The 57,502-nt window shown below is 67.3% G+C and carries 48 protein-coding genes (2 of these 48 only partly in view); 33 read left to right on the top strand and 15 right to left on the bottom strand.

Going from position 1 to position 57,502, the window contains the following annotated elements:
* Both AAFU51_05155 and AAFU51_05150 read left to right on the top strand, forming a co-directional pair.
* Nucleotides 1-1,734, top strand: partial view of a T9SS type A sorting domain-containing protein gene (locus AAFU51_05155; protein MEO1570637.1) — the 3' portion only. The gene continues 696 nt to the left of window position 1, outside the view; the window shows 1,734 of its 2,430 coding nt (coding positions 697-2,430); its start codon lies off the left edge, out of view; it ends in the stop codon at nt 1,732-1,734.
* A 187-nt stretch (nt 1,735-1,921) separates the two neighbouring features.
* Complete coding sequence (locus AAFU51_05150; GenBank protein MEO1570636.1) at nt 1,922-3,271, top strand: T9SS type A sorting domain-containing protein; 1,350 nt, start codon at nt 1,922-1,924, stop codon at nt 3,269-3,271.
* Between the two features lie 31 nt (nt 3,272-3,302).
* Here AAFU51_05150 and AAFU51_05145 read toward each other — a convergent pair whose 3' ends face one another.
* Complete coding sequence (locus tag AAFU51_05145) at nt 3,303-4,241, bottom strand: DUF5996 family protein (protein MEO1570635.1); 939 nt, start codon at nt 4,239-4,241, stop codon at nt 3,303-3,305.
* 410 nt (nt 4,242-4,651) lie between these two features.
* On the opposite strand from AAFU51_05145, the gene AAFU51_05140 reads away from it, so the two are divergent.
* Nucleotides 4,652-5,602, top strand: coding sequence for a phenylalanine 4-monooxygenase (locus AAFU51_05140; protein MEO1570634.1), 951 nt, complete (start codon nt 4,652-4,654; stop codon nt 5,600-5,602).
* A gap of 81 nt (nt 5,603-5,683) precedes the next feature.
* On the opposite strand, the gene AAFU51_05135 is transcribed toward AAFU51_05140, so the two are convergent.
* Nucleotides 5,684-7,363, bottom strand: a complete 1,680-nt coding sequence (locus tag AAFU51_05135; protein MEO1570633.1) for a T9SS type A sorting domain-containing protein — start codon at nt 7,361-7,363, stop codon at nt 5,684-5,686.
* Nucleotides 7,364-7,563: 200 nt separating this feature from the next.
* Complete coding sequence (locus tag AAFU51_05130; protein MEO1570632.1) at nt 7,564-7,992, bottom strand: CoA-binding protein; 429 nt, start codon at nt 7,990-7,992, stop codon at nt 7,564-7,566.
* Nucleotides 7,993-8,074: 82 nt separating this feature from the next.
* Here AAFU51_05130 and AAFU51_05125 point away from each other — a divergent pair, with 82 nt between their 5' ends.
* The 3 genes from AAFU51_05125 to AAFU51_05115 all read left to right on the top strand — a co-directional run bounded on the left by AAFU51_05125 (nt 8,075) and on the right by AAFU51_05115 (nt 11,612).
* On the top strand, nt 8,075-8,644 hold the full coding sequence (locus AAFU51_05125; protein MEO1570631.1) for a hypothetical protein: 570 nt from the start codon (nt 8,075-8,077) through the stop codon (nt 8,642-8,644).
* A 119-nt stretch (nt 8,645-8,763) separates the two neighbouring features.
* Nucleotides 8,764-10,437 carry a hypothetical protein gene (locus AAFU51_05120; GenBank protein MEO1570630.1) on the top strand — a complete coding sequence of 558 codons (1,674 nt, stop codon included), beginning with the start codon at nt 8,764-8,766 and terminating at the stop codon, nt 10,435-10,437.
* A gap of 110 nt (nt 10,438-10,547) precedes the next feature.
* Entirely contained in the window at nt 10,548-11,612 is a 1,065-nt protein-coding gene (locus AAFU51_05115; GenBank protein MEO1570629.1) for an alpha/beta hydrolase, read from the top strand.
* A 95-nt stretch (nt 11,613-11,707) separates the two neighbouring features.
* Here AAFU51_05115 and AAFU51_05110 read toward each other — a convergent pair whose 3' ends face one another.
* Nucleotides 11,708-12,052 carry a hydroxylase gene (locus AAFU51_05110; protein MEO1570628.1) on the bottom strand — a complete coding sequence of 115 codons (345 nt, stop codon included), beginning with the start codon at nt 12,050-12,052 and terminating at the stop codon, nt 11,708-11,710.
* Between the two features lie 275 nt (nt 12,053-12,327).
* On the opposite strand from AAFU51_05110, the gene AAFU51_05105 reads away from it, so the two are divergent.
* The 12 genes from AAFU51_05105 to AAFU51_05050 all read left to right on the top strand — a co-directional run bounded on the left by AAFU51_05105 (nt 12,328) and on the right by AAFU51_05050 (nt 24,709).
* Nucleotides 12,328-14,601, top strand: a complete 2,274-nt coding sequence (locus AAFU51_05105) for a T9SS type A sorting domain-containing protein (GenBank protein MEO1570627.1) — start codon at nt 12,328-12,330, stop codon at nt 14,599-14,601.
* A 171-nt stretch (nt 14,602-14,772) separates the two neighbouring features.
* On the top strand, nt 14,773-16,068 hold the full coding sequence (locus tag AAFU51_05100; GenBank protein MEO1570626.1) for an alpha/beta hydrolase: 1,296 nt from the start codon (nt 14,773-14,775) through the stop codon (nt 16,066-16,068).
* Between the two features lie 44 nt (nt 16,069-16,112).
* Complete coding sequence (locus AAFU51_05095) at nt 16,113-17,123, top strand: aldo/keto reductase (GenBank protein ID MEO1570625.1); 1,011 nt, start codon at nt 16,113-16,115, stop codon at nt 17,121-17,123.
* A gap of 66 nt (nt 17,124-17,189) precedes the next feature.
* Nucleotides 17,190-18,137, top strand: a complete 948-nt coding sequence (locus AAFU51_05090) for an alpha/beta hydrolase (GenBank protein MEO1570624.1) — start codon at nt 17,190-17,192, stop codon at nt 18,135-18,137.
* Nucleotides 18,138-18,176: 39 nt separating this feature from the next.
* Nucleotides 18,177-18,893, top strand: coding sequence for a DJ-1/PfpI family protein (locus AAFU51_05085; protein MEO1570623.1), 717 nt, complete (start codon nt 18,177-18,179; stop codon nt 18,891-18,893).
* A 315-nt stretch (nt 18,894-19,208) separates the two neighbouring features.
* On the top strand, nt 19,209-19,451 hold the full coding sequence (locus AAFU51_05080; protein ID MEO1570622.1) for a hypothetical protein: 243 nt from the start codon (nt 19,209-19,211) through the stop codon (nt 19,449-19,451).
* Between the two features lie 14 nt (nt 19,452-19,465).
* Nucleotides 19,466-20,281 (top strand): PhzF family phenazine biosynthesis protein, encoded by an 816-nt coding sequence (locus AAFU51_05075; protein MEO1570621.1) that lies wholly within the window; start codon nt 19,466-19,468, stop codon nt 20,279-20,281.
* Nucleotides 20,282-20,595: 314 nt separating this feature from the next.
* Entirely contained in the window at nt 20,596-21,168 is a 573-nt protein-coding gene (locus AAFU51_05070; protein MEO1570620.1) for an HXXEE domain-containing protein, read from the top strand.
* A gap of 334 nt (nt 21,169-21,502) precedes the next feature.
* Complete coding sequence (locus tag AAFU51_05065) at nt 21,503-22,375, top strand: SDR family oxidoreductase (protein ID MEO1570619.1); 873 nt, start codon at nt 21,503-21,505, stop codon at nt 22,373-22,375.
* A 331-nt stretch (nt 22,376-22,706) separates the two neighbouring features.
* Nucleotides 22,707-23,684, top strand: a complete 978-nt coding sequence (locus AAFU51_05060) for an aldo/keto reductase (protein MEO1570618.1) — start codon at nt 22,707-22,709, stop codon at nt 23,682-23,684.
* 20 nt (nt 23,685-23,704) lie between these two features.
* Nucleotides 23,705-24,238: an N-acetyltransferase gene (locus AAFU51_05055; GenBank protein MEO1570617.1), complete on the top strand. Its 534-nt coding sequence runs from the start codon at nt 23,705-23,707 to the stop codon at nt 24,236-24,238.
* A gap of 57 nt (nt 24,239-24,295) precedes the next feature.
* Nucleotides 24,296-24,709: a DUF1330 domain-containing protein gene (locus tag AAFU51_05050; GenBank protein ID MEO1570616.1), complete on the top strand. Its 414-nt coding sequence runs from the start codon at nt 24,296-24,298 to the stop codon at nt 24,707-24,709.
* Between the two features lie 3 nt (nt 24,710-24,712).
* On the opposite strand, the gene AAFU51_05045 is transcribed toward AAFU51_05050, so the two are convergent.
* The 3 genes from AAFU51_05045 to AAFU51_05035 form a co-directional block, all read right to left on the bottom strand.
* Entirely contained in the window at nt 24,713-25,063 is a 351-nt protein-coding gene (locus AAFU51_05045; GenBank protein ID MEO1570615.1) for a n-acetylglutamate synthase, read from the bottom strand.
* A 37-nt stretch (nt 25,064-25,100) separates the two neighbouring features.
* Complete coding sequence (locus tag AAFU51_05040) at nt 25,101-25,580, bottom strand: VOC family protein (protein ID MEO1570614.1); 480 nt, start codon at nt 25,578-25,580, stop codon at nt 25,101-25,103.
* A gap of 157 nt (nt 25,581-25,737) precedes the next feature.
* Nucleotides 25,738-26,328 (bottom strand): Uma2 family endonuclease, encoded by a 591-nt coding sequence (locus tag AAFU51_05035; protein MEO1570613.1) that lies wholly within the window; start codon nt 26,326-26,328, stop codon nt 25,738-25,740.
* Nucleotides 26,329-26,441: 113 nt separating this feature from the next.
* Between AAFU51_05035 and AAFU51_05030 the strand changes: the two genes are divergently transcribed.
* Genes AAFU51_05030 through AAFU51_05015 form a run of 4 tightly spaced genes read left to right on the top strand, consistent with a single transcriptional unit; the run spans nt 26,442 to nt 27,961 of the window.
* Nucleotides 26,442-26,672, top strand: coding sequence for a DUF433 domain-containing protein (locus AAFU51_05030; GenBank protein MEO1570612.1), 231 nt, complete (start codon nt 26,442-26,444; stop codon nt 26,670-26,672).
* A complete protein-coding gene (locus tag AAFU51_05025; GenBank protein ID MEO1570611.1) occupies nt 26,672-27,244 on the top strand; it encodes an AAA family ATPase in 573 nt (190 codons plus the stop codon). The genes AAFU51_05030 and AAFU51_05025 overlap by 1 nt, the downstream gene beginning before the upstream one ends.
* Nucleotides 27,231-27,473 carry a hypothetical protein gene (locus AAFU51_05020; protein MEO1570610.1) on the top strand — a complete coding sequence of 81 codons (243 nt, stop codon included), beginning with the start codon at nt 27,231-27,233 and terminating at the stop codon, nt 27,471-27,473. Before AAFU51_05025 ends, AAFU51_05020 begins: the two co-directional genes overlap by 14 nt.
* Nucleotides 27,473-27,961 carry a hypothetical protein gene (locus AAFU51_05015; GenBank protein ID MEO1570609.1) on the top strand — a complete coding sequence of 163 codons (489 nt, stop codon included), beginning with the start codon at nt 27,473-27,475 and terminating at the stop codon, nt 27,959-27,961. Before AAFU51_05020 ends, AAFU51_05015 begins: the two co-directional genes overlap by 1 nt.
* 60 nt (nt 27,962-28,021) lie before the next feature.
* Here AAFU51_05015 and uvrA read toward each other — a convergent pair whose 3' ends face one another.
* Entirely contained in the window at nt 28,022-30,973 is a 2,952-nt protein-coding gene (gene uvrA / locus AAFU51_05010; protein MEO1570608.1) for an excinuclease ABC subunit UvrA, read from the bottom strand.
* Nucleotides 30,974-31,189: 216 nt separating this feature from the next.
* Between uvrA and AAFU51_05005 the strand changes: the two genes are divergently transcribed.
* The 3 genes from AAFU51_05005 (at nt 31,190) to arsM (ending at nt 33,412) form a co-directional block, all read left to right on the top strand.
* A complete protein-coding gene (locus AAFU51_05005) occupies nt 31,190-32,125 on the top strand; it encodes an SMP-30/gluconolactonase/LRE family protein (GenBank protein MEO1570607.1) in 936 nt (311 codons plus the stop codon).
* Between the two features lie 83 nt (nt 32,126-32,208).
* Nucleotides 32,209-32,511 (top strand): metalloregulator ArsR/SmtB family transcription factor, encoded by a 303-nt coding sequence (locus AAFU51_05000; GenBank protein ID MEO1570606.1) that lies wholly within the window; start codon nt 32,209-32,211, stop codon nt 32,509-32,511.
* Between the two features lie 4 nt (nt 32,512-32,515).
* Nucleotides 32,516-33,412 carry an arsenite methyltransferase gene (gene arsM / locus AAFU51_04995; protein MEO1570605.1) on the top strand — a complete coding sequence of 299 codons (897 nt, stop codon included), beginning with the start codon at nt 32,516-32,518 and terminating at the stop codon, nt 33,410-33,412.
* A 346-nt stretch (nt 33,413-33,758) separates the two neighbouring features.
* Here arsM and aceA read toward each other — a convergent pair whose 3' ends face one another.
* Entirely contained in the window at nt 33,759-35,063 is a 1,305-nt protein-coding gene (aceA, locus tag AAFU51_04990) for an isocitrate lyase (protein ID MEO1570604.1), read from the bottom strand.
* 186 nt (nt 35,064-35,249) lie between these two features.
* Nucleotides 35,250-36,950 (bottom strand): malate synthase A, encoded by a 1,701-nt coding sequence (locus tag AAFU51_04985; protein MEO1570603.1) that lies wholly within the window; start codon nt 36,948-36,950, stop codon nt 35,250-35,252.
* 248 nt (nt 36,951-37,198) lie between these two features.
* On the opposite strand from AAFU51_04985, the gene AAFU51_04980 reads away from it, so the two are divergent.
* The 3 genes from AAFU51_04980 (at nt 37,199) to AAFU51_04970 (ending at nt 47,818) form a co-directional block, all read left to right on the top strand.
* Nucleotides 37,199-38,734: an XRE family transcriptional regulator gene (locus AAFU51_04980; GenBank protein MEO1570602.1), complete on the top strand. Its 1,536-nt coding sequence runs from the start codon at nt 37,199-37,201 to the stop codon at nt 38,732-38,734.
* Between the two features lie 536 nt (nt 38,735-39,270).
* The gene (sprA, locus tag AAFU51_04975; protein MEO1570601.1) at nt 39,271-47,040 is read left to right on the top strand and encodes a cell surface protein SprA; all 7,770 of its coding nucleotides are present in this window, start codon (nt 39,271-39,273) and stop codon (nt 47,038-47,040) included.
* Between the two features lie 154 nt (nt 47,041-47,194).
* The gene (locus AAFU51_04970; GenBank protein MEO1570600.1) at nt 47,195-47,818 is read left to right on the top strand and encodes a flavin reductase; all 624 of its coding nucleotides are present in this window, start codon (nt 47,195-47,197) and stop codon (nt 47,816-47,818) included.
* Nucleotides 47,819-47,841: 23 nt separating this feature from the next.
* On the opposite strand, the gene queG is transcribed toward AAFU51_04970, so the two are convergent.
* The 5 genes from queG to rpsT all read right to left on the bottom strand — a co-directional run bounded on the left by queG (nt 47,842) and on the right by rpsT (nt 54,867).
* Nucleotides 47,842-48,855, bottom strand: coding sequence for a tRNA epoxyqueuosine(34) reductase QueG (gene queG, locus AAFU51_04965; protein MEO1570599.1), 1,014 nt, complete (start codon nt 48,853-48,855; stop codon nt 47,842-47,844).
* 132 nt (nt 48,856-48,987) lie between these two features.
* A complete protein-coding gene (locus tag AAFU51_04960; protein ID MEO1570598.1) occupies nt 48,988-50,670 on the bottom strand; it encodes a PKD domain-containing protein in 1,683 nt (560 codons plus the stop codon).
* Nucleotides 50,671-50,913: 243 nt separating this feature from the next.
* Nucleotides 50,914-52,470: a PKD domain-containing protein gene (locus tag AAFU51_04955; protein ID MEO1570597.1), complete on the bottom strand. Its 1,557-nt coding sequence runs from the start codon at nt 52,468-52,470 to the stop codon at nt 50,914-50,916.
* Nucleotides 52,471-52,646: 176 nt separating this feature from the next.
* Nucleotides 52,647-54,233 (bottom strand): PKD domain-containing protein, encoded by a 1,587-nt coding sequence (locus AAFU51_04950; protein MEO1570596.1) that lies wholly within the window; start codon nt 54,231-54,233, stop codon nt 52,647-52,649.
* Between the two features lie 382 nt (nt 54,234-54,615).
* A complete protein-coding gene (rpsT, locus tag AAFU51_04945) occupies nt 54,616-54,867 on the bottom strand; it encodes a 30S ribosomal protein S20 (protein MEO1570595.1) in 252 nt (83 codons plus the stop codon).
* Nucleotides 54,868-55,013: 146 nt separating this feature from the next.
* Here rpsT and AAFU51_04940 point away from each other — a divergent pair, with 146 nt between their 5' ends.
* The 5 genes from AAFU51_04940 to atpB form a co-directional block, all read left to right on the top strand.
* Nucleotides 55,014-55,919 (top strand): M23 family metallopeptidase, encoded by a 906-nt coding sequence (locus AAFU51_04940; protein MEO1570594.1) that lies wholly within the window; start codon nt 55,014-55,016, stop codon nt 55,917-55,919.
* Between the two features lie 103 nt (nt 55,920-56,022).
* Nucleotides 56,023-56,421 carry a polymer-forming cytoskeletal protein gene (locus tag AAFU51_04935; protein ID MEO1570593.1) on the top strand — a complete coding sequence of 133 codons (399 nt, stop codon included), beginning with the start codon at nt 56,023-56,025 and terminating at the stop codon, nt 56,419-56,421.
* 70 nt (nt 56,422-56,491) lie between these two features.
* Nucleotides 56,492-56,875 (top strand): AtpZ/AtpI family protein, encoded by a 384-nt coding sequence (locus AAFU51_04930; GenBank protein ID MEO1570592.1) that lies wholly within the window; start codon nt 56,492-56,494, stop codon nt 56,873-56,875.
* A gap of 196 nt (nt 56,876-57,071) precedes the next feature.
* Nucleotides 57,072-57,380: a hypothetical protein gene (locus tag AAFU51_04925; GenBank protein ID MEO1570591.1), complete on the top strand. Its 309-nt coding sequence runs from the start codon at nt 57,072-57,074 to the stop codon at nt 57,378-57,380.
* 65 nt (nt 57,381-57,445) lie between these two features.
* Nucleotides 57,446-57,502: the 5' portion of a F0F1 ATP synthase subunit A gene (gene atpB, locus AAFU51_04920; GenBank protein MEO1570590.1), read on the top strand. The gene runs 1,209 nt beyond the window's last position; 57 of the gene's 1,266 nt are visible here — the first part of the coding sequence; its start codon is at nt 57,446-57,448; the stop codon falls past the right edge of the window.

Genomic DNA, 57,502 nt, shown 5'->3' with positions numbered 1-57,502 from the left:
GGGAAAGCGCTCGAGATCGAACAGCGGCTGCGGGCGGAGGATGTGACGTTCACGGAGGGAGGGCCTTTCGCCAACCAGGGCTGGAACGGCATCTACTTCCGCACCGGCTCGTCGGGCACCATCGAAGCGAGCACCATCGAAGAGACGACGGGCATCGCCCTGCGCGTTCGCAAGGCCACGGTGGACCTCTTCGACTCGCAAATCCTCAACGCGGGCTCTCGCGGCATCTACGCTTCAGGGGCAGGAACTGTAGTCAACTTCAAGGAGAGTACGAGCCCTCCCCTTGGAGCCGATACAAAAATCGACAACAGCGGCACTCTCGGCATCCATGCGGCGAGCGGAGTAGAGGTCTACCTTGGCGAAGCAGAGATCACCCGTAGTGGGGATGCAGGTCTTCTTGCCTACAAGAGCGATATCTACCTCGCTGACTCGGAGATCACGGGCAGCGGCGAGTATGGAGCCGAGGGCACGCTCGCGAGCAACATCCGCTTCGGTCTGCCTGGACAATTTGTCTCCGGCGAAAACAACGTCCTTGAAGACAACGCGGATGGCACGCTCAAAGCTCGGAACGGCGGCTACCTCGACGCAGGCTTCTTAGCAGGCCAGTACTTCCAGAACTCGTTCCTGCGTACTGGCAGCCAACTCCACGCCTTCGCGGATAGCGGTGACATCATCGCCGAGTGCAACTACTGGGGGGTGTCCTCTGGACCGAGCCTCACGTACATCACCACTACTAACGGCGGCACCTTTGATGGCACGCCCTTTCTCACGAGTGCTGGGCAGACAGGATGCGCCCCGCTGAATGAGGTGACGGGCGATGCTCCCACTGGATACCTCGCGGCAGCACGCACGGGCGGCTCCCCGAGCACAGTCGATCCCGACACGCCGACGTTTGCTCCATCGGGTCCGCCCGAGGGCATGGACGCTCGACGCTGGTATGCTCGTCAGCAGAGCGCGGGCGAGACGCTTGGGCTGCTCATCGCTGCGGTGAATGAGGCAGAGACGGAGCGCGACGCTGAACTAGCCTACCTCGCCATCGCTGGAGGTGTACGCTCAGGCAGCGCGGCAGGCCTCGATGTGTTCCTCTCGGCACAGAGCCAGCGGGCCGAGCACCGGCCCTACGCCCTCACGGCGCTCGCCGAACTGCGCTTGGCCGAGGGGCGCTCAGACGACGCCCGCAGCGTGGCGACCTCCATCGCGGAGGAGTATGCCCGGAGCGAGCGCAGTGACCACGTCGAGCTAGCTGGACACGCCTACGCGACGCTCGCCTTTCTCGCTATCGACGCTGGCGACGTGGAGGCGGCAGAGGCGGCACTCGCGGGCGTACGCACAGTTTGGCCGGAGGGCGAGGTGACCGAACTCGTCGCTGAGGCTGTCGACACGGACCTGAGGGCGTACCGTGACGAAGCGGGAGGTCTTCGCAAAGAGGGGTCGGAGACCGTCCCGGTCATCTCGGCGCGTGCACCTGTGGAGGCATTCGTGTTGGGAGCAGCGTACCCGAACCCGTCGAGTGGTGGCGCAACCGTGCCGTTGGTGCTGCGTGACGAGGCAGAGGTCCGGGTGGTGGTCTATGACCTGCTGGGCCGCGAGGTAGCGCGTCTGGCTGAGGGCAGGCTCTCCGCCGGGGGGCACCTGCTCGCGCTCGACGCCTCGGCACTGGCCGCAGGCACCTACGTGGTGCGGGCGAGCGTGGACGGGGTCGCTTCGACGCAGCGGCTCACGGTCGCACGCTGAACTACCACCGTTCTTGGCGTGGCGCAGCCCTCCGGTGTGAGGGTTGCGCTGCTGCCTATTCCACCGGTCCGTTTCTTGTGTAGGTCCCCTGCCTACTGACCGGTTGGCTCTTCGACTCTGCTGACGCATCCACGCTATGTGCCTTCCCCTGAGACCCGCCGCTCGTGCCCTCTGCCTGGCGCTGAGCGTGCTCGTCGTCCCCCCTCCGAGCACCGCCCAGGAAGCTGCGCTCACGTTCGAGGTCGTCGCTCAGACCGAGTATGACAACGATGCGCTAAAATTTAGCAACCTGCTCTTCTTCTCAGACTCCACCCTTCTAGTCGTCGCCGACGGCGGAGTCTTCGACCTCACCCATCCCTACAGCGGCTCCTGGACTCTCCGCTTCGAAGGGAGGTTCACCAACGGGCCGACGTTTCTCACCACCGAGGGTATTCTGTTCTCAGCTACGCAAAATCTAGGGCGCTCAGCAGACGGCGGCTACACCTGGACGAACGCATTCCCGGATGCCGACACCTTCGTCGAACTGCCCCCCGACGCGCCCGGTGGAGCGGCCTTCCTGACCGACGGTGACGACCGCACCGTCAGCCCAGAGCGTGAGACGGTCGCCCGCTCCACCGACGGCGGCCTCACCTGGACCCCCCACGCCCCCGGGCCCTCCGTCCTCGACCGCGTCTTCATCCGCACCCTCGCCTACGCTCCGGTCTCGTCCGAGCGTCGCACTGTAGGCACGGTCGTTGGCGTCGGCGTCAGCGGAGCCGTCTTCTCGCTCGACGGCGGCGTCACCTGGCAGGCGTCCGACTTCGTCGGCAACATCTTCGCCGAGAACGTGATCTACTCGCCCACGCGCGACCTCTTCGTGACGGGTGCCACGGCGAACGCCCCGGACTTCGGCAACCCGCGCGGCGGCATCTGGGTGAGCGAGGACGGGCAGGCCTGGACGTTCCGGGGGCGTGTACCCTCGGACAGCGACACGCCGATGGCGGTCACGGAGGCACCGGACGGGACGTGGTGGGCGATCCGTCCGGGGGAGCCCGACGGCGCGGTGTTCTCGTCGGTGGACGGGGGCCGGACGTGGACGGAGCGGGGTCGGCTCGACGGGATGGCGCTCGTGGGACAGGAGTTTCTGCGCACGCAGGCGCTCGCGATCGGGCCGGAGGAGCGGGTGTGGCTCGCCACGACGGGGGAGCCGGGCAACGAGAGCCGGGGCGCGGTGCTGCGGTCGGTGGAGCGGGTGGTGGTGGCCTCGGAGGACACGCCGGTGGGAACGCCCGGTGAGGCGGTGGTGCTGGGCCTGCCGTATCCGAATCCCACGCGGAGTACGGTGACGGTGCCGCTGACGCTTGTGCAGCCCGCCGAGGCGCGCGTCGTGGTGACGGACCTGCTCGGACGGGAGGTGGCAGTGCTGGCCGAGGGCCACCGTGCGGCGGGCGTGCACACGCTTGCGGTCGACACGGCCGCGCTCGCACCGGGCGTCTATGTGGTGCGGGCGACCGTCGGCGGGGTCACGGCAACGCAGCGGGTGACGGTGGCGCGCTGAGGTCGGCCTTAGCTACAGCGCTCGGGCATCGTCAGGCGCGGTGCGGGGCTGGCAGCGCGGGGCGTTCGAGGGCCGCGCGGTCCCAGTCGGCAAGGTCGGCGGCGGCCTCGTAGGTAGTCTGGAGAAAGTCGAGGAGCGCCGCGTCGGGGTCGTCGGCGGTGCGGACGGCTTCGTAGGGGAGGACGTACTCGCCGAGGTCAGCATGGTAATACGCGGCCTCTGGTCGGACGGCGGCGGTGCGGTAGCCCTCTGGCTCGGGGTAGGCGTAGGCGTAGTAGGCCGGTTCGCCGAGGCCCGCGCCTGCCCAGAAGCCCGCGCTGGACACCTCGTGCGAGTAGGCCTCCTCCATCACCCAGTCGGCGCAGTTGGGCGCGCCGCCGGGGTGGGCCGGGGCCGTGCGCCCCGAGAAGCGCGTGAGGGCGAGGTCGAACGCGCCCCAGAAGAAGTGCACCGGGCTCGACTTGCCGATGAACCGGGCGCGGAAGCGCGTGAACACACGGTGGCTCGCCACGAGGATCTGCCAGTGGCGGTGCGCGGCGTCGGCGTCGTAGGCCGCGTTGGCCTCGTCCTCGTCAAACGGCAGCACGTCGCCGGGAATCTCGACCGGCACGGGCCAGATCGGCATATCGATGCCGTGCGCGGCGAGGAGGTGCGTCAGCAGGTCGCAGAACGCCGCGACTGACATCGGGCGCGACGCCATCGGCTGGAGGTTGAACGAGGCCGCGCGGCCGTCTTCGGTGGTGAGGTGCAGCCGGTGGTCGACGAAGTCGAAGGCCAACTCGAACGAAGCGGCGTCGTGCGGGACGAGGCCCGTCGAGAGCCCGCGCGGGGTGACGTAGAGCGGCGTGTGCCAGGCGTGGTTGGTCCACGGCATTGCCGCGAGACGCACCTTGCCCACGATCTGCGTCCAGCGGTGGAGGGTGGCGTAGGTCGGTTCCCAATCGGCGAGGGGTAGGGCAGGCCACGGCATAGCGTTTCGGAGGCAAAGCGGGAAGAAACGGTCCGGCTGGGACGGTCGAGCAGCCTGCTCTGATCCGCACGCACGGACACGGAGACACAAGCACCCGGGACACGCGCACCCACAGGGATAGCAGGGCCGAGGCGTTGGCTCGCAGGTCTGGACTGTGGTTGTCGAACCGTAGGCTACGAATCTGCCCCATTGCACCTGCGCGCCAAAGCTACTACCTTAAGACCAGCAGCTTGGAAGCGCTTCCGAAAAGCGCAAATACGGCGCAACTCTTGCGGGCTCGGCGTGTTTGCAGCACAGTTGTTCCTGACCCGCGCGCGGATGTCCGCGAGGCCGCAGTTACGTCGCCCCGCGTTACGTTGACCCCGCGCCAGGTCCCCCGTCGTTCCACGTTCCACGTTCCCCGTCCGCTCATGAGCACCGAGGCTCCGCAGCCCTCCCCCGACTTTGCACTCACGGCCGGCGATGGATCCATCGCCGAAGCGACCCCGGCGATCTCCCAGGAGGCAGCCTCGGTCGATGGCACGATGCCGCTCAACGACAAAGCCAAGTACACGCAGAAGTACGAGCGCCCGCTCTCCGCCTACGAGAAGGCCAACGCCGACGAGATCGACCCGCGCTGCGTGCCGCAGACGCTCACCGAGCCGCCGCCGCTCGGCGCGGCCATCGAGCCGCCGATCTATCCCGAGCGCGACCAGGAGTCGTGGCGCTTCCTCTTCGAGCGGCAGATGGACCTGCTGCCCGGCCGCGCGGGCGAGGCGTTCCTCGAAGGCGTCGAGACGCTCGGCCTCAACGCCGACGGCATCCCGCACCTGCGCGACCTCTCAGCGTCGCTTGAAGCCGCGACCGGCTGGCAGGTGGCGCGCATCCCCGGCCTGCTCCACGAACGTCAGTTCTTCGAGCTGCTCGCCAACCGGCAGTTCCCGTCGACGGACTACATCCGCGAGCCGCACGAACTCGACTACACGCCCGCGCCGGACCTCTTCCACGACATCTTCGGCCACATGCCGATGCTGACGCAGCCCGCGTTCGCGGATTTCTACCAGCTCTTCGGCCAAGCCGCGCTCAACGCCGAGGGCCAGGACCGCGTCAGCCTGGAGCGCTTCCACTGGTTCACGGTCGAGTTCGGCCTCATCCAGCAGGCTGAGGGCCTGCGGCTCTTCGGCGCGGGCATCATGTCCTCGGCCAGCGAGGTCGTCCACGCCCTCGGCGACGAGGTCACGCGCTACGGCTTCGACCCGCACCGCATCATCCACCAGGACTACGACGTGTGGCACCTCCAGGACGTGCTCTTCGTCGTCAAGTCGTTCGACGGGCTCGTGGACGGCTTCCGCGGCTGGGCGAAAGGGCGCGGACTGCTCTAGTAGCAACAAAGACGACACGCTCGATGCCAGCTTCGCCCCACGGCGAGGCCGGCATCGTCTGTTTGAGCACGGCCCGCGTGCCTATATCACGCTCAGGCGCTTCGTCGCCACGCCGTCGGCGGCGTCGAGGCGTACGGCGTAGGTGCCAGGAGCGAGAGCGTCGGTCGGCAGCGTGAGTGTCTGCGTTCCCGCGCCGAGTGCGGCGTCGGTGCGCGCCACCTCCCGACCGAGTACGTCGAACACGCGCACGGTCACGTCCTGCGCCCGGTCGAGTGTGAGGCGAAGCGTCGTCGTGCCCGCCGTCGGGTTCGGATAGAGCGCCACGTCGAGCACTGCCGAGGCGGGCCGGTCCTGCTCGGCGTCCACCGCGTTGGCGTCGACGCTCACGTCCAACTCGGTGCCGAGCGCTTCGCCGAGCGCCGCCGCTTCCGCCGCGTTGAGGCGCGGGGCGACGGCCGTGCGCGACGTGCTGCCGAGCAGCCGGTAGCCGGGGTCGCGCGGGTCGGTGGACACCGCCACAGTCGTGCGGACGAACGAGCCGCTCGCGCCGTAGTAGGCCTCGTCGCCTGTGCAGGGAGTCAGCTCCGGGTTCTCCTCGTCCAGCCAGATGGCCTCCGGGTCCCACTGCGGCACGTTGGCGTCCACCCGCCACGACGAGACGACCGAGCCCTGCGCGAAGAGCAGCGCGTCCCAGTCGAGCGAGCCCTCGACGGCATCGGGCTGCCCATCCAGGGGGACGCCGTCCGGGAATAGGTTCGAGACGTAGGTCGCGCCCTGCGTGATCGGCGCCCAGTCGCGCCAGAACGAGACGCCTGGCACCGGGTGCACGCGCAGGTCGATGCGCGTCTCGGTGTAGCGCGGGAAGAAGAGGTAGGTGAGCTGCGTCAGCGGGCCCGAGTTGAAGCCGACCACGGAGCGCAGGCACGCGACGGGGCCGCACACGTTGGCGACGGGCGCCCCGCGGCTCTCTGACGCCGTTTTCTCCGTCCGAGCACAACTGGTCGGCTCAAAACCCATGCGGCGGCGGTCCAGCAGGTCGGGGCTGTAAGGGTCGGCCGGGTCGAGGCGCACGTGGAATCGGTCTTCGATCCAGCGGTCGCGGAAGTGACGCTCGTAGTAGGGCGTCGTGACGACGCTCTGCTCCGGGTTGGTGCCGATGTAGTCGTAGGTATCGCTGTCAGGGCGGTAGTCGTAGCGCACGCCAGCGTCGGGCACGGGCGGCGCATCGGGGGCGAGCGCGAGGTAGGCGACCCGGTCTACGCCGCCCAGCGGGTCGGCCACACGCACGCGCACGAGGTCGGCGGCCTCCACCCCTGCCGGCACACTCCCGTTCGGTGCCTCCAAGCCGAACGTCGACGGGAGCAACAGCACCTGGTCATCCTCGTCGATGCGCGGGTCGGGGTCGGCGCCGATGAGGAGGCTGGGGTCCGCGTAGAGTAGCAGGTCGTCGATGGCGTCGGGGTCGAGGTCGGAGCGCTGGCGGACTTCCGCCGGGTAGGCGAACGCGAGGTCGGTGCGGACGCGTTCGAGCGTCTGGACGGGGATGAGTTGCCACGCCCCACCGACGTAGGCGTACGCCCGGAGCCCCTCCGGGGTGGCCGCGTCAGAGGCCGCCGCGAGGAGCGGCGCGAGGTCCGGCCCGGTCAGCATGAGCGGCCGATAGTCGAGGGCCGACAACGACTCGGCGGACAGGGGCTGGGCGGAAGCCGACGGGGGCACGACGGCAAGGACTGCGAGCAGCAGGAGAAGGAGGGCGCGCAAAGCGAGCAAAGAATGGTGGTGGAGTGACACGGTCACAGTACCCGTCAGCACAGGTGGGTGTCTAGGCTGGGCGGTAGGCCCCGGCACATAGAACGAACCTGCTTTCGGAGTCAGTGCTTCGGATGAAAGCGAAACAGGCGGACAGCGTCCCTGATCCCCTGCTGACCAATGCGCGGGCTAGGACGGAACGAACGGAGGCCTCAGACCTGGTCCATATGGTCCACCATGATGTAGCGATCCGCGAGGTAGGGGAGCCGGTGCGTGGCGGCGAGCGCCTCGGCCTCGGCGCTGTGCAGGCCGATCTGCGTCCAGATGAGCAGCCGCTGTCCGGTAGCTTCCAGCCGGGCGGCGGCATCGGCCACGACGCCCTCGGTGAAGACCGGACGCCGAAACACGTTCACGATGTCGACGATCACTTCCGTCGGGATCGTGACGAGATCGGGGTAGCAGGGCTCGCCGAGGAGCGTCTCGTGGTGCGGGTTGACCGGCACGATGCGGTAGCCCGCGTCCTGGAGGTAGCGCGCGATTCGGTGGCTCGTCTGCGAGGCGCGCGGGGAGCACCCCACCACAGCAATGGTGCAGGCCTCCGCAAGCACAGCACGCAGGTCGATGGGGGTATCCGTAGGCATAGCAAGCGGAGATGGGCGTCGGGAAGCGAGGGGAGCGTGGCCAGTACTTTGTCTCTACGCTCACCTGCTCGCCTCGTATCCCATGGCCGACTCGCCTGCGATGCCGTCTTCGCCAGACTCGTCTTCGCCCGTCCCGTCTGGCTCGGCCCCTTCGCGGCTGGACCGGCTGAGTGGGTTGGTGCGGCGCACCTTGCAGCGGACGCTCGCGGTGGCGGCCGTGTCTGCGGTGTCGGCCGGGGTGCTGTGGTGGTTGGTGGCGGGGCAGTTCGCGGCTGCGGGGCGGCTCTCGTGGTGGCTCGCGGTCGTGCTGCTGGCGCCGCTGCTCGTGCCGGCCGGGGTCACCTGGCTGGCAGTCAACACGGTGCAGGGCGTGCTGACGTTGCCGGAGGTGCTGCGGGGGATGCTCGCCGAGAGCAAGACGCAGGCGGCGGTCGTGCGGGCGGAGCGTGGGCAGGCGCGGGCCGTCGGCTTCGTGCGCCTGCTGTGGGCGCTGCGCGTGCTCGCCACGGATGCGCGGGGCAAGGCCGTCGCGGCGCTGGCGCTCTTCCGGCTCTCGCGGTTGCCGCTGCTGGTGGCCGCCATCGTCGCGTTCGTGCTCAACTTCGCCGTCATCCTCGCCGCGCTGATCGCGCTCGGCATCGTGCTGCTGTGAATGCGGTCGCTGCTCTGGCATCGGGACAGGGCGATGGGAGGGAGGCGATGGGTAAGCCGCCGCTGGTTATTGCGGAGGCCCTGGCCGTATGTTGCCGCCCTTCCACCTGTCGCCCCGTGATGCGTCTTCGTCCCGCTTTGCCCTCCGTCTTGCTGATGGCGGCCCTGCTGCTCGCGATTCTGCTCCGGGCCGTCCCGGCTGCCGCCCAGCCTGCGTTCCCGCCGGTTGCCATGCCGCCCGTGCCCGCCGACACGGTGCTCTCGGCGCAGGACCGCGAAGCCACGGTCGCGCTCATCACGGCGCGGCTCAACCTCGCCGGGGGCGACACCGCCGCCGTGCGGGAATACCTCCCCCTCTTCGACGACGCCACGTCGAAGTGGCCCGCCGAGGCCCGTGCCGAGGCCCGCGCCCGCATCGAGCCGCTGCTCACACCGGAGCAGGCCGAGGCCTTCCGGCTCCGCTACCTCAACCGGCAGCCCGACGCTACGCTTGCCCAGGTCGGGGCGTGGCTCCGCGCCCCGCTCGTCGAGATGGTCCTGGGCCGACAGGTCGAGGCTGACCCTGACTCGCTCCGCGCGTTCCTGCGGCGCGTGGACTCCGAGGGCTACCCGCCCCACCTGGAGGCGCGGCTCCCACTCATGGAGGCGATGGTCGAGGAGATCCGCTACCACGACCTCGTGGTGAACCGATTCCACCGCACGATGACGCTCTTCGCGGCGCTCACCAACGCCTACGAGGAGGAGATTCCCCTCGAAGCCATCGAGCTCTACGTGGCCAGCGAGGGCGCGCAGCAGGCCCGCCGCGAGGTGCGGCTGAGCGTGCGGACGCACCAGTTCCTCTACCGCGACCGCCCCGACTCCGACATCGAGCGCTACACCGACGCGCTCCGCAGCGAGGCCGGGCAGGCGCTGCTTACCCTCCGCCGCGGGGTCGACACCGCCCGCGAGGAGGGCTTCAACGCGCTCGTCCTCGACCAGGCGGGCATCCAGCCCTCGACGTGGCGGCCCGAAGCGGCCTCGGACAACCCTGAGGCCGTCCGCCGCGACCGCGTCCGCGTCCTTCTCGTCAACACCGGCCTGGCCGGCTTCGTCCGAACCGTGTCGAACGTCGTCACGGCCGAGGTCACCGCCGCGATGCTGCTGGACGAAGCCGCGCTGCGTCCCGGCGAGGAGGCCGTCCTCGCCGAGGAGGCCGTCCTCGCCGAAGTCTTCGCCGACGCGTTCGCGCCTGCCCGCAACGTGGACCAGATCGCCCACACCCTCGCGGCTACGGTCGCCGACTCGACGCTCGACGCGTTCGAGACCTGGGCCGCCGACTCGCTGCTCAGCGACGTGTTCGCGGACTACCTCCCCGTGGTGGAGCGCAAGCGGTGGGACACCCTCAAGTTCACCGACCGCGACGCGCGCCTGCTCCGGGTGGACGATGCGCTCGGCTTCTCATCGTTCATGATGGGGCTCTATTCCGAGGCCTCGTGGGCGGTGTTTTCCGAGACGAAGCCGCAGGCCATCGACGCTGCGGCAGTGCAGGGCTTCCGTGCGCAGCTCGCCGACGAGACCGAGGAGGTCTGGAAGCAGGTCCGCATGGACGCGCTCTACGAGTTCGGCAACGCGCTGCACCACGTGTCGGACGCCAAGCTCGACCACCTTGCCAAGCGCCTCCGTGACCCCGAGGCACAGGCGTTCCTCGGGTGGTCGTATGCTGGCATCCGCCGCGTGTTTGCCGAGGCGACCACCCAGGCGCTCCGCCGTGCGGCGATCTATGCGGAACGCGGCCAGCCGGATGGAGAGCGCTAGAGTAGGGCGCTAGAGCAGAGCGCTGGATAGGCCAGCAGCGCCAGCCAGGCTGGGCGTAACCCTGCCATCGCCCTGGCGTAGCGCGGAGGGAGCCCAGCCACCTCCGTCCTGTGATCCGCACCGCCTTCAAAGCGCTCGCCCTCGCGGTGGGCCTCGCCGTCCTCGTGCTCGGCGTTGTCATCGCGATCCCCGTCGAGCCAACGATCCCCGCAATTACGCCGCGCGCAGGCACGCAGTACTGGACGATGCCTGGCGACTACCGCATCGCCTACACGCACCTGCCCGCCGACACCACGTCGGAGACGGCCACGAGTCCGAAGCCGCCCGTCGTCTACCTGCACGGCGGCCCTGGTGGCTACATCCACTCATCGGCCATCGACGCGCTGCGCCCGCTCACGGCGCTCGGGCACGATGTCTACCTCTACGATCAGATCGGCTCTGGCCTCTCAGACCGCCTCGCCAGGCCAAAGGACTACACCTTCCTCGGCCACACTGAAGACCTGCGCGTGATTGTGGCGGAGCACCTCGGTGGCGGGCCGGTAGTGCTCATCGGGCAGTCCTACGGCGGGATGCTGGCGTCGTACATGGCCGCGCACCACCCCGACCTCGTGGCCCGTGCGATCCTCACCTCGCCGGGCGGTATCGAGCCCGCGCTCTTCGACGAGGACGGCCAGTGGGCGACTGGGGCAGCCTATCCGGTGCCGGACTCGCTCACCTTCCGCGAGCCCGCAGACATCTCACACGACGCGGGGCTCAGTTCGTGGCCCGTGCGCTCGATCGCCACGGTGGCGCTGGCGACGGCATTCAACGTATCGCTGATGCCCGACGACGAGGCCGACGGCGTGCTCAACACGGTGGTCTCGAAGATCACGCGGGGGATGGTCTGCGACCCAGCCCACGTCTTGCCCGAGGAGGGCGGCGGTGGCTTCTACTCGCACGGCTGGAGCAACTGGTACGGCGACATGGACGACTGGCGCCCCGAGCTGGCAGCAAGCCCGGTACCGCTGCTCGTGCTGCAAGGCTCCTGCGACTACATCCCGTTCGCGAGCGCCTACGAGCACGCTGCGCTGGCCCCGCAAGGGACCTACCGATTCATCGAAGACGCTGGGCACGCGCTCTTCTGGGACCAGCCCAACGCCTACCTCGCCGAGATCCGCCGCTTCCTGGAAGAGTAGCGCTGTAGCTACGTGACGTGCGGAAGGTGGTGGCCTTCGTTCACACATTCATACGTCCACACCTCCGTACCTCAACGTTGCCTGCAGCGTTGAGCCTACACCTGCCACAGTCCGCACTCGATGCCGCCGAGGATGACGATCGCGCAGGTGCCGTGTCCAGGGAGCGGCATGGGCGGCAGAGCGACCTGAGCACCAGCGTCGCCAGCCGCAGCGACTGCGGCTTCGATGTCGTCAACGAGCGTGTACGGTCGGACGACGGGCGACTCGGCGTCGTGCATGGGGGCGCGCACGCCGACCGATCCGCCATCGGCCAGGCTGCCCGTGCGAGCGCCGCCGAGCGTGGCAACGGGGTCGCCAAAGGCAACGCCGTGCAGCGTGGCATAGTGCGCACACACGGCCTCGACGTCGGGTGTCACGATTTCCAGGTAGTGGACGTTCATGGATCTTCGGGGCTGAACAGAGACGGTTCCGCGCGTGGTGCGGAGCTGGACGAGGCAAAGTAGCCATGCCCATGCCTATGCGCATGCGACGGCGCGCATGCGACGGCGCGAGGGTGCTCGGCGTGGGGCGCTCGGCGTGGGGAGTAGACGAAGGTTCTAGCGAAAGGGGCCACAGGGCCGATGTGAGAGGCTCGGCGGGACGGCTATGCTGGTCGCGTCCGTTCCGAGGCGCCCCGCCACCGCCCGGCCTCCCTCACTTTCGCATCACCCTCTGCATGCTTGCTTCGACCCGTGCGCTGCTCTGCGCGCTCTCCCTCCTGGTGGCGTTCCCCGCCACCGCCCAGATCGAGACCCTCCTCCGCCCGGCCTCCGCCGCGGGCGACCAGTTCGCCTTCGACCTCGACATCGATGGTGACCGCCTGCTCGTCGGGCGGCCCTACGACGACACCGCTGGGCCCGAGGCTGGGGCCGCGCTCGTCTACGACTACGTAAATGGCGCGTGGTCCCTCTCGGCGACGCTCCTCCCGCCGACCACGACGGGCTTCGAACTCGCGGGCAGCGCTGTCGCGCTCGACGGCGACCGGGCCGTCCTCGGCGGCTACTTCAAAGACAACTACACCGGCATCGTCTACGTCTACGAGCGCACTGGCACTGCTTGGTCGCTCACCGCGACGCTCGCGCCGAGCGACGCCTCTGCCGGGCAGGGCTTCGGCTACAGCCTCGCGCTCGACGGCGACCGCCTCGCCATCAGCGCCCTCGGCGACGACACCGGGGCGACCGACGCCGGCGCGGTCTACGTGTTTGACTACGCCAACGGCGCGTGGAGCCAAACCGTCAAGCTCGCCGCCGCCGTGCCCAAGCAGGCCGCCACGCTCGGCTTCTCCGTCGATGTAGACGGCCCTCGCGTGATCGCAGGCGCGCCCATCGGCGTGACGACGCCCGGCGACGGCGGTGCCGCCTACGTCTTCACCGAGACGGGGAACGGCTGGACCGAGGCCATCCTCCAGGCGTCCAGCCAGAGCATCGGCGACCGCGTCGGCCAGTCGGTCGCGCTCGACGGCACCCGCGCCGTCGTGGGCGCCTACAACGACGACACCGTGGCCGTCCAGGCGGGCGCAGCCTACGTGTTTGACCTCGCCGGGTCGACGTGGAGCGAGACGGCCAAGCTCATCGGCAGCGTGACGCACAGCTACCAGCAGGTTGGCACCGCCGTCGCTGTCGCGGGCGACCGTATCGTCGTCGGGGCGCCGTCGTCTACGATCCGTTCCGAGGTGGGTCTCGCCTATGTCTACGACCTCGACGAGACGTGGACCGAGACCTTCCGGCTCGCCGCGTCCGACGGACAGACCGCCGATTTCCACGGCTTCGCCGTCGCCCTGAGTGGGGACCGCATCGCTGTCGGGGCGCCGTTCACGGACACGGGCGCGTCGACGTCGGGGACGGCCTACGTCTACGACGCCGACGGCGCGATCCCGATGCCAGCCTTCATCGCCGCCGACGCCGTCACCATCGGCAAGGCCGACGCGCTCGTGGGGGGCCTCGCCTCCAACGGCGCGATCACGCTCAAGAAGCAATCGAACGGCTACAGCGGCAGCTACGACGCCGACGTCACGGCCACGGGCGCGGTGACCGTCGAGAAGCGCAACGTGGTCGAGGGCAACGTGACGGCGGGCGGGCTGCTCACGCTCGACAACGCGGCGACTGTGACGGGCACGGCGCAGGGCAACGCGCCCGTCGCGCCCGTCGCGCTGCCGAGCGTGGGGCCGTTCACGGCGGGCACGCAGAACCAGACCGTCAACGCGGGCGAGACGCTCACGCTCACGCCGGGGAGCTACAGGCGCGTGCGCGTCCGCGACGGCGGCACCCTCATCCTGCTCGGCAGCACCTACACCTTCAACGAACTGCTCGTCAACCGCAACGCGACGCTCATCCTCGACGTGGCCAACGGCCCGATGACGCTCAACGTGGTCACGCGCTTCAACATCGGCGCGGACACCGAGGTACGCGTCGTCTCGTTCGGTGGGCCCGACCCGCGGCTCTCGGGCAACGTGACGCTCAACACGACGCAGACGGCGACGCTCAACATCGGCGCGCGGTCGAACTTCCTCGGCACCATCAACGCGCCGTCGGCGCTGGTGTGGGTGCGCACCGACGCCTCGTTCCGCGGCGCCATCGCGGCGCGCGAGATCAAGGTGAACAACCGCGCCTCGCTGGTCGAGCACGGTACGCCCGTCGCTGCTCCGTCGGCGGTCGTCGCTTCGGCCGATGCTGCGCAGGACGCCCTGCCCGAAGTGCTGACGCTCGACGCCTACCCGAACCCCGTGGCCTCGTCGGCCACGCTCCGGTTCACGCTGCCCGAGGCGGGCGACATCGACCTGCGGGTCTACGACCTCCTCGGCCGCGTCGTCGCCGAGGTGGCGTCGGGCACGCACGAGGCCGGCGCGCACACCGCAACGTTCGACGCGAGCGCGCTGCCGAGCGGGGTCTATCTCGTCCGGCTCCAGACGCCGCGCGGGGCCGTCACGCAGCGCCTCACGCGTGTGCGCTAGGTCTGCAGCCTATCTCCTCGTGGGGACGCACACCGCCGCCCCGCTGGCTACATGCTGGCGGGGCGGCGTGCGTTGCCACGGCACGCGGCGCAATCGCCCGAGGGTGGGCACCTTTTCCGCAGCGCGCGTTCCAGAAGCCATCTCCGCCCATGCCCTTACCCTCGCGTTTGCGTGCTTCGCTCTCCTCGTTTCCTCTCAGACCTGAACGGCGCCGTCCGGCTGGCGACGGACGCCGTCCTCGGCGTGACGGACCTCGTCGAAGCGTCGCATCAGGCGGTATGGACGGTGCTGGGGGTGCCGGCTCGCGTGCCAGGCCGGACGCGAGGCCTCACCGGACACATCTACGCCGCCGTACGAGGCACCACGCACCTCGTCGGGCATGGCGCTGCCCTTGCGGTGGACGCCGCTGCAGAGCCGAGCGATGTGGAGAACCCCAGGCTAAGCGTTCCAACTCTCCGGGCGGTGCTCAACGGGGTCGTCGGCGACTATCTCTCGGCAACGGGCAACCCGCTCGCAACGCCGATGTCGCTCCACGTACGGGGGCGGCCTCTGGTCTGCGAATCGTCGCTGGAAGCTGAGGAGGCGCCCGAGCTCTTCGGTGTGCCCGAGTCCTTCGATGTGCCCGAGGCGACCAGCCGGATTGCGCTCTTGGTCCACGGGCTATGCATGGACGAGCGAGCTTGGGACGCGGCCGCCCAACACGAGCCGGAGGGGTCCAGCCATGCTGAGGCCCTGGAGGCGCGGGGCTACACGCCTGTGCGGGTCCGCTACAACACGGGACGGTCCATCGCGGAGAACGGTCGCCGTCTCGCCCGGCTGCTCTCGGCGCTCTGCGCTCGCTGGCCCGCGCCGGTGGACGAGATCGCCGTGGTCGCCCACAGCATGGGCGGGCTAGTCGTTCGCAGTGCGCTGCACCACGCGGATGCCCTCGGGTGCGACGCGGCGCTAGGCTGGCGACCGTACCTGCGGCGCGTCGTGTGTCTCGGAACGCCCCATCACGGAGCCCCGCTGGAACGCCTCGGCGGCTGGGTCGATGCGGTGCTGGACCTCTCTCCGTTTACCGCGCCCTACGCGAGGATCGGTGCCGTGCGAAGCGCAGGCATTACCGATCTGCGCTGGGGGCGTGTAGCAGGCCGAGTGGCACCGATACCGCTACCCACGGACATTGCCTGGTACGCGATCGCTGGAACGCTGGGCGACAGCGTAGACGAGCCTGCAGCGCCCTCCCCCCCGGGTGACTCCCTGGGTTCTCGCTCATGGGTAGAGACCCTCGTGGGCGACGGCCTCGTTCCAGTCGCCAGTGCGCTCGGAGAGGATAGCCGTTCTGATGCAAGCCTGGACATCAGGGCGAGCCACCGCCAGCTGGTGACGGAAACGGGGCACCTGGCCTTGCTGAGAAGCCCTGAGGTCACGGCCTGGCTAGTACGCTGGCTCGGGCCAACGTGGGGCGCGGTGTCCGTTCGGTAGCTTGTCCTCTCGTATCCAAAGCACCCCATAGCTCCATCGCCTCCATGCAATTTCGACGCCTCGGCAACAGCGGCTTCCTCGTCTCCGACCTGTGCCTCGGCACGATGATCTTCGGCGAGGCCGGGCCGCGCAGCACGGGTCCTGAGGATGCCACGCGCATGATCCACCGCTTCCTCGGCGCGGGTGGCAACTTCATCGACACGGCGGACGGCTACGCGCAGGGACGCTCCGAGGAGATCACCGGCCGGGCCATCAAGGACCGCCGCGACGAGGTGATCCTCGCGACGAAGGTGCGTTTCCCGACCGGCCCCGGCAAGAACGACCAGGGCCTCTCGCGCCACCACATCATGCACGGCGTCCACGCGAGCCTGCGGCGCCTCGACACCGACGTGATTGACGTACTCTACGTCCACTGCTGGGACCCCTTCACGCCGCTCGACGAGACGATGCGCGCGCTCGACGACCTCGTCCGTCAGGGCGACGTGCGCTACCTCGGCGTCTCGAACTTCAAGGCCTGGCAGGTGATGAAGGCGCTCACCATCAGCGACGCGCGCAGCACCGACCGCTTCATCGCCGGGCAGTACCAGTACAGCCTCGTCCAGCGCGACATCGAGTACGAGTTCGAGGACCTGTTCGTGTCTGAGGGCATCGGCCTCGTGCCGTGGGGGCCGCTCGGCGGCGGGTTCCTCTCGGGCAAGTACCAACGCGGCGAGCGCCCGACGGAGGGCCGCATCGCGACGGCATCGGAGGAGCAGGCCGAGTCGTGGGAGCGCCGCTCGGTAGGGCGCAACTGGGATACGCTGGATGTCGTCGGGCATGTGGCGGAGGCGCGCGGGGCGAGTTATGCGCAGGTCGCCCTCGCCTGGCTCCGCGCGAAGCCGTGGGTGTCGAGCGTCATCCTCGGCGCCCGCACGATGGCGCAGCTCGACGACAACCTCGGCGCGGCCGCCCTCGACCTCACGCCCGAGGAGGTCGCCGCCCTCGACGCGGCCAGCGTGCTGCCGGAGCTGTATCCCTACGTGATGATCGATACCTACGGCCAGCGCACCTTGTAGTGTCCAGCGCACCAGCGCGCCAGCGTAGCATGGCTTTGCATGGCAAGGCAAACAGAGGGTCCACTCATGGTACCTACGACCTCGACCCAGACACCGGGCCACAACGCGGGTACGGACCCGCTGCGCGCCGAGGCGACGGCGTTCTTTCTCGCCCAGCCCGTGCGCTACGCGGTCACCTCGGGGGCCGAAGTCGCCTACCGCCGGTTCGGCACCGGCCCGCCCGTCGTGTTCGTGCACGGCTGGCCGTTCAACGGCTTCACGTACCGCGCGCTCGCCTACCGGCTGCGCAACGCCCACACGTGCATCGTGATCGACCTGCCCGGCACGGGCGAGAGCCGCTGGAGCGCCCGCACCGACTTCTCGTTCCCCGGTCAGGCTGCGACACTCGCCGAGATGGCCACCGGGCTCGGCCTCGACCGCTACGCTGTGGTCGCCCACGACACCGGCGCGTCTATCGCGCGGCACCTCGCCGACCCCGGATCCGGTCCGGGGCAGGCTCCCGGCCGCGCGCGGCTCGACCGCCTCCTGCTCTTCAACACCGAGATCCCCGGCCACCGGCCGCCGTGGATTCCGTTCTACGCCCAGCTGGTGCGGGTCCCCGGCGCGCACCGGCTCTTCGCCCCACTCTTCCGCGCCCGCGCCTTCCGTCGCTCTGCGATGGGCTTCGGCGGCTGCTACGCCGACCCCGCGCTCCTCGACGGTGACTTCAGGCGCTACATCCTCGACCCCGTCATCGCCTCGCCGACGAAGGCGCGCGGATTGGCGAAGTACCTCCAAGGCCTCGACTGGGGCCGCATCGACGACTTCGCGCGCCTGCACCCGACGCTCGACCTCCCCGTTCGCCTCATCTGGGGGGCCGCCGACCCAACGTTCCCCGTCGAGCGAGGCCGGGCGATGTCCGAAACCTTCCCTGCGTGCGCGGGCTTCACCGCAATTCCCCGGGCAAAGTTGCTGGTCTACGACGAGTTTGCCGAGGCTGTCCATCCGCACGTCGCGGCTTTCCTGGCGGCGTGATTCGACCCCGCAATCCCCCCGAACGACACCCCTAGAACGATGCAGATAGCGATTGTCCTGTACGACGGTATGACGGCCCTGGACGCAATCGGGCCGTACGAAGTGCTGCGTACCATCCCCGACGCGGATCTGCGGTTTGTCAGCAACACGCCGGGCCCGGTGGTGACCGACAGCGGCGTCTTGGTGCTGGGAGCCACCCACTCGTTCGCCGAGACGCCCGCCCCCGACCTGTTCCTCGTCCCCGGATCGACGGCCGACACCGCCACGGCGATGGCAGACCGCGCCCTGATTGAGTGGGTACGCTCTGCCCACGAGACGAGCACCCTGACGCTCTCGGTGTGCACGGGGGCGCTGGTGCTCGCAGCGGCGGGCATTCTAAAGGGGCGTCCTGCCACGACGCACTGGGCGGCGCAGAGCGTGCTGAAAGGCTTCGGCGTAGACGCACGCCGCGACGAGCGCATCGTCCGGTCGGGCAAGATCATCACGGCGGCGGGCGTGTCCGCCGGCATCGACCTCGCGCTCGACGTCGTCATGGAGCTGTGCGGCCAGGCGCATGCCGAGGTCACGCAGCTCGCCATCGAGTACGACCCGCAGCCGCCGCTGGACGCCGGTCACCCCTCGAAGGCGTCGCCGGAGATCTATCGCACCGCGAAGCGGGAGGCGTTCGTGGCCGCGCGAAATCCACGGGACGTGGTCTCGATTCCGAAAATCCTCTGGCGCCAGGCGATCCAGCGGGTTCGCAGCAAGGCGGCGTGATCGTTCAACCCGGCTCTGTGCAGACAAGGTCATCGACCTGCACGTTGTCGCTTTCCACGTGGAGTGGGATGAGGTTAGGTGTTTAGCTCCATGACGTCACCCGAAGCAACGTCTTTCGCTGAGCGACTGAATGCGATCAGATGGGACTCCTATCACACGGCCTACGGTAGCGCTGTAAGCGTGCCTAATCAGCTGCGAAGACTGGCATTAGGTGAGAAGTCAGACGCGTTAGAGGCCTCCCACAACCTATGGTGCGGTTTGTGCCATCAGCATGCCTATGTCTCCTCCGCAGCTGTACCCGCCTTCCCGTTTCTCATGGATGTGCTGCGGCAGTGCGATGCCGAGCTTCGTACTGAGTTGCTGGACATCATCGCAGGCTTCGTCGTGTGCACAGACCATCGGCATCCCGAAGCTGACGGAGGCGTTCAGAGGAAACTACGTGCCTTGCTTCAGGCCGAGCTTCCCTACTTTCGCACCCTGGTGGGCGCTGAAGGCTCAGAAGGCTTTGCAGAGTGGATCGTGGAAGATCTCGAACAGCGAAGCGCTTCGTCCCACTGACAGCCGCGCAGGCTATGCGTATCCCCCTATACCAAGTCGACGCCTTCGCTAGCCAGCAATTCGCGGGCAATCCGGCAGCGGTGTGCGTGCTGGAAGCGTGGCCGGACGACGCGCTGCTGCAGGCGATTGCAGCGGAGAACAATCTCGCCGAGACCGCCTTCGTCTCCGCCAACCTGGACGGCAGCTACCGCCTGCGCTGGTTCACACCCAGCTTCGAGATCCCGCTCTGTGGCCACGCGACGCTCGCCACGGGCTTCGTGCTGTTTCACCACCTCGGCGTGGAGCGCAGGCCCCTGCGCTTCCACACGCGGAGCGGCGAGTTGCTCGTCCACTGGGAGGGCGAGCAACTCGTGATGGACTTCCCTGCCTACGCCGCCGAACCGGCCACGCTGACCGACCGCATCGTCGCCGGACTGGGCGGGCGTCCCAACGAGTTCCTCCGTGCGGGCATCAACTACTACGCGGTGTTCGAGGACGAAGCGCAGGTCCGTGCGCTGCAACCAGACTACGGCCTGTTGATCGATCTCATGCGCGGCTCCGAGATGATCGGCTTCGTCCCGACGGCACCGGGGCAGGACTACGACTTCGTCTCGCGCTACCTCGCGCCCGAGGAAGGGACCAGTATGACCGAGGACCCGGTGACCGGCTCGATCCACTGCGCGCTCGTGCCGCTCTGGGCCGACCGCCTTGGCAAGACGACGCTGCACGCCTACCAGGCGTCCCCGCGTGGCGGCGAGCTCTTCTGCGAGCTGATCGAGCGCGGAGGCGTGCCGCGGACGCTCATCGGCGGCTACGTGCAGTCCTATCTCCAAGGCGTCATCGAGGTGTGAGCGCCCATTCTGGGTCCTTACCGCGTATGATCCCGATGCGGCGTTTGGTTTCCCCATTCGATCTAGGCGGACCTTGCGTGTGAAGTGGTATCGACCATGTCGTATACCTTCCAACTTGTCATGCTAAACTCGATGCAGCATCTCAGCGATGCTGAGAACCGCCACAGTCGCCAGAGATTGGCTTCGCCTGACTTCGGCTCTGAATCAAGTGCAGGAGGGCACGAGCCCAACTCATTGAGCGGACTTGGAGAGATAGCCGTGTGGCGTTCTTTTGATCAGCCGGCTCTCGTCCCGTCCACCACAGAGAAAGAACCATGTCGTACGAGCGGTTGACCTCCAACTGGGTCTACGGCGGCTTCTTGTCCGCCTTCGTCATCACGGCGCTCGGCTTGGTGCTGCTGCGCGACGCGTCGCTGGCGTTGGTCCTCGTCTATCTCCACCTCCCGATGTACCAGGTTCACCAGTACGAGGAGCACGACGGGGACCGCTTCCGGACCTGGGTCAACGACGTGATGGGCGGCGGGCGCGATCTGCTCCCCGTCACGGCGATCTTCGTCATCAACATCGTGGGGGTCTGGGCGCTCTTCACGGCCGTGATCGTCGGGGCCGCGTCGTACGACATCGGTCTGGGGCTGGCCGTCGTCTATCCGACGCTCATCAACGCCGTCGCGCACGTCGTGCCGGTGCTCGTGCGCCGTGCGTACAACCCGGGGGCTGGCACCGCGGCGCTGCTGTTCCTTCCGGTGTCTGGGGCGACGCTCTGGGTCCTCAGCCGCACCCCCAGCGTTGACCGCCTCGACCATGCCATCGGCCTTGCCGTCGGCGTCGTCCTCCACGCGGTCATCGTCTTCTACGTGCGGTGGCGGTTCCAGCGGCTGAGCGCCTAGGCAAGACGATCCTGCACGCTTGCCTATCGTCCGAGTGCGACCGCGAATCCTTCTGGGGGCAGATCGAGCACGACGGGCCGTCACGAGCGCTCGTCGGCGGTTGCGTGCAGCCCTACCTCCAGGGCCTCATGAAGGTGCGGGGCGTCGGGCGTTCGGTTCGCGACGCGACGCGAAACCCCGGCGCTGCGCGGGCGTGGTCCGTGAGTGGTCGGCGTTGACGGGAAGTGCCACCGCATAGGCTTGTGGAATCCGCCCCCCTGCGGGTGGCAACGTCACACCTGCCTCGGGGTCACAGACCGCGTTATTTCTCCCCAACCTTCTGCCAGGAACACGTATGTCGAAGAAGATCCTCATCACCGGATGCAGCAGCGGCTTTGGTCTCGACGCCGCGAAGACCCTCGCCCAGAAAGGCCACCACGTCTACGCCACGATGCGCGCCGTGGACGCGCGCAACGCTGCCAAGGCACAGGAGCTTCGCGACTTCGCCGCCGCTGAGGGCGTCTCGATCTCCGTCCACGAGATGGACGTCACCTCCGACGAGAGCGTGCAGCAGGCCGTGCGCGAGATGGACGGCGTGGACGTGCTCATCAACAACGCGGGCTACGGCTACGGCGGCCCTGTCGAGTCCTTCACCGCCGACGAGTTCCTCGCGCAGCTCGACCTCAACATCGTGGGCACGGCGCGCGTGGCCAACGCGGTCCTGCCCGGCATGCGCGCGCAGAGCGACGGGCTCATCATCCAGGTGAGCTCGACGGCCGGCCGCGCCGCGTTCCCAGGCTTCGGCGTCTACAACGCCAGCAAGTGGGGCCTCGAAGGCCTGAGCGAAGCGATGCGCTACGAGCTCGCGCCGCTCGGCATCGACGTGGTCCTCGTTGAGCCGGGGCCGTTCGAGACGAGCTTCTTCGAGAACATGAAGCAGGGCTCGCGCCAAGAGGTGATGGCAGCCTACGGGCACGTCGGCGAGTTTTTCCAGGGCTTCGAAGGCACCGTGCGCGACCTGTTCGCCAACGGCGAGGCCCCGACCGACGCGCACATCGTGGTCGACATCTTCAGCCAGCTCATCGACATGCCGCACGGCAAGCGGCCGATGCGCACCATCGCCGGGCTCGACTTCGGCTTCCAGGCCCTCAACGACGCCAGCGAGCCGATCCGCAAGGGCGGCCTTGAGGCATTGGGCGTCGCGGAATGGGACGGCCCGCAGGGCTAGAAAACGGGTGCGCCGAAAATCTCGGTAGCTCTCCGCCTAGGCTGAGCGTGTCCTGGCCCAGGCGGAGAGGCGTTCACAGATTGTTGTCATTCTGAGCGAGCGTAGCGAGTCGAAGAACCTCCGAGTCAGCATCCAAGTCGCGTCTCCGCGACGAGATACGACGGAGATCCCCCGCGTTCGCGAGGGCAGGCTCTTCGTCTTCATTCGCTCTGCGAATTCCGCTCAGGATGACAAGAAGAGCGCGTTCTATGAGTATCTCCCCTTGGTAGCCTCACAATCGTACGGGCTGCGCAATCACGATGCCCTCCCTTTCTTCGCCAAGCTCACCCCAATGAAAAAGAGACCGCTCGGTCGCCTCAATCCCGTCACCGAGTGCGGTCTGGGCTGCTGGCAACTCGGCGGCGGCTGGGGTCGCCCCTGGGACGACGCCATCGCCCAGCAGATTCTCGGCGCCTCGTACGCCCACGGTGTCCGCTTCTTCGACACCGCCGATGTCTACGGCAACGGTGCGAGCGAGCAGTCCGTCGGGCGCTTCCGGGCAACGCATCCCGACATCGTCGTGGCGACCAAGCTCGGGCGGACGGGCGAGTTGTTTCCCGACCAGTATTCCGAGAACGGCCTCCGCGCGGCCACGAAGCGCTCACGGGATCGTCTTGGTGTCGAAACGATCGACCTGACGCAACTCCACTGCGTGCCGATGGAGGTGCTGCGCGCGGGCCACGTCTTCGACTGGCTCCGCCGCCAGCGCGATGACGGCCTGATCGCGGCGTTTGGCGCGAGCGTCGAGTCGGTGGGGGAGGGGCTGTTGTGCCTGGAGCAGGAGGGGCTGACCTCGCTGCAGGTCATTTTCAACATCTTCCGCCAGAAGCCTGCCCGCGAACTCTTCAACCGTGCCGCGGAGCGAGGTGTGGGGATTATCGTCCGGCTGCCGCTTGCGAGCGGGCTCCTCACCGGCAAGCTGACCACGGACACCGTTTTCCGGAAGGACGACCACCGCGCGTTCAACCGCGACGGCCAGGCGTTCAACGTCGGCGAGACGTTCGCGGGGCTGCCCTACGAGCGAGGCGTCGCCCTCTCGGAGCACCTGCGCGACTACCTACCCGAGGGCGTCTCAATGGTCGAGATGGCGCTGCGGTGGGTCCTCGACCATGAGGCGGTGTCGGTCGTCATCCCGGGCGCGAGTTCGCCCGCCCAGGCCGAGGTCAACGCGCACACCTCGGCGCTGCCGCCGTTGTCGGACACCCTGCACGAACGACTGCGCGGGTTCTACGACGAGCACGTGCACGATCACATCCGAGGACCCTACTGAGTCACGTCTGACCGATTCCCATGGCGCAGCTTCGACCGGCGACCGTCCACGATGAGGTAGGCATCCGCGCGTTGCACCTCGCCGCGTTTCCCGAAGCAGAGCGCGACACCATCGCGACGCTGGCGGCCGACCTCCTCGCCGAGCAGACGACGCCCGAGACGCTGACGCTCGTAGCCGAAGCCGACGGCGAGATCGTTGGACACGTCGCGTTCAGCCCAGTCACCATCGGCGACGGTGAACCTGGCGAGGGCTACATCCTGTCGCCGCTTGCCGTCCATCCCGATGCGCAACGACAGCGGCTCGGCAGTCAACTCGTCGAAACGGGCCTCGCCCACCTAGCCGGGCGCGACGTCGCCCTCGTGCTCGTCTACGGCGACCCCGCCTACTACGGCCGCTTCGGTTTCGATGCCACGTTGGCTAAGGAGTACGCTGTGCCATATCCGCTCGCCTATCCGTTCGGTTGGCAGGCCAAGGCGCTAGTTGAACGTGATGTGCTCCCGCCGTCCGGAACGCTGGCATGCGTCGCCGCGCTGAACGACCCCACTCTGTGGTAGACATCTGGACAACCCGCTCCGCCTTGACATCCCCGCTACCTTGTCTCTAAATCCCGCATGAGCGCCTACATCGACCCGCGCCCTGACGCCATCGCGGCGTTTCTCCGACGCGACCGCACGGCCCCGGTCATCATGCTGAACCTGCTGCGGTTTCGCGAGACGGCCGACTACGGTGCGCACCCCGATCTCGCGCTGCTGTCTCCCACCTCCGGGCGCGAGGCCTACGCAGTCTACCTCCGCCACACGCGGCCCTTTCTCGCCAAGTACGGCGCGGAGATCGTTGTCCACGGACGCGGCGAGGCGTTCCTGATCGGGCCGGACGGTCCCGCGTGGGATGCCGTGCTCGTGGTCCGCTACCCGAGCGTGAATGCGTTCCTCGGGCTGGCGCAGGACCCAGACTACCTCGCCGGCGCAGGACACCGCACCGCCGCGCTGGCCGACTCCCGGTTGCTCCCGCTGGACACGGAGTGACCACTACGGCGCGATCTCCTCGACAACCGACGTGCCCGCGCTCTCGTCTCCCGAGGTCCATCGCCAGCGCTCGTGCAGCCGCAACCGTCCGTCTGGCAGGACCTCCGGCGTCGAACGGCATGTGCCCGTCATCAGGTCGCCATTCGTGTTGACGTGCGCGTACCGCATGTCGAGGACGCCGTCCACATCAACAGAGGCGACGAGCGTGCCGAAGCGGACGCCGCCGCCCTCGTAGGTCGCCCACACGACATCGCCGCGCTGGCGGTAGGCGAAGCGCGTCGCGTCGCTGACCTCGCCGTTCGGGGCGTTCGAGACGGCGCGGAACTGGCGACCATCGTAGGAAATCGGTGGCATGGAACGGAGGTAGAGGATGGGTAGGGCAGGTCAGGCGCTATGCCGCGTCGCTCCACCGCTGAAGCTCTACGACGTTGCCCTCGGGGTCCCGGCAGTAGCACCACGTCACGCGCTGCCCCGCCGAAGCGACAGACTCGACCACCTCGCCGACGGCCTCGCCGCCCGCAGCGAGCACGGCTTGGCGCGCAGCACGCACGTCATCGACGGCGAAGGCAATGTGGCCGAACCCCGGCTGGTGGACGGTAGGCGGCTGGATTGCGCCTTCGTAGGGTGGGGCGTCGTACGTGTAGATTTCGAGGGTCGGCCCGTCGGGGCCGCCGCCGGGGAGCCGGAGGTGGACACCTCGTTGGCGTGCGCCGGGGAGGGTGGTGCCAGCGGCCCGGCCCGGCCCGGCGTAGTCCCGCTCAGGCGGTACGAACTCGCACCCGAACACGGACGTGTAGAACGCAGCGAGGCGGCGCCAGTCTCGCGCGACGACGTTGACGTGGCCGAAGCGGGCGGAGGGAATCGCAGGCATGGATCAGGAGGTGAACGGCGCGCGGTGAATGGCCATAGAGAGATCACTCCGCCCGCTGGAAGTTGCCACGCCTGCATCTACACACAACGTCGCTCAGTTGCATCCGTAGTAACCGATACACGGACCTGGCCCAGACGGGTTAATCCGGTGTCGACAACTATGCGCTGAATAGGGCGCGCAGCCCGAGTGACCACCCAGGTAGCAGCGGCGTCGTCAGCACATCGTCAGCGTCCGTCGAGAGCGCGGCGCTTCGTTCGTAGGTCGTCGCACCTTTAGGTAGCCGGTAGATCTCCACCGTGTCCGCTTCGGGATCGACGAGCCAGTATTCCGGCACGACATACTGCGCGTAGAGCGCCCGCTTTGTCCGCACGTCGCGGCGACGAGACCCGGGCGATATGACCTCCACCACGAGCGAGGGCACACCGCGGATGACCTCGGCGATGATGCCCGCCCTGTCTCGCGCGATGAACAGCACATCGGGCTGCACGACCGCGGCGTCCTCGTCCAGCACTACGTCCATCGGCGCGATGACGGCCGTACCGAGGTCCTGCTCGCGGGCATAGATGAGGAGGCTCGCGTAGATCGTACCCGTGCGATGCTGGTGACGGAACGACGGCGAGGGCGACATGACGAGCGCACCGTGGATGAGTTCGTAGCGGTTGCCGTCCTCCGGCATCGCGCAGAGGTCGGCATACGTCAGCCGGGGCTCGACGGGTGGAGAGAGTGGAACTGTCGTTGTGGTCGGCATGAGCGTTCGGCAGGCTAGCGTGTCTTCACACGCGCAACATCTCAGCGTGCTCCCTACGGCTTGGATCGCAGGCGTGCTCCGTGCGTTGAGGAGCTAGGTCAACCTCCAAGCCCATGCAGCGCCACGAGATCTACCACGTAGACCCCGGCATCCTCAGCGGTACGCCGGTCTTTGCTGGTACCCGCATGCCTGTGGACTCCTTGATCGATCACCTTAAGTTCGGCGACTCGCTTGATGAGTTTCTCGACGGTTTCCCAACCGTGTCGCGCGAGCAAGCCATCGCGTTTCTAGAAGCCGCACTGGCGAGTGCGCTGGAGGTTACGCCACGCGCAGAGCCAGCCTGATGCCGCAAGCGATCATCGTCGGTGGTCCGAACGGAGCGGGCAAGTCCACACTGGCCTACGAGTACGTCGAGGTCTACGGCTACACCTACCTGAGCGCGGACGAGATCGCGGCGCGGCTGCGTCCCGACGAGCCGAGCGCGGCCCGCATCGAGGCGGGGAAGCAGTTCTTCGTGCGCTTGCGCGACCTGATCGCCGAGGGGCGCGACTTCATCGTGGAGTCTACCCTTGCGGGGGAAGGCTTCCGCCGCATCCTCGACCGGCTCGCCCGCGCAGGCTACACAACGCATATCGCGTTCGTCTTCCTCGACAGCCCAGCGCTCTGCATCCGTCGCGTCGCGCAGCGCGTCCAGGCGGGCGGTCACGACGTGCCGACCGACGATATCGTCCGCCGGTACACCCGCAGCAAGGCGAACTTCTGGACGATTTATCGCTTTCAGGTAGACGGTTGGTTTCTCGTGTACAACGCGGGCGAGCAGTTCCAAGAAGTGGCTACCGGATCGCGCGGTGTGTTCGAGGTGTCCGACGAAGACCGCTTCACACTTTTTCTCAGCGACATCGATGGAGCAGCCTAAAGAAAACGGACGCCTTAGCCTCGACCTCTATCAGAGGGCGGCGGAGCTACGCCGCATAGGCAACCGCGCTGTGGCGAAGGCGCAGGCCCGCAACCGCGCCCTCGGCATCCCCAACGCCTACAGCCACCACGGACGGCTCTACTTCGAACTCCCCTCCGGCGAGATCACCGACGACGACCCGTTCAGCAACGCTGTTGCATCGGATAGCTCAGACCGTCAAGCTCGCTGATGCGAACCTTCCGCTACGTTGGTCCGGACTCAATCAGAGAGCAGGTCGCAGGCCAACCGGGCGGTTTGGAAATTGCAACGCAGACTGATCTCAAACGCTGGGCAGAATCCGAAGCGGTTCAAGCCGAGGATGGCTGGTGCACGTATGTGGTGTCAGCAGAGGGGCGCTTACTCGTAGCGTCGAGGAGAACGGAGCATGTGGCTTGCGCCGAGGGAAAGCTTGTGCGCTGCGCTGGCGAACTGCGTGCAACGACGAAAGGCGAAGTCGTAGAGATCAGCAACAATTCGACGGGGTACTGTCCCGCAGAGGACACGTGGGATGCGGTGAGGTCAGCGCTCGATGAAGCGGTCATCGAACATCCCGGTGACTTCACGTTCACAGCCGTCTTCAGAAAGTGCGAGGCGTGCGGGGCGCGCAACCTCGTCAAGGACGGGTGGCTCGAGTGCGCGATGTGTGGCGCTCAACTCCACGAATCGTGGAACTTCTGACGTACGGAATGGAGCAGGACTGCTCGTTCACACGTCCACGCCTTCACACGTCCATACCTCCTACTCCTCCTCATCCGGCACGTCGGAGTCGTCCTCGCTCAAGAGGTCGTCCAACTCGATAGAGACATCGGCGGCACCGTCGCCGGAGGCATGACGGGCGAGCTCCTCGCGCATGAACCGCGCGGTGGCCGTGTCGGCCTGCGCGAGCTCCTCGGGCGTGCCTGTGAACACGATGCGTCCGCCGCCCGCGCCGCCGTCGGGGCCGAGGTCCACGATGTGGTCGGCCACCTTCGCCACGTCCATGTTGTGCTCGATCACGAGGACCGTATTGCCCTTGTCCACGAGCGCCTTCAGGACGGCGAGCAGGTGGCGGATGTCCTCGAAGTGGAGGCCCGTCGTGGGCTCATCGAGGATGTAGAGCGTCTGGCCAGTGCCGGGGCGCGAGAGCTCCTTGGCGAGCTTCACGCGCTGCGCCTCGCCGCCCGAAAGCGTCGTCGCGGCCTGCCCGAGGCGGATGTAGCCCAGGCCGACGGCGTCGAGCGTGCGCAGCTTGCGCGCGATGCGGGGGACCTTCTCGAAGAACACCAGCGCGTCCGAGACGGGCATCGCCAGCACCTGGGCGATGTTCTTGCCCTTGAAGCGCACGTCGAGCGTCTCGGGGTTGTAGCGCTTGCCCTTGCACGTCTCGCACTCCACGTAGACGTCCGGCAGGAAGTTCATCTCCAGCTTCACCACGCCCGCGCCCTTGCACGTCTCGCAGCGCCCGCCCTTCACGTTGAACGAGAACCGCCCCGGCTTGTAGCCGCGCAGCTGCGCCTCGGGCGTCCGCGCGAAGAGGTCGCGGATGAGCGAGAACAGGCCCGTATAGGTCGCCGGGTTCGAGCGCGGCGTTCGTCCGATAGGCGCCTGGTCGATGGCGATGACCTTATCGATGTGGTCGAGCCCCTCGATGTCGCGGTAGGGGAGGGGCACGGCCTGCGCCTTGTGGTAGTGCGCGGCGAGGAGCGGGTAGAGCGTCTGGTTGATGAGGCTCGACTTGCCCGAGCCGGAGACGCCCGTGACGCAGGTGAACGTGCCGAGCGGGAGGTCGAGGTCGACGTCCTGGAGGTTGTGCCCGCGCGCGCCGGTGAGGCGGAGCGTCTCGCCCGTGCCCGCGCGGCGGTCGTCAGGGAGTGGGATGCGGCGGTCGCCGAGGAGGTAGGCCGTCGTCAGGCTCGCCTCGCCATTGCGTGGGAGCTTGGAAGGCTCAGCCGCAGCGAGGATCGTCCCGCCGTACTCGCCCGCGCCGGGGCCGATGTCGACCACAAAGTCGGCGGCCTCGATCATCTCGCGGTCGTGCTCGACGACGAGGACCGAGTTGCCGAGGTCGCGGAGGTTTTCGAGCGAGCCGATCAGCCGGTCGTTGTCCCGTGGGTGCAGGCCGATCGAGGGCTCGTCGAGGACGTAGAGGACGCCCGTGAGCTGCGTGCCGATCTGCGTGGCGAGGCGGATGCGCTGGCTCTCGCCGCCGGAGAGCGTCCGGGCGGGGCGGTCGAGCGTGAGGTAGTCGAGGCCGACGTTGAGCAGAAAGTCGAGGCGTTCGCGGATCTCCTTCACGATGGGCGCGGCGATGAGCGCCTGCCGCTCGGCGAACTGCACGCGGTCGAAGAAGGCGCGCAGGCTGCGGAGGTCCTGCTTGACGAGATCGTCAATGTTGGCCTCTTCCCCGTCCGGGTCGCCGATTTTGTAGCTGAGCGCGATGGGGTTGAGCCGCCCGCCGCCGCACTCGGGGCAGGGCTGCTGGCGCATGAACGCGTCCGCCCACTCGCGCTGCTTCTTGCTCGACGTGTTCTCGCGCGTGTGCTCGATATGCTGGATCACGCCGCCGAAGCGGTGCTCGTACTTGACCTCGCGGCCCTTGTACTGGTAGACGATGTCGAACTGCTCGTCGCCCGCGCCGCTCAGGATCACCGTCTGCTGCTTCGCGGTGAGGTCCTGCCACGGCGTCTCGAAGTCGAACCCGTAGGCCTGCGCGATGGCTTCGAGTTGCGCGAACGTCCAGATGTCGCGCGGCTTGCCAAGCGGGGCGATGGCGCCCTGCGCGATGGTCTTCTCCGGGTTCGGGACGACGAGGTCCCGGTCGATGGCGCGGACGGTGCCGAGGCCCGAGCAGTGCGGGCATGCGCCGTAGGGCGAGTTGAAGCTGAACGTGTTCGGCGAGGGGTCGTCGTAGCTCAGCCCCGTCGCCGGGTCGGTGAGGTGGCGGCTCATCAGCCGGTCGCCGGCCTCCACGCGGTCGTCGCCGTCGCCATTCGCTTCCGCGATTTCCACGATGAGCGAGCCGCCGCCCATGCCGAGCGCGACTTCGACGGACTGCGCCACGCGCGGGCGGATGCCGTCCTTGATCTTGAGCCGGTCCACGACAACTTCGATGTCGTGGATCTTGTAGCGGTCCACCTTCATGCCCGCCACGATAGGGCGGCTCTTTCCATCGACGCGGACGCGCTCGAAGCCCTGCTTGGCGATCTGCTCGAAGAGGTCGCGGTAGTGCCCCTTGCGTCCGCGCACGACCGGCGCGAGGATGGAGAGCTTCGTGCCCTCGGGCAGCGCCACGATCTGGTCGATGATCTCGTCGTCCGACTGCCGCACCATGCGGTTGCCGGTCTCGTACGAATACGCCGTCCCGGCGCGCGCAAAAAGAAGCCGCAGGAAGTCGTAGATCTCCGTCACCGTGCCGACCGTCGAGCGCGGGTTGCGGCTGACCGTCTTCTGCTCGATGGCGATGACCGGGCTGAGGCCGTCGATGAAATCCACGTCGGGGCGCTCCATCTGGCCGAGGAACTGCCGCGCGTAGGCGCTCAGCGACTCCATGTAGCGTCGCTGCCCCTCGGCGTAGATCGTGTCGAAGGCGAGCGACGACTTGCCGGAGCCGCTGAGGCCGGTGAACACCACGAGCGCGTTGCGCGGCAGGTCGAGGTCGACGTTCTGGAGGTTGTGCTCGCGGGCACCGCGGATGATGATCCGGTCGTCCATGCAGGGCGGAGGGCAAGGGGGCGAGTGGAGGCGCAGAGCGGGGCGCTGGTGGAACAGACGCTCTACCCGTAGGCAAAACCACGCGTTCCGGCCGCGAGGTTAGCCCTGGGTGAAGCCTGAAAAGCGTACGCGTGCCGACTGCCACAGGTGTGTCAGGCATCGCAGCGCGAGGCCTACTTTGACGCAGCGCTGTTTTCCCCCAACTCTGTCGTTTCCATGCGTCCTCTCTCTCTTCTCGCTGCTCTCATTGCACTGCCTACGTTCGCCCAGCCAATGGATTCGCCTGTGCCAGATGGGGCAGAGGTGGAGCAGGTAGCAACGGGCTTTCAGTTTACCGAGGGGCCGGTGTGGAAGGACGGCGCGCTGCTCTTCAGCGACATCCCTGCCAACACGGTCTACGCCTACACCGACGCCGATGGGGCCACGCCCTACCTCCACCCGTCGGGCAACAGCAACGGCCTCGCCCTCGACGCGGAGGGGCGGCTCCTTCTCGCCCAGCACGGCTACCGCCAACTCGCGCGCCTCGACGCGCCCCATGTCCAGACGACGCTCGCGGATACCTACGGCGAGATGCAGATCAACAGCCCCAACGATATCGCCGTGCACTCGGACGGCTCGGTGTTCTTCACCGACCCGCCCTACGGCGTCGGCCAGGCCGACCCGCAGCTTGGCTTCTCTGGCATCTACCACCTTGCGCCCGACGGCACGCTGACGCTCCTCGACATGGCCCTGCACCGCCCCAACGGCATCGCGCTGTCGCTGGACGAGCAGACGCTCTACGTCACCAACTCCGAGACGCGCCAACTCTTCGCCTTCGACCTCGGCGGCGACCTGACCGAGGGCTACACGCTCACGCACATGCGCGAACTGGCTAACCTCGGCTCCGAGACGTTTGCCGGCGCCGAGGGCTACACCGACGGGCTGAAGCTCGACATCGAGGGGCGGCTCTACGTCACCTCGCCGGTCGGTGTGAGCATCCTCGCCCCCGACGGCACGCTCATCGACGAGATCGCGGTGCCGGAGCAGACCACCAACTGCACGTGGGGCGACGACGACCGCCGCACGCTCTACATCACCTCCGGGACGAGCCTCTACCGCATCCGTCTCAATGCCACGGGAGCACCAGTACCGGGGAGCAGCGCTGGCGAGTAATCATCTTATCGTTTTTTTGCGATGAACGCTTGCGGGGCGCCTATTTGTTTGCTATCGTATATCGTCGATCAGCGATAAAGGACATGAACACGATGACTAACGAGCAACTCGCGCTCTGGGGCAAGGCCCTGGGTCACCCGGCGCGCATCGCCATCCTTCGAGCTCTTGCTGCACGTGGCACGTGTGTGTGCGGCGAGATCGTGGAGGTGCTGCCGCTCGCCCAATCAACCGTCTCGCAGCACCTCAAGGTGCTTCGGGAGGCCGGGCTCGTGCAGGGCACCGTCGACGGCCCGCGCACCTGCTACTGCCTTGATGAGGCAACTCTTCGTCGTGTCCAGTCTGCTTTCGGTGGTCTATTCACGGCACTCCAATCTTCTTGCTGTTAATGCTATGTCTACCACTGCAACCATCCGAGACACCGCAGCGTGCTGCAGCCCAGCTACCTCCTACGAATCGGCCTCCGTTGATCGCTCCGATGCCGACGCAGTCCGCGCCTCCGTCCGCGCGCAATACGCCGCGGTGGCGGTCGGCGAGACCAACTCCGAGGGCTGCTGCGGCCCCGCCTGCGGCGGGGATGCCAACGACGGGGTCAACTTCATCGGCGACGGGTATGTCGGGACCGATGGGTACCTCGCCGACGCCGATCTCCAGCTAGGCTGTGGGGTGCCCACAGACCTCGCAGAGCTCGCGCCGGGCGACACCGTGCTCGATCTCGGTAGCGGAGCCGGCGTGGATGCCTTCATCGCACGGCGGGTTGTCGGCGGTGACGGGTTCGTAATTGGGGTGGACATGACGCCAGAGATGGTCGAAAAAGCCCGCACCAACACCGAGGCGCTCGGCTACACCAACGTCGCGTTTCGGCTCGGCGAGATCGAGGCGCTACCTGTAGAAAGCGACAGCATCGACGTGGCGATCTCCAACTGTGTGCTCAACCTCGTCCCGGACAAGGCGCAGGCGTTTGCCGAGATGGCGCGGGTCCTGAAGCCGGGCGGACACTTCTGCGTATCGGACGTGGTTACCCGAGGTGCGCTGCCCGCTTCGGTCAAGCGCTCCGCGGAGCTATGGGCGGGCTGCGTAGCGGGTGCGATGGACGAAGGGGCCTACCTCGAGGGACTCCGAGCAGTAGGTTTTGAGGAGGTAGAGGTGCGTGCAGCTCACCCGCTTGATCTCCCCGACGCCGCCCTCGCAGCGTTTCTGTCGCCTGACGAACTCGGGGCCTACCGCGCGAGCGGGGGCGGTCTCTACAGCGTGACGGTGTTTGGGGTGAAGCCCATATCCACTGGGTGACGCCGACGCTGCACAAACCAGGGCGCCTCGTCCTCCTTGATGTGTCGAGTCCAGTCTGCCTTCGGTATCTTCCCGGGTCCCCTTAACCTTCCTGCTACTAGACCTATGAGCACGACCGACAACTGCTCCTGCTGCGATTGCACAAACTGTAGCTGTACATGCTGCTGCAACTGTGAGTGCGCCTGCTGTACGCCGTCGAAGACGGACAGCTAAGCCGTCACGCTAGACAAAACCCAAAGCGCCCCGGCCTCCTCTCTGGATGGAAGCCGGGGCGCTCGCGTGGTGCGCATCCCGCTGGCGTCGCCCCCCACCACAAGAGTTGACGCCCGCGCCGATGCGCTAGGGTTTAGAATTGGGCTGCTTCCGTCGAGTGCGCCATCGCGCCCGTGGAGGCCTTGCCGCCGGTGATCGCCGTGCGCACCTCGTCGAAGTAGCCTGTGCCGACCTCGCGCTGGTGCTTCGTGGCCGTGTAGCCGCGGTCTTCGCTCGCAAACTCGGCCTCCTGCAGTTGCGAGTAGGCGAACATGCCGTCGGTCTTGTAGCCGTGGGCGAGGTCGAACATGCTGTAGTTGAGCGTGTGGAAGCCCGCCAGCGTGATGAACTGGAAGGTGTAGCCCAGCTTGGCGAGTTCCTTCTGGTAAACGGCCAGCTCGGCGTCGCCCATGTGCTGCTTCCAGTTGAAGCTCGGCGAGCAGTTGTAGGCGAGCAGTTGGTCGGGGTACTTCGCGTGGATGGCCTCGGCGAAGACGCGGGCCTGTTCCAAGTCGGGATGGCTGGTCTCCATCCACACGAGGTCGGCGTAGGGGGCGTAGGCGAGCCCGCGGGCGATGCAGGCCTCCATGCCGTTGCGGACGTGGTAGAAGCCCTCCGGCGTCCTGCCCTGCTCGCGGTCGATGAACGGCGCGTCGTAGGGGTCTACGTCGCTCGTGATAAGCGTGGCGGCTTCGGCGTCGGTGCGGGCGACGAGGAGCGTCGGCACGCCGAGTACGTCGGCGGCGAGGCGCGCGGCGTTGAGCTTCTGCACGAACTCCTGCGTGGGTACGAGCACCTTGCCGCCGAGGTGGCCGCACTTCTTCTCGGCCGCGAGCTGGTCCTCGAAGTGGACGCCCGCTGCGCCTGCGCGGATCATGCCCTTCATCAGCTCATAGGCGTTGAGCACGCCGCCAAAGCCCGCCTCGGCGTCGGCCATGATCGGGGCCATGTAATAGGTCTCGTCCTGGCCACCCTCAGCACGGGCGATCTGGTCGGCGCGCAGCAGCGTGTTGTTGATCCGCTGGACGACCTTCGGGACCGAGTCGGCAGGGTAGAGGCTCTGGTCGGGGTACATCTCGCCCGCGAGGTTCGCGTCGGCCGCGACCTGCCAGCCAGAGAGGTAGATCGCCTTGAGGCCCGCCTTGACCTGCTGGAGCGCCTGCCCGCCCGTGAGCGCGCCGAGCGCCGCAACGAACTCGCCGTTGCCCTCGTGGATCAGGTTCCACAGCCGCTCCGCGCCCATCTTGGCGAGGGTGTACTCGATCGGGAACGAGTTCTGGAGGCGCGCTACGTCGGTGGCAGTGTAGTCGCGGGTGACGCCTTTCCAGCGCGGGTTGGTGTCCCAGTCCTGCTGGATGGCAAGGGCGGCCTGGTCGACGGAGGTCATGCGGAGTTCCATGGCGTTGAGGGCTAGCCCGAAGGCGGGACGGGCGGGTTGGGGGATCGGAAGTTGAGGCGGCTCCCCCTGCTTCCCTCCCCCTGAAGGGTCGGGAAGCTGCCCCCCTCACGTGTGAGGGGGACAGTCCGAGGAGCGGAGTTCGACAGAACGGAGGCGACGCAGGACGGGGGGAGCCGTCTGGAAGCATCACACCATCACGGCGCGGTCGGTAGCGACGCCAGCGAGGTCGGAGCGGGTCGTGAGGAAGTCGCGCATGGCGTCCTCGGTGAAGATGGCAGCGGCGTCGCGAGCGGCCTGCTCGTAGCGCGCGAGTTCGGCCGCGACGACGGCCTCGGGCTGGCCCGCCATCGCATCGCCGATCTCCTCTTTGATCTCGGCTAGCTCCTGGTCGAAGATGCTCAGCACGAGCGACTTCGTCACCTGCGGGCCTTCGTCGAGGAAGATGCTCTGGTGGAGCCACTGCCACGTTTGCGAGCGGCTGATCTCCAGCGTGGCCAGGTCCTCCATGAGGTTGTCCCAGGCCACGCAGCCGATGTCCTGGTTCCAGCCCTTCATGTAGGCGATGCCGACGCGGACGTTGGTGCGCAGCCCGGCCATCGTCTTGGGGCCGTCCGACTTCGGGAGCAGGTCGGGGCGCTCGGGTAGGGCGGGGATCACGCCGAGTTGGTTCTTGGCCCCGTCGAGCTGGGCGAGGAAGGGCTCCATCGCCGGGCCGATGAAGTAGGGGTGCGACACCCAGCAGCCGTCGTGGCCGATGGACGCCTCGAACTCCTTGTCGGCGACAACCTTCGCGGTCTGGCGCGTGCGCAGTTCGGGGTCGCGGCCAGGCGTGAACGCCGCCATGCCGCCCATGCCGAAGGCGCCGCGGGTGTGGCACACGCGGATGAGCTGCTTGGCATAGTTGCTCATCCAGTCGCGGTTCATGCCGATCGTGGCGCGGTCGGCCATCACGCGGTCGGCGTGCGCGCGGAGCGTCTTGATGTCCGAGAAAATCTTGTCCCAGCGCCCGCCGTTGAGGCCCGCCGCGTGCGTGCGGATCTCGTAGAGGATCTCCTCCATCTGGTAGGCGGCGGGCAGCGTCTCGATGAGGAACGTCGCACGGACCGTCGAGCGCTCCAGCCCGAGCGCGTCCTCGATGCCGTCCATGAGCGTGTTCCACCAGCGCGCTTCGAGGTAGTGCTCGACTTTCGGGACGTAGAACTTCGGCGTGGTGCCCTTCGCTATGAAGGTTTTAGCCGTGTGGTAGGCGACCAGCGCGAAGTCGAGCAGGCCGCCTGAGATCGGCGCGCCGTCGATGCGGAGGTTGGACTCGTCGAGGTGGAGGCCGCGCACGCGCACCATGGGGAGCGCCATGTCGGCAGGGTCGAGCTGGTAGCGCTTCACGACCACGCCCATCGCGTCAGTCTTCTCGGCCGAGAGCGTGCCCTCGGCGATGCCGATCACGTTCTCGACGCCCTGCATGACGTTGTTCCAGGACGGCTTCATCGAGTCCTCGAAGTCGACCATCGCGCAGTCGGCGCGCTGCCCGTCGGCCGTGCGCGAGAGCATGTTGATCACCATCTTCGCGTCCGAAACGGGACCCGTGATCTCGACGCGGCGCATCTGGAGGTCCTCGGGCAGCGGCGCCACCTGCCAGTCGCCACGTGCGTCCGGGTGCTCGGTCGGTTCGAGAAAGCCGGGGCGCGCGCCGTTGTCGAAGGACTCCTGGCGGGCCTTGCGGGCCATGAGAAGGCTCTGGCGCTCGGGCTCCAGCGCACGGTGGAGGCGGGCGAGCAGCGCGAGGGCGTCGGGCGTGAGCAGGCGGCGCGCCTGCGGCGTCCAAGCAAAGGTGTTGATCTCGACGCCGTCGGCGAGTTCGTTGGAGCGGTCGGTGAGGGGGGGCTGCATGGGCGTGGGAGGTAGGGAGCGTGCAGAGGGCATGGACGGCGGGAGGACAACCTAGAGCCGCGTATATCTGGAAGCAAGCGAAATTTCGCTAACAGATTACTTTCATTCGTCGGTAGGTTTTTCGCCCTATCTTTCGCTCCCAGCGAACGATGTAACCGCTTTACCTCTATACCTGCGGCATTAAGCTTCGGAAGCGCTTCCGGTTTTTTCGGAAGCGACTCCATCCTGCCACCCCCCTGCGTTCCCCGATGTCCGAAAACGCCGACCAACTCCGCCTCATCCTCGGCCTGAAGCTCAAGACGCTGCGCCAGGAGCAGGGCCGCCCGCTCCGCGACGTCGCCGAAGCCGCAGGCGTGTCGATCTCCTACCTCTCCGAGATCGAAAAGGGCAAGAAGTACCCCAAGCCCGAGAAGCTCATTGAGCTGGCCTCGGCACTCGGTACCACCTACGACGACCTCGTCTCGCTCCGCGTGGAGGACGAACTGCAGGACATCAAGACCGCTATCGCCTCGCCCTTTCTGCGGGAGTTCCCGTTCGAGCTGTTCGGCGTGGAGCCAGAGGACGTGATTCGGCTGGTCGCGGGCAAGCCCGAGGAGGGCAGCGCTCTCGTACGGACGTTCCTGGAGGTGATGCGGCACTACGACCTCCGCAACGAGCACTTCCTCTTCGCGGCGCTGCGGTCCTACCAGCAGATGCACCGCAACTATTTCCCCGACATCGAGGCCCAAGCCGAGGCCTTCCGGGCGGCGGCGGGCTTCGACGTGGAGGCCCGGTTGACCGACGAGGACCTGCGCGGCGCGCTCGCCGAGCGGTTCGGCATCACCGTCGATCTGGACGCGATCCCCGGGCACCCCGACCTCGACCGGCTGCGCTCGATCTTCCGCGCCCCGGCCGGCCCGAGGCGCAAGCGCAACAGAGCGATGGGCGCGGTGCTGCACGTCAACCCGAAGCTGATGCCGTCACAGCGGGCGTTCGTCTACGCGCGCGAGATCGGCTACCACCACCTCGGCCTCACCGACCGCCCGACGACCTCGACGTGGATTGAGCCGAAGTCGTTTGACCAGGTGCTCAACCACTTCAAGGCGTCCTACTTCGCCGGGGCGCTCCTCATGCCGCGGGAGCGCGTTCGCCGCGACCTCACCGCGCTCTTCGCCGGGGAGCAGTGGGACCCTAAGCAAATCCTGCGCGGCCTCGACGCCTACCGCGTCACGCCGGAGATGCTCTACTACCGGCTCACGGAGGTCATCCCGACCGACTTCGGGCTCGACGAGATCTACTTCATGCGCTTCAACCACCGGCTGGGCACCGACGAGTACAAGCTGACAAAGGTGTTCAACATGTCGCGTGTGCCCGTGCCCCATGGCATCTCTGCGCTGGAGCACTACTGCCGTCGCTGGGTGTCGATGGAGACGCTGCGGGCGCTCGAAGACGCGCAGCAGACCATCGGCAACCCGCCGCCGGTTGTGCGTGCGCAGCGGGTACGCTTCGTCAACGACGCCGCTGAGTTCTTCGCCATCGCCGTGGCGCGCCCACTTGCGCTGAAGCCTGGCGTCAACTCCGTGGTGTCGCTCGGCTTCCGCATCGACGCGGACTTCAAGCGGGTCGTGCGCTGGTGGGACGACCCCGACGTGCCCGTCTCGAAGGTGAACCTGACCTGCGAGCGTTGCCCGCTCAACGACTGTGCGGTTCGAGCCGCGCCGCCGACCGTCCTGAGGCATGACGCACGCATCGAGCGGCAGCGCGAAGCCTTGGCTGTGCTGATGAACGGGGCTGCCCTCAGCTAGGTCATAGCGACATTCAGGCTGATGGCCGCTCCCAGCTTCGATTCCGCTCCGGGCTTCGATTCCGCTACCACTGCGTTCGACTCGTCGCCCGGATCCGGGCCTGGCAGGGCTTGGCTCGTGGCCGGCCGTGTTTTCCCGCTAGGGCTCGCACACTACAACCGGCAGGCGTGGCGTTCCGGGGTCAGTGCGGTTCTCGGAGTGCCGCTCCGGGTGCGGCCTGGCGCACTGAAATGCCCCGTGCGCGGTTTGCGAGCCGCAAGGCCACGCCGTAGTTTCTCGCCCGGTTTTTCCTGTCCAGTCCGCGCCGTCGCGCGCACGCCTAGTCGAAGGATTCTGCTACGCCCCACCCGTCTCCTGCACCTGGTCCCGCCGCGCTGCGTGCGGGTTCCCGACGTCGTACGTAGCCGAATCCCGTGCCGACTCCTGCCTCGCCTTCGGAATCGACCGCTGCCTCTACGGGGCGCGCGGTTGCGGAGCACCCGGGCGCGCTGCCCCCTGCAATTCGGCGCGCACGCTGGTGGACCCTAGTTGCCAGCGTGGCTACCCTAGCCCTCCTGGTCGCGGCGTCGGGATGGCAGGCGAGCGTGGCCGCTGGAGCAGGCAGCCCCTCGGTGTGGCGGTATGTCGCCGTGGCCGACACCGATTCCGTGGCGATCGGGCAAGTCGAGCCCGCCGACACGGCCAACCTCCCCCCGTTTGACCCCGCCGACGTGGAGTCGCTCCGGGTGGCCGCCATCGGCGACACCACGACGCTCGACACGACGCGCGCCTCGACGTACTTCCCGATGCGGCGGCGCGACAGCCGACTCGCTTCCGTCGTGGAGCGCCGCGCGCGCCCGTTCGACTTCGCGCCCGGCAACTACTGGCGCCGCGATGCCCAACTGGACTCGGTTGACCTGCGCTATTCCATCCGCGAGACGGTCCGTGACCAGGACGTGCGCGTGCCCGTCGAGGTGGACCTGGCTGAGTTCCAGGCGGCGCTCCGCGCGTCGGTCATCAAGGAGAACTTCCGCAGCGTGGCGCAGGAGCAACTCCGGCGACGCAGCCGTGGGCGCGGCGACCTCCGCCTGACCATCGCGGTGCCCGGCGGGCGCGGCGGTGCGTTCGAGACCATCTTCGGCAAGAACGAGGTGGCGCTCAACGTGACCGGCAACGCCAACATCAACCTCGGCTTCTCCTACCAGGAGAACGAGCAGCAGCAGGCCGCCACCGGCCAGGGCGGGCGCCTCAACCCCGACTTCGCCCAGGAACTCGCCCTCGGCATCGACGGCACCATCGGCGACAAGCTCAACATCGGCGTCAACTACGACACGCAGAACACGTTCGAGTTCGAGAACCAGGTCAAGCTGCTCTACGAGGGCTACGACGACGACATCATCCAGCGCATCGAGGCGGGGAACGTATTCCTCCAGACGCCGAGCGACCTCATCCGCGGCGGCCAGCGCCTCTTCGGCATCCGCACCGACCTCCGCTTCGGCGGCCTCGGCGTGACGCTCGTGGCCAGCCAGCAGGACGCCGAGGGCGACGCGCTCGAAATCGAGGGCGGCAGCCAGACCACGAACTTCGACATCGCGCCCTACGAGTACGAGGACAACGCGCACTTCTTCCTCGGCTACTACTTCCGCAACCGATGGGACGTGGCGCTCAGCCGCCCGCCCAACATCATCGCCGACCCGGCCTTCGACCAGATCGTCGGCATCGACGTGTGGCTCAAGGACCAGTCGGTCAGCCAGACCAACCAGCTGACGGAGGGCCTCGCCCAGGCGGTCGCCCTCGTCGACCTCGGCGAGCCGGGGCCCGGCGGTCCGGTGGTGAATCCGGACCTGCCGGACGGTGTCCTCGCGGGCGGCGATGCCTACCTCGCGGCGTTCGGCACCGCCGCACCGCTCCCCGACGAGGCCAACGACCAGTACGCCGACGCGGACCTGGAGCAGCTCCGCGACTCCTCCAGCGCGGTCAATTTTGAGGCCCAGTTCAACCTCGACATCGCCGACTACGCGGACTCCCGCTTCCGCAAGCTCGCCGAGGGCCGTGACTACGAGTTCGACCCGCAACTCGGCTACCTCTCGCTCAACCGCAGCCTGAGCCCCGACGAGCAGATCGCCATCGCGTTTCAGTACCGCCGCACCGACGGCACCATCGTGCAGGTGGGCGACTTCGACCAGGAGACCGGCACCGACCTCAACGGGCGGCGCATCATCCTGAAGCTGCTCCGCGGCGACAACCCGACCGCGTTCGACGCGTCGTGGGCGCTCACGATGCGCAACATCTACCGCATCGGCGGGCGCTCGCTCCGCGCCGACGACCTCGAACTCGACATCGTCTACGCGCCGTCGGGGCAGCCCGCGCAGGAGACGCTGCCAGGGGTCACCGTCGGTCAGCAGCGCACCATCCTTACCACGCTCGGCCTCGACCGCCTGGACAACGACGGCAGCACGCCGCAGCCCAACGCGGAGTTCGACTTCGTGAACGGCCTCACGATCAACGCGGGCAACGGGCGCGTCATCTTCCCGTTCCTAGAGCCGTTCGGCGCGCGCCTCCGCGACGTCTTCGAGGGCAACGGAACGCTGAACGGCGAGCCGCTGTCCGTCCAGTTCACCGGCGAGGCGAACATCGCCAACGCCGAGGCGGCCACCAACGCCTACGCCTTCGACACGCTCTACACGTCGAAGCAGGAGAACGCGCGGCGCTTCCCCGGGCTCGACCGCTACGCGATCGTGGGCTCGTTCCGGTCGAGCGTGCAGGAGTCCTACAGCCTCGGCTTCGCCGTTGTGGAAGGCTCGGTGCGCGTCACCTCGGGCGGCGTCCCGCTCACCGAGGGCACCGACTACCAGGTGGACTACGCCACGGGCGAGGTGCTCATCATCAACCAGGCCTTCCTCACGGCCGGGCAAAACATCTCCATCGACTACGAGCGCAATCAGTTTGCCGCCATCGGACGGAAGACGTTGCTGGGCCTGCGCGCGGACTACACCATCGGCGAAGACTTCGACATCGGGGCCACCTGGATGCGGCTCTCCGAGCGGCCGCTCATCGACAAGTACCGCATCGGCGAGGAGCCCATCGACAACACCATCTTCGGCTTCGACGGGCGCTTCGCCGCAGAGCCGCGCTGGCTGACCCGCTTCGCCGACGCGCTGCCGCTCATCCAGACGAAGGCCCCGAGTTCGTTCGAGATCAAGGGCGAATACGCCCGCTTCCAGCCGGGGCACCCCGAGACGTTCGCCTTCGAGTCGTCGCGCGAGGAATTGCAAGGCAACGGGCGCGACTTCAACCCGGACGAACTCCAGGGCATCTCCTTCATCGACGACTTCGAGGGGACCGAAAACTCGTTCTCGCTGACCCAGGCCGGCGCGTGGCGGCTCGCGGCCGGTCCGGCGGGCGCGGGCCCCGATGCAAGCGTGACCAACCTGGGTAGCCTCGACGTGACGAGCCCGACGCTCGTGAGCAACTGGCGCGGCCTCACGTCGTGGTACTCGCTCCAGCAGTTCCTCTACAGCTCGAACGGCCTCGTCAACCGCCTCGGCGCCACGCCGGCCACCCGGCAAGTGCCGCTCCGGGAAATCTTCGCCGACCGCCAGGAGGTCCCCGGCCAGCCCAACGTGGCTACGCCGCTCGACCTCTACATCGACCCGGCGCGCCGCGGACCCTATAACTACAACGTGGAGCTTGCGTCGAGCTTTCAGGCGGCACCCGAGGAGGTCTGGGGCGGCATCGTGCAGCGTCTGCCCGAGGGCTACAACGACTTCGACGGCCGTAACAACATCGAGTTCGTCGAGTTCATCATCGCCCCGTACGGCGGGCGGGACGGGACCGACGAGGTGAGCGACGGCGCGCTGCTCTACATCGACCTCGGCCAGCTCTCGGAGGACATTCTGCCGGACGGGCGCTTCAACACGGAGGACGGCCTCGTGGAAACCGACGCGGAAGGCGCGAGCCTTAGCCCCTACGGCCGTCTCGCTACGGGCAGCGCCTCGGGGAGCGTGGACCTGGACGATGCGGCCCGGCAGACTGAGGACCTCGGCTTGGACGGTCTGCGCTCGTCGGCGGACCAGGACGGCGGCGTGCCCTATGCCCTGTCGGAGCAGACCTTCGACAACTTCCAGCCGTTCCTCTCGGCACTCGGTGCCGCCAACCCGCTCGACCGCGCCCTCGCCGAGATCGACCCCTCAGGCGACGACTTCGTCTACTTCGAGGACGATGGTTTCTACGGCAACCCCGCGTTTTACGAGGGCGGCGGCGCGACCGTCCAGGAACGCTTCAGCCGCTTCTTCGCTGCCACGGAGCTCAACGCCTTCGAGAGCCAGCAGCAGCTCGGCGGCGGGCAGGGCAACTCCACCTTCCCCGACGACGAGGACATCGACCGCGACCTCGGCCTCGACCGCGCCGAGTCGTTCTACCGCTATGCCGTCCCCATCGGCCCCAACGTGATCAACGTGCCGTGCGAGGTCGAGGGGCAGCAGAACTGCAACCCCTACTTCATCAACCGGGTCGGCAACCCCGGCAACGAGGAGTGGACACTCATCCGCATCCCGGTGCGCTCGCGGACGGGGCGGACCGCCTTCGGCAACATCGAGGACTTCTCCCGCATCGAGGCGCTCCGACTCTGGACTGACGGGCACCGCGTCCCGGCTACGCTGCGCTTCGCCACGCTCGACCTCGTGGGTAGCCAGTGGCTCAAGTCCGACCTCGTCGGTTTCAACGACGAGGCCGTCGTGGAGCCCGGCACGCCCGCCTCCGCCGAAGAGACGCAGCTGTTCATCGCCACGGTCAACAGCGAGGAGAACCGCAGCCAGTACCAGATCCCGAACGGGGCGCTCATCAGCCGCACGCAGGACGCCCAGGGCGTCTTCATCCTACAGCGGGAGCAGGCCATCGTGGTGCGCGCCGAAAACCTCGGGCCGGGCGTCTCGCGGGGCATCTTCCGGTCCTACAGCAGTCAACTCGACCTTACCAAATACACCAACCTCCGCGCGTTCGTGCACGGCGAGGGCTTCGAGCGCGAGGAGGGCGACAGCCTCCGGGTGTTCCTGCGCCTCGGCACCAACGAGAGCGAAGACTACTACGAGATCGAGCAGCCCGTCTTTCCCTATGACCCCGAAGCGCCGGGCAACGTCGTCGATGCCGATCTGATCTGGCAGACGGGCGTGCTCGTCAATGGGGAGACGGTGGACCGCAACTCGTTCAACGTGGTGCTCTCGGCGCTGAACCAGCTCAAGGTGGAGCGCAACAACGCGCCGGACGCCGTGCCCACGCAGCGCTATGCGGGCGTGGTGCCGCCGCCCGACGCGCCACCGGGTGCTCGGATCTTCATCCGCGGCAACCCCTCGATCGAGAGCATCACGACCATCGTACTCGGGGTCCGCAACGTGAGCGACAACACCCTCAACCCGGAGGTGTGGTTCAACGAACTACGGGTGGCGGGCTACGACGAGGAGCCCGGCTGGAGCGCGTATGCGACGGCCTCGCTCCAACTCGCCGACCTTGCCACGGTGCGCGGGCGCGTCGAGCGCCAGACTGACGCCTTCGGTGACCTGTCCAGCGGCCTCGGCGACCGCACCTTCACCGACCAGCAGGCCTACACGCTCAACACGACCGTCAACGCGCACAAGCTGCTGCCGGAGCGCCTCGGCGTGCAGTTGCCGGTGACGGTCTCCGTGCAGCAGCGCACATCCACCCCCCGCTTCTCGCCCCGACGCGGTGGTGATATCCGGCTCGACGACCTCATCGAGCAAGCCCAGAACGACCCGAACCTCTCGGCCACACAGCAAGACTCCCTCGTGGCGGTCTATCGCGAAGAGTCTGAGACGGCGAGCTTCACGCGCACGGTGTCGGTGCCGTTCTCGAAGCGCGGCTCGCGGTCGCCGTGGCTGCGCTACACCATCGACGGGCTGGCCCTGTCGTACTCCAACACGTGGTCGGAGCGCCGTAGCCCTTCTGAACAGTTCAACAACAGCAGCAGTTGGTCGGCGTCGATGCGCTACAGCCTGCGGCCGCCGGGCGTCAAGACCATCCGGCCGTTCTGGCTCCTCGACGACACCCCGATCCTGGGACTGCTGGCTCGGCTCCAACTCAACCTCTTGCCGTCGTCGGTGTCGTTCAACGCCGACGCGAGCCGCACCGTCGCCGAGAACCAGCAGCGGGCGCCTATTTCGATCAGCGACGAGATCGCAGCGGTCCCGGAGCGCTACCGCAACGCCATCCGCGAGAACCACACCTTCACGCACCGGCGCTCGTTTGACCTCGCCTACAGCCCGTTCAACTTCCTCGCGCTCACCTACGGCTCCAATCTCAACCAAGTGCTGAGCGCGATCGGGGCCGACCGTACCAACGACACCTTCGTGATCGACTCGACCGGGGCACCCGTGGGCGAGTTTCTCGGCCAGACGATCGACGAGGTAGCCCCCCAGATCGACCCCACGTTCACGGCGGAATCGCTGACGGAGAACGGCTTCCGCGTCTTCACCACGGAGCGCCTCGACGTGATCCCCGTGTTCGGTGTCGTGGGCGACGTCTTCAGCGGGCAGCGCGACATCCAGACGGACACCTACTCGCAGAACTTCACCACCACGCTCACGCCGCGTCTGCAGGGCGTGCGGTGGATCCGGCCGCAGGCCATCTCCTACTCGTCGGGCTTCCAGTGGACTTTCCAGCCGCTCTCCGGCTTCGAAGACACCGCACCTGACCTGCGCCTGGCCTCCATCTCGAACACGCTCAACCTGCGCACCGGCCTGACGCTCAGCCCCCGCGACTTTCTACGCGAGTTCGGGTTCTACCGCCGCATCGAAGACGCGGAAGAGACCTACCGCAACGATCGGCGGCGGCGACGCTCTGCCCGCGAGGCGGCCCAGGCACGGCTCTCCGAGGCTGAGGAGGAAGCGGAGGAGCGGGGCGAGGAACTCACCGAGGAGGAGCGCGCCGAACTGGAGGTGCCCGAGCGCGTGGGGCCTCCGTCGCCGCTCTCGATTGGTCGCCAGCTCTTCCTCGCCGTGACTGGCATCAGCGACCTCACGACGACGTACAACGCCGGACGCACCACGCGATCAGGTGCCGTCGATGGGAGCGCCTACAACCTCTTCGACGCCATCACCGGCGAAGGGCCGTCGCTGGCTTACCGCCTGGGCCTCGAAGACCGCCCGCGCCGCACCATCTTCGACCCGGCCATCGTCGGCAACCTGCAGGTCGACGACATCGTGGCGCGCACCAACGAGATCCAGACGCGCACGAGCCTCGAACTGACGCGTAGCCTGCGTGTGGACTTGAACTGGAACCTCGGCTGGGATCGCTCCACAACGTTCTCGTTCATCCCCACGGAGGACGGCGGCAGCGTAGACGAGGCGCCGCCCATCGAGAACGGCGGCGGCTCCGCGACGGTCTGGGCACTCGGCGGCTCCTACGACCGCTTCCTCGAAGTTCACCGCGACCGCTACCTCGCCGATCTGGCCGCAGGGCTCGTGACCGAGAACGGCGCTCCGTTCACGACGGCACTCAGCAACAACGGCCTCGCCGACGACTTCCGGGGCGCGTTCACGAGCAGCCTGGGCAGCTTCGGGCCGAACAGCTTCTTCGCGCTGCCGCTGCCGAACTGGTCGGTGACCTACAACGGCCTCAGCAACTGGCCGCTCTTCCGCCTGCTCACCACCCAAATGACGGTGCGCCACGGCTACTCGGCCACCTACGATCTGGACTACCGCTCCGACGCGCTCGCCTTCGCCGAGGGCGGCAGCTTCGAGAACGAGACCATCGGGGGCCAATCGTTCCAGGTCCCGGTCGACGCACGCCAGTCGCAGAACGTCCGGCTCAACGAGCGCTTCCAGCCGCTCATCGGCTTCAACATGACGTTCCGGGGCGGCATCCAGGCCGACGTCAACTTCACCCAGAGCCGGGCGCTCTCGCTCAGCGTCGCGGGTGCGAACGTGTCCGAGAGCACGACGGATGAAGTCTCCGTCCGCCTGAGCTTCTCGAAAACCGGCCTCCGGATCCCGCTCCCGTTCGTCAACCGCCGCCGGATCAACAACAACGTCCGGATGTCGCTCACCTTCTCGACGGCGAACAACAGCGACCAGCGCCTCAACTTCCGGCAGGACTTCCTGGACACGATTGCCGGGGCGCCGCGCAGCCCGCAGACGCCCGAGGCGTCGACGCGTCTCACCTTGGAGCCGCGCGTCTCCTACACGATCTCGAGCCAGGTCACCGCCGACGTGTTCGTGCGGTACACGTCACTAGAGAGCGAAGGGAGCCGCATTCCGAGCACCTCGACGCTCAACGGCGGGTTCAACTTCCGGATCTCGTTCTCGGGGAACTGATCAGCGCGAGCGCGAACGGGCCGGCAGGGAGGCTGGTCGGTCGTTGCAGCCTGGTTGTGAGAGTTGGCCCCACAGGCAGACGAGGGAGACCCAGGCAGTGCGGTAGCCGGTCGCAGCCGAGGTTGTTGGACGTCTCACTCAGCGCCCTCGACGCATGCCTACAGCCACGCACGCCTACGTACCGCTTGATCCCAGCGCGGCCATCTGGCCTCGATTCTTTACGGTGGCGCCGCTCGTGGTAATCGGCACGCAGGAGGCCGACCGCTACGACTTTGCGCCGAAGCACATGGCTATGCCGCTGGGGTGGGAGAACTACTTCGGCTTCGTGTGCACGCCTCGCCACGCGACCTACCACAACGCGAAGCACTACGGGGCGTTCACGGTGAGCTTCCCCCGCCCGAGCCAGGTGCTCCACGCCGCACTCGGAGCCGCCGAACGGTGCGATCATGCCGGGCGCAAGCCGAGCCTGGATGTCTTGCGGACCGTCCCCGCAGAGGTTGTCGAGGGCCGCTTTCTAGAGGACGCCTACCTCATGCTCGAATGCGAACTGGAGCGGGTGGTGGACGGCTTTGGGGCGAACAGCCTCATCGCAGGCCGCGTGGTCGCTGCGCGAGTGGCCGAGGATGCGCTGCGCGGTCACGTCGTTGATGGACACCCGGTCGATGATTGGACGCTGCTGCGCACGTCGCCCCTCCTGGCCTATCTGGCACCCGGTCGCTATGCGGAGATCCAGGGGACCGAGGCGTTTCCGCATCCAGGCGGCGCGCGTGAGCATTGACGAACGCTACGCGCACCAAGGCATCAGCCGGTCCCGTCGCGGCGTTCGCGGTGGTGGAGCGCGTTGTCGAGCGCCTGCCGGACGTTGCGCTGGAAGCCCTCAAACTTGGCGCGCTTCACCGGGGTGCCCTTAAAGCGCTTGCGGTAGGCGTCGAGGTCAAGTTCGACCCACTCACGCAACTCCGTTTCAGTGACGCCGTCGCGTGGGAGGAAGCGCGGCTCGGTCGTGGGCCGTTTGAACTTGTTCCAGGGGCACACGTCCTGGCAGATATCGCAGCCGAAGAGCCATGTCCCGAAGTCCTGGGCTACTTCCAGCGGAAACTCTGGGCCGCGATGTTCGATGGTCCAGTAGGAGATGCAGCGCGTCGCGTCGATCTGGTAGGGGGCATCGAGCGCACCCGTGGGGCAGGCGTCGAGGCAGCGCGTGCAGCGTCCGCAGTAGTCGGGAGTTGGGCCGTCGGCAGGCAGCGGCACGTCCACGATCAACTCGCCGATGAAGAAAAACGAACCGAGCGAGCGGTTGATCAGGTTGGTGTGCTTGCCCTGCCACCCGAGGCCAGCGCGTGACGCCCACACCTTGTCCAGGACGGGAGCGGAGTCTACGAAGGCGCGCCCGCTGATGCCCCCGCACCGCTCATTGAGCCAGTTGTAGAGCGCGTAGAGCTTCTCCTTGAGAACGACGTGGTAGTCTTCGCCCCAGGCATACCGGCTGATCTTGCCGCGCGCCTCATCGCCGCTGCGCCCCTGCAACTCAAGCTCACGCGGCGGCTCGACGGGCTGGTAGTAGTTCGCCAGCAGCGAGATCACGGAGCGGGCGCCGGGTACGAGTTCGCGGGGGTCGACGCGCTTCTCGAAGTGGTTTTCCATCCACCGCATCGAGCCGTGCCGGCCCTGAGTGAGCCAGGCTTCGAGCTGCCGGGCCTCGTCGTCTAGCCGGACGGCCTCGGCAATGCCGCAGGCGTCGAAGCCAAGCCGGTGGGCCTCGTCCTTGAGCGCGCGCGCGGTGCGGCGTTGTGCGGCGAGGTCGAAGCCAGGCATGAGGGGCGGAAGGGAAAAACAGCACCGGCGATGCATCCCGTGGGACGCACCGCCGGGTGGGCAGCCGTCGGCTCGGCGGCCGCCAGTGGGTGTGAGACGCGCAGGCGCGCCGGAAAGTTCAGCGCGGCGGGCTCAGCGGTCCAGCGGGACGAACGTCGTGCACTCGGCGGGGATGGATTCGGCGCGGCGGGCGTTGCGGTCGCCTGGCAGCGGGTCTTCCTTCGATCGCGAATCCGGGGCTATGCCGCGTCCCTCGGTGGTGAGGCGGACCGAGTCGATACCGTTGGCGATGTAGTAGCGCTCGACCGCATCGGCTCGGTCCTCGGCGAGGTCGAGCGGGTTGCGCTCCTGGTCGTCGGCATAGCCCACGATCAGCACACAGAGGTCCGGGCAGCGGCGCAGCACGTCGAGGTTCTCGTCGAGGCGCATACGTCCCGCCGAGGTGAGCGCGAACGACTCGTAGTCGTAGAAGACCGTATTGAGCTCGCTGACCTCGTCGCAGAAGGGGTCGGTGACGATGATCTGGAAGGTGCACGTCGCGCTGCCCGCTACGTTGGTCACGGTGAGCGTGGCCGTGTAGACGCCTGCAGCCGCGTAGGTGTGCGACGGGCTCGGCTGTGCCGACGTAGTGCCGTCGCCAAAGTCGTAGCTGTAGCTGAACGGCTCCGTCCCTCGCACCTGGGCGAAGAAGCGCACGGCCTCGCCAAGAAGCACGGCTTCCTGAGGCAACGTGGAGCAGTCGGCGAGGACGGGGGCCTGCGTCGGACGCTCAATCACAATGACCGGCTTGCCGGCCACGTCCGAGTTGATCGGGCCCGTACCCGTGAAGCTGACGGTGTAGGTACCCGGTTGCTGGTAGGCATGGCTCGTGCGCAGCACGTCGGCATCCAGCGTGCCGTCGCCGAGGTCGAACGCAAAGTCGAGAGGTGGTGTGGCGTCGCGGTTGTAGTCGCCGGTGAACGTGCCGAGTTCGTTCACGAAGAGCGTGTCCGGCCCAGTGATGGTGACATCGACGGGGATGACCGGCGACTTGAAGGTGTAGCGCAACCCGAGGCCGAGGTGGCTGAGCACGTCGAAGTCGGCGTTGTCGTCGCGCGAGGCCGATGCGGGACGAATGCGTCCGGGATTGAAGCCAAAGTTGGCTCCGTCGAGGGCGGCATCTGGGAAGAAGAGGCGAACGTCGAGGTCGGCGACGAGCGCGAAGCGCGGCGTTAGCTTGATGTCGAGGCCAGCCCCGAGCAGGGGGGCCCAGCCTACATCGCCGTCATCGTCAACGGTGGCTGGTGAGCGGAGCGCTACGGCTGCTCCGAGCGTGGTGAACGGGGAGATGCGGGCTTGCGGAAAGAGGGTGTAGCGCAAGCGCAGCTGTGCCTCATGGACATCGGCCGTACTATTGAAGGCGACGAGGTCGGCAGGGTTGACGGGCGACGGGGCGGTGCGCATCGCGTCGTAGCGCCCGAAGTGATAGGCGACTCCCACGGCCAACTCAGGGCGCCACTGGTAGCCGATCTCAAAGCCGCCGCCTAGGCTTGCGTTTGGGAAGTAGCCCTCGTACTCGATATCCCGGTTGTCGCGTTGCAGCGTGTAGGTGCCAAAGAGGCGGCTTTCGGGGTTGTTGTCGAGGTCCCCTTGATAGAGCGACAAGCCTACACGAGCCTGGAGGTAGAGCGAGTTACCTGGGCGTTGCTGGGCGTCGGCTGAGGGTGCCAGCCAGGTCGCGTTCAGAAGGGCGAGGCTAACCAGAAGGAAGGCCGCGCGCCAAGCATGACGAGGTCGAAGACAGGAGACGATGGTCTGCGAGAGACACGCGCGCATAGGCCAGGTCCGAGCGAGAAAAGGGAGGGCAGGCTTCGCGAAAAGCAACAATCGATCCACAGTACCTCGGTGAGGGGCTACACCTTGACGGTATGCTTTCGCCGTCAATCTAAGCATGCTCTGCTCAATTGTGGGCCACCGGGTTCATTGTGACTGAGCAAGATGAGACGAGGCCGGTCCCAGGAAATAGGACCGGCCTCGCGCTGGGGGTAAGGGGTGGCGTGCGCTCAGCGCACAGGTGGCCTAGTTGCCGAGTGCAGAGCACCCGACAGGGAGGGACTCGGCACGACGGGCGTTGCGGTCACCTGGGCCCGGATCCTCCTTCGAGTTGGAGTCCGGCGCCTCGCCGAGACCGCGGGTCTGGATGCGGCTTTGGTCGATGCCGCTCTGCACATAGTACGCGGCGACGGCCGTGGCCCGCTGTTCAGACAGGCTGAGCTTGTTGCCCTCGCGGTCGTCCGTGTAGCCGTTGACGATGACGCAGAGGTCCGGGCACCGCTCGAGCACCTCAATGTTCTCGTCCAGGCGGCTCTGGGCCTCGCTGTTGAGGGCGCTGGCGCTGTAGTCGAAGAACACGGTGTTCAACTCCGAGACGTCCTGGCAGAAGCGGTCCGCCACGTTGACGACAAAGGTGCACTGGTCGGTGCCCGCTTCATTGGTCGACGTGAGCGTGACGGTGTAGGTACCGGTCTGGTTGTACGTGTGGCTCGCGTTGAGCGTGTTGGCGGAGCCGCCGTCGCCGAAGTCGTAGCGGAACGAGATTGGCGTGGTGCCGGTCACGGTAGCGCTGAAGCGGACCGCCTCACCAACGCTTGCGGTGCCTGGCGTGGCTGTGCAGTTGGCAAGCACAGGCGGCTGGGCGGGCGGTGCAGGCGGTGTGGTGACCTCGACGGTCATCGTCTCCACATCGGTGTTGGCGGGGCCCGTGGCCGTGAAGGTCACAGTGTAGGCGCCGGGCGAGCTGTAGGTGTGCGTAGCAATGAGACCGGTCGACGTGCTGCCGTCGCCCCAGTCCCACCCAAACGAGAGCGGCCCTGTAGCGTCGGGGTTGACGTCAGCCGAGAAGGTGCCGGTTTGGCCGGCCTCCAGCGACATCGGGCCGTCGATCATGGCATCCACCTTGGTGATGGGCGACTTGAAGGTGAAGCGCACACCGCCTCCGAGGAAGCCCAGGGCGTCGAAGTCAGACTCGTCAGCGGCAACCGGGATGGTCGCGTTGCTTGGGTCAGACCCGTCGATGCCGCCGTCCGGGAAGAAGAGACGCACATCGCCTTCCAGCACCAATGCTAGGCGCCCCGTAAGCTGGATGTCGAGGCCGCCACCGAAGAGGGGGCCGTAGGCAAAGTCCTCAAGGGGGTCGTTCTCCGAGTTGCCCGGCGTGGCAAACGCGAACGATCCGCCCAGCGTCACAAACGGGGCAATGCGCCAACCTCCGAAGGGAGTAAGGCGGAGGCGCAGCTGGACTTCTTGAACTACATCGCTGTCGCGCACCGTGCTCGGGATCGGGGCGTCTGCGAAGTCCGTAAGCGTATTGGGGTAGGATCCGTAGAGGTACGCCAGGCTGATGGCCCCACCTGGGCTGAACTGGTAGCCGAGCTCGCCACCGAAGCCGATGTCGCCGTTTTCGAGATAAGTCCCGATCTCGTTGTCCGGGTTGTTGTCGATGTCACCGCCATAGGTCGTCAGACCGACGCGCGCTTGAAGGAAGAAGGTGTTGTCGGCACGAACCTGAGCGAGTGCTGCGGAGGAAACCAGCAACGCCGCTAGGCTCAGCAATAGAGCGTTCCAAAGGTGCTTCATAGAGAGACGGACGAGGGGGTGTGCGAAAAGCGAGGGGTGTGTGCAGGGGGGAAACGATGGCAGCACACACCCAGTCAAGTATAGGCAGAACCAAGTACATAAAAAAAGACCTCTCCCCGAAGAAGGGAGAGGTCTTGCTCTGTAGGAAGAGCCCTACGAGCGGGTGTCAGGCGCGATTAGCTGTCCGAAGGAAGCTCGTCGCAATCGACCGGCGCGGACTCGGCGCGGCGGGCGTTGCGGTCACCCGGGCCCGGATCCTCCTTCGAGTTGGAGTCCGGCGCCTCGCCGAGGCCGCGTGATACGATGCGGCTGTCGTCGATGCCGTTCTCCATGTAGTAGGCCTTGACTTCGCCAGCACGGCGCTCCGAGAGACGGAGCTTGTCGCTCTCGCGATCGTCGGTGTAAGCGCTGACGACGACGCAGAGGTTCGGGCAGCGCTCGAGTACTTCAATGTTCTCCGCGAGGCGGCCCTGCGCGTCAGCCGTGAGGCTGCTGGCGCCGTAGTCGAAGTAGACCGTGTTGAGGTCGCTGACCTCAGCGCAGAAGCGGTCCACCACGTTGACCACGAAGGTGCACTGGTCGCTGCCGGCCTCGTTGGAGGCGCGCAGGGTGACCGTGTACTCGCCCTCTTCGGCGTAGGTGTGCGTGGCGGTGAGCGTGTTGGCCGAGGAGCCGTCGCCGAAGTCGTAGGCGAAGGTGATCGGCTGCGTGCCCGTCACGGTGGCGCTGAAGCGGACAGCTTCGCCGAGGTTGGCCTCAGACGGCGTCGCCGTGCAGTTGGCGAGCGCAGGCGCTTCGACCGGCGGCGGCGGCGGGGCGGTGACCGTCACGAGCAGCGTCTCGACATCGGTGTTGGCCTTGCAGGCCGCCGAGAAGGTGACCGTGTAGGTACCCTCCTCAGCATACATGTGGGTCGCCGTCAGGCCGGTGGCGGTCTGGCCGTCGCCCCAGTCCCAGGTGTACTCACAGGGGCCGGTCGCGTCGTCGTTGACGAAGGCGGTGTAGGTGCCAGACTCGCCTGTCAGGAGGCTTGTCGGGCCGTCGATGGTAGCGTCAACCTTCGTGATAGCGGGGGCAAACGTGAGACGCAGACCGATTCCTCCATAGCCGAGGATGTCAAAGTCCATGTCGTCTGCATCCGTGTTGAAGAAGGCAGCGTCTCCGTCGTTGTTCTCGCCCGGGTTGTTGTTGTCGACGGCGTCGTCCGGCATCACGAGGAAGCCCTTGAGCTCAGTGAAGAGCGAGAGACGCGAGCCGAGCACGAGGTCGAGGCCGAGGCCCGCAACAGGACCAGCTCCCCACGAGTCCGCGTCGTTGGTTGACGGGCGGAGCGGGTCGGGTGTTGAGAGCGTGAAGCCACCACCGAGCAGCACAAACGGGCTGAGGCGCGCGTTGGAGAAGGGGACGTAGCGGAAGAGCACTTCAAGGTGCTGCACAACGTCCCCGTCGTTGGCGAAGAAGTCAGGCCGGTCCTCAAACTCTTCGAGGCCTGGGTACGAACCGTAGTGGTACAGCACACCGAGGGCGAGCGACGGCGAGAACTGGTAGCCAATCTCGCCACCGAAGCCGAGGCCGAGCTGGTCGAAGTAGTCGCCGAATTCGCCGTCAGCGACCCCGTCAATATCGCCGCCATAGGCGCCGACGCCGACCCGTGCAGCGATGTAGAGCGAGTTGTCGGCGCGCACCTGGGCTTCAGCTTGGGGTGCGAGCAGCAGCAGGGCCGCACAGCCGAGCAAAAGTGCCGTGTGTAGACGCAAGGTCATGGTGGTAGTCATGCGGTTCGTGGACGTGATGGTGGACGAGGGAAGGAGCCGTCCGAGACAATGCTTAGGAGGTTGACGAACGGGGTCCTCCGACGTGCCAGCCCGTGCAGGAGTGCGGTCCGAGAGAGGAAGCGACGCCCTGAAGGACGGGGGTAGGGGGAGAGATCTCCGATCTCCCAAGATTCGGCATCAAGCACCCAGACAATCAAGCGGAGACTGGGAGAAGTGTACGGAACCCTGAGAAATTCGGCCGGGCGGCCCCAGTGGGCCTGGGTACGAAGTGCGACGGGCGAGTTGGTTCTCGGCGCCCGATGAGAGTTCCTTGGCGGAGGAACTGCCTAGTGTTGGGACGCTGGGATCCCTCGCGGGACACCGGGCAGTGCTACAAGCCGTTGACGTGAAGCTCGAGGCGGCTCTTCATGTGGGCCACCTTGTTGCGGTGGAAGATGCCCTTCGTGGCGAGGCGGTCGAGCTGGGCCTTGACCACGCGCAATTTCTCGGCGGCAGCGGCCGGGTCTTGCGTGGCTTCAAGGTCCTTGATGAGGGTACGGATGCGTACTTTCTGGTAGCGGTTGCGAGCGCGGCGCTTGGCGTTTTGGCGCACACGCTTCTCGGCAGACTTGTGCTGAGGCATGTGTAGATAAGGTTCGTGGGGACTTCGCAGTGCGCGATGATAAACGGAGTAATTTAGCCGTTGCGCTGTGTAGAAACCAAGAAAGCAGCGTGCGGCCCCGGTCAATCCGACCAGGCGCCAGCCCGGTCGAGTCTTCCGCTTCGCCTATGCTTCGCTTCGTGCTCGATCTAGCGCGTCGCATCGGACGCTCCTGCACCGTCATCCTCATGGACGACGAGGCCCTCCAGCCGCACCAATACCGTGTGCAGCCCGCTGTGTTGCTCGGCGTCGGCCTCGTCTCCGTGCTGGTGCTCGGCGGCGCGCTCGCGGCACTGATCGTCTTCACGCCTGCGCTCCGCGCGCCCCTCGTAGGTCCCGATGCAGACGCGCTGCGCGGCCGCATCCTAGAGCAAGACGCACGCATCGCGGCCATGCGCGACTCGATCGCCGTGCAGTACCAGCAGCTCGCCCAACTCGGACGCCTCATCACAGGAGAGGCTGACACGTCGGAGGTGTCTGTATCGCCGCCCGAACTGCCCGACCTGAGCCGCTTCGACGAGCCTGGGGCCGTGGCGCAGGCCACGCCTACTGACAACTGGGCTGACCACGAGCAACCTGCCATCCGCTACCGCTTCCTGGACGCAGGCGAAGAACCGGTGTCGGCTGTGCGTGCGGCCGAGGCGCTCGCCAGCCTCCGCTTTCCTGTCCTGCCACCCGTCGATGGCTTCCTTGGGCGCGGCTACAACGCTCAGGGTGGGCACTTCGGTGCGGACTTCGTCGTGGAAGAGGGGACCACCGTGCGGGCCGTGGGCGACGGCTATGTCACCTTCGCCGACTGGACCCACGAGGGCGGCTTCACGATTGCCGTGCAGCACGCCGACGGCTATCTTTCTGTCTACAAACACAACGACCGCCTGCTCAAGCGCATCGGCGACCGGGTTCGCAGCCGCGAAGCCGTCGCCGTGAGCGGCAACACCGGCGAGATCACCACCGGCCCGCACCTCCACTTCGAACTGTGGCGCAACGGCCTCGCCCAGGATCCCCGGCAGTACCTCGTGACGAGCGGCGCATGACTCTTGGCGTCCAGCGCGGACCGCAGGAGCGCGCCGACGTAGCCTGGCAGGTACTTCCCTCCCCTCCATGTTTTCTCGATCCTCTAAGTCGGATTCTACCTCCATGGCAAAGCTCCGCAACGGCTCGCCCTCGCCCGTCGGCCCTACCAACAACATCATCGGGGCTGGAACGGTCATCGAGGGCAGCCTGCGCTCGCAGGCAGACATCCACATCGGCGGCGAGATCAAGGGCGATGTCCATGTCAGCGGTCGCACTGTGGTGAGCCCAGAAGGGCGCATCGAAGGAACTCTCGAGTCGGCCAGCGCCGATCTCAGCGGCACCGTCGACGGCGATGTGGTGGTGCAGGGGCGCCTGGTCCTGAAGAGCACCGCGCGCGTCAACGGCAACATCAGCACCTCGAAGCTGGTCGTGGAAGACGGGGCGGTGTTCACCGGGCGCTGCGATATGAGCGGCGTGACGAAGTCAGGCGCGGCCAAGTCCGAGGCGAAGAAGCCTGCTTAGCCGTCCCCCACACAGCTGTCGCTCCCGGCTCCACAGCTGCGAAGCCTGGACGTCTGAAGCCCTTATGCTCATGGCTGCGAAGCGCACCGACGACTATGCCCACCGCACGCCAGGCGGTCGCCCTGCGGACGAGGCGCCACGCGCCGAACGCATCGGCAGCAGTCCGGGCGCGGCCCTCAAGGCGGCGGGGCCGTACCTGCACGTCGGCATTCAAGTTGGACTCACGATGGCGATGATGGCTGGCCTCGGCTATCTCGCCGACGGGTGGCTGGGCACGAGCCCGTGGGGGATCCTGCTGGGCAGCCTGTTTGGCGTCATCGCTGTGTTCGTGGTGCTCCTGCGGCTCGTAGCCGATCTCAACGCGGAGTCAGCACGGCGCTACGGGAGCCGCTCTGAAAGGTCGGTTCAGGGGGCGCAAACGAGGCCGCAAGCGGGACCGGAAACGGACAGCTAGGGCTGGCTTCTGCGAAGACGCGGCGAAGGGCTTTTTCGGCGAAAACAGGCCATTTCGCCTCATCTTCACGCCCCCTTGCCGCCCCCTCAAAATGGGTCGGTCTAACTTGCGCGCCGACGCCCCCGAAGCCTTCTGCGCTCGGGCGTTCTGCTTCTTCCCTTCGCCCGCTTCCCCCACGGCTCCCGCCCCTGGACGTATGCCCAGCGCTTTCTGGTTCAGCTTTGCCCTCGGCGCGGGCCTCGGCGTGTGCAACGCGGCGGCGAGCTACGCGGTAATCCGCCACGCCCTCACGCGACCCGACAACGTCTTCATCCGCCTCGTGCTCTCGAGCCTCGTCGTACGGATCGTGCTGCTGCTCCTCGCTGTGGTGCTGACGCTGCTGCTCGTCGACGTGCAGGAGGCGGGCTTCGTCACCGGTCTGCTTGGCGCGTTTGTCCTAGGCGTCGGCGGCGAGTGGTGGCTGCTTAAAGGTCGCGACATGAACGCGATCACGCCAACCGTCTGAACGGACGCCCCTGAAGAGCTCCCCGACTCGCGCATTCCTCCCATCCGATTCCCCACCCTCGCCTGATGCGCGCCCTCCGCTTTGTCGTCCTCGCTCTCGTCGCGCTGACCGTGGCGCTGCCC

The sequence above is a fragment of the Bacteroidota bacterium genome (genome assembly GCA_039821555.1).
In the GTDB taxonomy this organism is placed as follows: Bacteria; Bacteroidota; Rhodothermia; order Rhodothermales; family Rubricoccaceae; genus JBCBEX01.
Note: the sequence above shows the minus strand (reverse complement) of the source record. Positions and strands in the feature narration are given on the sequence as shown.

Coding starts and splice junctions, on each gene's coding strand:
- AAFU51_05085 (MEO1570623.1), top strand. CDS start 18,177: ATGCAGATAGCGATTGTCCTGTACGACGGTATGACGGCCCTGGACGCA.
- AAFU51_05125 (MEO1570631.1), top strand. CDS start 8,075: ATGGCCGACTCGCCTGCGATGCCGTCTTCGCCAGACTCGTCTTCGCCC.
- AAFU51_05140 (MEO1570634.1), top strand. CDS start 4,652: ATGAGCACCGAGGCTCCGCAGCCCTCCCCCGACTTTGCACTCACGGCC.
- AAFU51_05045 (MEO1570615.1), bottom strand. CDS start 25,063: ATGCCACCGATTTCCTACGATGGTCGCCAGTTCCGCGCCGTCTCGAAC.
- arsM (MEO1570605.1), top strand. CDS start 32,516: ATGTCTACCACTGCAACCATCCGAGACACCGCAGCGTGCTGCAGCCCA.
- AAFU51_05130 (MEO1570632.1), bottom strand. CDS start 7,992: ATGCCTACGGATACCCCCATCGACCTGCGTGCTGTGCTTGCGGAGGCC.
- AAFU51_05035 (MEO1570613.1), bottom strand. CDS start 26,328: ATGCCGACCACAACGACAGTTCCACTCTCTCCACCCGTCGAGCCCCGG.
- uvrA (MEO1570608.1), bottom strand. CDS start 30,973: ATGGACGACCGGATCATCATCCGCGGTGCCCGCGAGCACAACCTCCAG.
- AAFU51_05075 (MEO1570621.1), top strand. CDS start 19,466: ATGCGTATCCCCCTATACCAAGTCGACGCCTTCGCTAGCCAGCAATTC.
- rpsT (MEO1570595.1), bottom strand. CDS start 54,867: ATGCCTCAGCACAAGTCTGCCGAGAAGCGTGTGCGCCAAAACGCCAAG.
- AAFU51_05090 (MEO1570624.1), top strand. CDS start 17,190: ATGGTACCTACGACCTCGACCCAGACACCGGGCCACAACGCGGGTACG.
- AAFU51_05105 (MEO1570627.1), top strand. CDS start 12,328: ATGCTTGCTTCGACCCGTGCGCTGCTCTGCGCGCTCTCCCTCCTGGTG.
- AAFU51_04955 (MEO1570597.1), bottom strand. CDS start 52,470: ATGAAGCACCTTTGGAACGCTCTATTGCTGAGCCTAGCGGCGTTGCTG.
- AAFU51_05080 (MEO1570622.1), top strand. CDS start 19,209: ATGGATGTGCTGCGGCAGTGCGATGCCGAGCTTCGTACTGAGTTGCTG.
- AAFU51_05030 (MEO1570612.1), top strand. CDS start 26,442: ATGCAGCGCCACGAGATCTACCACGTAGACCCCGGCATCCTCAGCGGT.
- AAFU51_04980 (MEO1570602.1), top strand. CDS start 37,199: ATGTCCGAAAACGCCGACCAACTCCGCCTCATCCTCGGCCTGAAGCTC.
- aceA (MEO1570604.1), bottom strand. CDS start 35,063: ATGGAACTCCGCATGACCTCCGTCGACCAGGCCGCCCTTGCCATCCAG.
- AAFU51_05020 (MEO1570610.1), top strand. CDS start 27,231: ATGGAGCAGCCTAAAGAAAACGGACGCCTTAGCCTCGACCTCTATCAG.
- AAFU51_05025 (MEO1570611.1), top strand. CDS start 26,672: ATGCCGCAAGCGATCATCGTCGGTGGTCCGAACGGAGCGGGCAAGTCC.
- AAFU51_05055 (MEO1570617.1), top strand. CDS start 23,705: ATGGCGCAGCTTCGACCGGCGACCGTCCACGATGAGGTAGGCATCCGC.
- AAFU51_04985 (MEO1570603.1), bottom strand. CDS start 36,950: ATGCAGCCCCCCCTCACCGACCGCTCCAACGAACTCGCCGACGGCGTC.
- AAFU51_05000 (MEO1570606.1), top strand. CDS start 32,209: ATGAACACGATGACTAACGAGCAACTCGCGCTCTGGGGCAAGGCCCTG.
- queG (MEO1570599.1), bottom strand. CDS start 48,855: ATGCCTGGCTTCGACCTCGCCGCACAACGCCGCACCGCGCGCGCGCTC.
- AAFU51_05070 (MEO1570620.1), top strand. CDS start 20,596: ATGTCGTACGAGCGGTTGACCTCCAACTGGGTCTACGGCGGCTTCTTG.
- AAFU51_04940 (MEO1570594.1), top strand. CDS start 55,014: ATGCTTCGCTTCGTGCTCGATCTAGCGCGTCGCATCGGACGCTCCTGC.
- AAFU51_04935 (MEO1570593.1), top strand. CDS start 56,023: ATGGCAAAGCTCCGCAACGGCTCGCCCTCGCCCGTCGGCCCTACCAAC.
- AAFU51_05015 (MEO1570609.1), top strand. CDS start 27,473: ATGCGAACCTTCCGCTACGTTGGTCCGGACTCAATCAGAGAGCAGGTC.
- AAFU51_05120 (MEO1570630.1), top strand. CDS start 8,764: ATGCGTCTTCGTCCCGCTTTGCCCTCCGTCTTGCTGATGGCGGCCCTG.
- AAFU51_04950 (MEO1570596.1), bottom strand. CDS start 54,233: ATGACCTTGCGTCTACACACGGCACTTTTGCTCGGCTGTGCGGCCCTG.
- AAFU51_05110 (MEO1570628.1), bottom strand. CDS start 12,052: ATGAACGTCCACTACCTGGAAATCGTGACACCCGACGTCGAGGCCGTG.
- AAFU51_04930 (MEO1570592.1), top strand. CDS start 56,492: ATGGCTGCGAAGCGCACCGACGACTATGCCCACCGCACGCCAGGCGGT.
- AAFU51_04970 (MEO1570600.1), top strand. CDS start 47,195: ATGCCTACAGCCACGCACGCCTACGTACCGCTTGATCCCAGCGCGGCC.
- AAFU51_05065 (MEO1570619.1), top strand. CDS start 21,503: ATGTCGAAGAAGATCCTCATCACCGGATGCAGCAGCGGCTTTGGTCTC.
- AAFU51_05095 (MEO1570625.1), top strand. CDS start 16,113: ATGCAATTTCGACGCCTCGGCAACAGCGGCTTCCTCGTCTCCGACCTG.
- AAFU51_05145 (MEO1570635.1), bottom strand. CDS start 4,241: ATGCCGTGGCCTGCCCTACCCCTCGCCGATTGGGAACCGACCTACGCC.
- AAFU51_05040 (MEO1570614.1), bottom strand. CDS start 25,580: ATGCCTGCGATTCCCTCCGCCCGCTTCGGCCACGTCAACGTCGTCGCG.
- AAFU51_05005 (MEO1570607.1), top strand. CDS start 31,190: ATGCGTCCTCTCTCTCTTCTCGCTGCTCTCATTGCACTGCCTACGTTC.
- AAFU51_04925 (MEO1570591.1), top strand. CDS start 57,072: ATGCCCAGCGCTTTCTGGTTCAGCTTTGCCCTCGGCGCGGGCCTCGGC.
- AAFU51_05060 (MEO1570618.1), top strand. CDS start 22,707: ATGAAAAAGAGACCGCTCGGTCGCCTCAATCCCGTCACCGAGTGCGGT.
- AAFU51_04960 (MEO1570598.1), bottom strand. CDS start 50,670: ATGCGCGCGTGTCTCTCGCAGACCATCGTCTCCTGTCTTCGACCTCGT.
- AAFU51_05050 (MEO1570616.1), top strand. CDS start 24,296: ATGAGCGCCTACATCGACCCGCGCCCTGACGCCATCGCGGCGTTTCTC.